The sequence below is a fragment of the Streptomyces massasporeus genome (assembly GCF_014648995.1).
In the GTDB taxonomy this organism is placed as follows: domain Bacteria; phylum Actinomycetota; class Actinomycetes; order Streptomycetales; family Streptomycetaceae; genus Streptomyces; species Streptomyces massasporeus.
On record NZ_BMSE01000026.1, the window covers coordinates 56589 to 105292 of the forward strand.

The 48704-nt window shown below is 72.4% G+C and carries 37 protein-coding genes and 1 pseudogene (1 of these 38 only partly in view); 11 read left to right on the forward strand and 27 right to left on the reverse strand.

Annotated features, from left to right (window positions below):
* Together IE153_RS36895 and IE153_RS36900 are read right to left on the reverse strand one after the other, a co-directional pair.
* Window positions 1-24 carry the 5' end (the start) of a bifunctional salicylyl-CoA 5-hydroxylase/oxidoreductase gene (locus IE153_RS36895; protein WP_494402951.1) on the reverse strand. 2373 nt of this gene lie to the left of the window's left edge, so the window shows 24 of its 2397 coding nt (coding positions 1-24); the start codon lies at window positions 22-24; its stop codon lies beyond the left edge, outside the window.
* A complete protein-coding gene (locus tag IE153_RS36900; RefSeq protein WP_189594057.1) occupies window positions 9-836 on the reverse strand; it encodes an enoyl-CoA hydratase family protein in 828 nt (275 codons plus the stop codon). Before IE153_RS36900 ends, IE153_RS36895 begins: the two co-directional genes overlap by 16 nt.
* Window positions 837-1156: 320 nt before the next feature.
* Between IE153_RS36900 and IE153_RS36905 the strand changes: the two genes are divergently transcribed.
* Entirely contained in the window at window positions 1157-1612 is a 456-nt protein-coding gene (locus tag IE153_RS36905; protein ID WP_189594058.1) for an ATP-binding protein, read from the forward strand.
* Here IE153_RS36905 and IE153_RS36910 read toward each other — a convergent pair.
* From IE153_RS36910 to IE153_RS36970, 13 genes are all read right to left on the reverse strand, one after another.
* Entirely contained in the window at window positions 1569-3005 is a 1437-nt protein-coding gene (locus tag IE153_RS36910; protein ID WP_189594059.1) for an amino acid permease, read from the reverse strand. The genes IE153_RS36905 and IE153_RS36910 overlap by 44 nt on opposite strands.
* Window positions 3006-3108: 103 nt before the next feature.
* Window positions 3109-4116: an ornithine carbamoyltransferase gene (gene argF, locus IE153_RS36915; RefSeq protein WP_189594060.1), complete on the reverse strand. Its 1008-nt coding sequence runs from the start codon at window positions 4114-4116 to the stop codon at window positions 3109-3111.
* 60 nt (window positions 4117-4176) lie between these two features.
* Window positions 4177-5400: an arginine deiminase gene (locus tag IE153_RS36920; protein WP_185011003.1), complete on the reverse strand. Its 1224-nt coding sequence runs from the start codon at window positions 5398-5400 to the stop codon at window positions 4177-4179.
* A 99-nt stretch (window positions 5401-5499) separates the two neighbouring features.
* Entirely contained in the window at window positions 5500-7242 is a 1743-nt protein-coding gene (locus IE153_RS36925) for an HEXXH motif domain-containing protein (RefSeq protein ID WP_189594061.1), read from the reverse strand.
* A 93-nt stretch (window positions 7243-7335) separates the two neighbouring features.
* Window positions 7336-7566 carry a hypothetical protein gene (locus tag IE153_RS36930; RefSeq protein ID WP_189594062.1) on the reverse strand — a complete coding sequence of 77 codons (231 nt, stop codon included), beginning with the start codon at window positions 7564-7566 and terminating at the stop codon, window positions 7336-7338.
* A gap of 100 nt (window positions 7567-7666) precedes the next feature.
* Window positions 7667-8791 carry an effector-associated domain 2-containing protein gene (locus IE153_RS36935; protein ID WP_189594063.1) on the reverse strand — a complete coding sequence of 375 codons (1125 nt, stop codon included), beginning with the start codon at window positions 8789-8791 and terminating at the stop codon, window positions 7667-7669.
* Complete coding sequence (locus IE153_RS36940) at window positions 8788-9963, reverse strand: hypothetical protein (protein ID WP_189594064.1); 1176 nt, start codon at window positions 9961-9963, stop codon at window positions 8788-8790. Before IE153_RS36940 ends, IE153_RS36935 begins: the two co-directional genes overlap by 4 nt.
* A gap of 129 nt (window positions 9964-10092) precedes the next feature.
* Window positions 10093-14535, reverse strand: a complete 4443-nt coding sequence (gene fxsT / locus IE153_RS36945; RefSeq protein ID WP_438817980.1) for an FxSxx-COOH system tetratricopeptide repeat protein — start codon at window positions 14533-14535, stop codon at window positions 10093-10095.
* Window positions 14536-14621: 86 nt separating this feature from the next.
* Window positions 14622-15713, reverse strand: a complete 1092-nt coding sequence (locus IE153_RS36950; protein WP_189594066.1) for an AAA family ATPase — start codon at window positions 15711-15713, stop codon at window positions 14622-14624.
* A gap of 16 nt (window positions 15714-15729) precedes the next feature.
* The gene (locus IE153_RS36955; protein ID WP_189594067.1) at window positions 15730-17247 is read right to left on the reverse strand and encodes a VMAP-C domain-containing protein; all 1518 of its coding nucleotides are present in this window, start codon (window positions 17245-17247) and stop codon (window positions 15730-15732) included.
* Between the two features lie 157 nt (window positions 17248-17404).
* A complete protein-coding gene (locus IE153_RS36960; protein ID WP_189594068.1) occupies window positions 17405-19981 on the reverse strand; it encodes a polynucleotide kinase-phosphatase in 2577 nt (858 codons plus the stop codon).
* Window positions 19978-21441, reverse strand: coding sequence for a 3' terminal RNA ribose 2'-O-methyltransferase Hen1 (locus IE153_RS36965; protein WP_189594069.1), 1464 nt, complete (start codon window positions 21439-21441; stop codon window positions 19978-19980). The genes IE153_RS36960 and IE153_RS36965 overlap by 4 nt, the downstream gene beginning before the upstream one ends.
* Window positions 21442-21597: 156 nt before the next feature.
* On the reverse strand, window positions 21598-22518 hold the full coding sequence (locus IE153_RS36970) for an LLM class F420-dependent oxidoreductase (protein WP_189594070.1): 921 nt from the start codon (window positions 22516-22518) through the stop codon (window positions 21598-21600).
* Between the two features lie 241 nt (window positions 22519-22759).
* On the opposite strand from IE153_RS36970, the gene IE153_RS36975 reads away from it, so the two are divergent.
* Window positions 22760-22933 carry a hypothetical protein gene (locus tag IE153_RS36975; protein ID WP_189594071.1) on the forward strand — a complete coding sequence of 58 codons (174 nt, stop codon included), beginning with the start codon at window positions 22760-22762 and terminating at the stop codon, window positions 22931-22933.
* 80 nt (window positions 22934-23013) lie between these two features.
* Here the strand turns inward: IE153_RS36975 and IE153_RS36980 are convergent, their stop codons facing one another.
* The 4 genes from IE153_RS36980 to IE153_RS36995 form a co-directional block, all read right to left on the reverse strand.
* Window positions 23014-23484, reverse strand: a complete 471-nt coding sequence (locus IE153_RS36980; protein WP_189594072.1) for a DUF6099 family protein — start codon at window positions 23482-23484, stop codon at window positions 23014-23016.
* A gap of 210 nt (window positions 23485-23694) precedes the next feature.
* Window positions 23695-24018 carry a nucleotide pyrophosphohydrolase gene (locus tag IE153_RS36985; RefSeq protein WP_189594073.1) on the reverse strand — a complete coding sequence of 108 codons (324 nt, stop codon included), beginning with the start codon at window positions 24016-24018 and terminating at the stop codon, window positions 23695-23697.
* Complete coding sequence (locus tag IE153_RS36990; protein ID WP_189594074.1) at window positions 24011-25147, reverse strand: AAA family ATPase; 1137 nt, start codon at window positions 25145-25147, stop codon at window positions 24011-24013. Before IE153_RS36990 ends, IE153_RS36985 begins: the two co-directional genes overlap by 8 nt.
* Before the next feature lie 264 nt (window positions 25148-25411).
* Entirely contained in the window at window positions 25412-25807 is a 396-nt protein-coding gene (locus IE153_RS36995) for a cell division protein SepF (RefSeq protein WP_030838486.1), read from the reverse strand.
* Window positions 25808-26000: 193 nt separating this feature from the next.
* Here IE153_RS36995 and IE153_RS37000 point away from each other — a divergent pair, with 193 nt between their 5' ends.
* Both IE153_RS37000 and IE153_RS42115 read left to right on the forward strand, forming a co-directional pair.
* On the forward strand, window positions 26001-30152 hold the full coding sequence (locus tag IE153_RS37000) for a bifunctional nitrate reductase/sulfite reductase flavoprotein subunit alpha (RefSeq protein ID WP_189594075.1): 4152 nt from the start codon (window positions 26001-26003) through the stop codon (window positions 30150-30152).
* Window positions 30153-30248: 96 nt separating this feature from the next.
* Window positions 30249-30937: pseudogene (locus IE153_RS42115) on the forward strand (hypothetical protein); the annotation flags it as partial.
* Between the two features lie 25 nt (window positions 30938-30962).
* Here IE153_RS42115 and IE153_RS37010 read toward each other — a convergent pair.
* Window positions 30963-31478 carry a YceI family protein gene (locus IE153_RS37010; RefSeq protein ID WP_189594077.1) on the reverse strand — a complete coding sequence of 172 codons (516 nt, stop codon included), beginning with the start codon at window positions 31476-31478 and terminating at the stop codon, window positions 30963-30965.
* Between the two features lie 115 nt (window positions 31479-31593).
* On the opposite strand from IE153_RS37010, the gene IE153_RS37015 reads away from it, so the two are divergent.
* From IE153_RS37015 to IE153_RS37035, 5 genes are all read left to right on the forward strand, one after another.
* Complete coding sequence (locus tag IE153_RS37015) at window positions 31594-32097, forward strand: MarR family winged helix-turn-helix transcriptional regulator (RefSeq protein WP_189594078.1); 504 nt, start codon at window positions 31594-31596, stop codon at window positions 32095-32097.
* Window positions 32098-32466: 369 nt separating this feature from the next.
* Window positions 32467-33810, forward strand: a complete 1344-nt coding sequence (locus tag IE153_RS37020) for a hemolysin family protein (protein ID WP_189594079.1) — start codon at window positions 32467-32469, stop codon at window positions 33808-33810.
* Window positions 33807-34829, forward strand: coding sequence for a hemolysin family protein (locus IE153_RS37025; protein WP_189594080.1), 1023 nt, complete (start codon window positions 33807-33809; stop codon window positions 34827-34829). The genes IE153_RS37020 and IE153_RS37025 overlap by 4 nt, the downstream gene beginning before the upstream one ends.
* 492 nt (window positions 34830-35321) lie before the next feature.
* Window positions 35322-35552 (forward strand): hypothetical protein, encoded by a 231-nt coding sequence (locus IE153_RS37030; protein ID WP_189594081.1) that lies wholly within the window; start codon window positions 35322-35324, stop codon window positions 35550-35552.
* Between the two features lie 216 nt (window positions 35553-35768).
* Window positions 35769-35939 carry a hypothetical protein gene (locus IE153_RS37035; protein ID WP_189594082.1) on the forward strand — a complete coding sequence of 57 codons (171 nt, stop codon included), beginning with the start codon at window positions 35769-35771 and terminating at the stop codon, window positions 35937-35939.
* Between the two features lie 47 nt (window positions 35940-35986).
* On the opposite strand, the gene IE153_RS37040 is transcribed toward IE153_RS37035, so the two are convergent.
* From IE153_RS37040 to IE153_RS42120, 4 genes are all read right to left on the reverse strand, one after another.
* The gene (locus IE153_RS37040; protein ID WP_189594083.1) at window positions 35987-36322 is read right to left on the reverse strand and encodes a DUF3140 domain-containing protein; all 336 of its coding nucleotides are present in this window, start codon (window positions 36320-36322) and stop codon (window positions 35987-35989) included.
* Between the two features lie 6 nt (window positions 36323-36328).
* Window positions 36329-36559 carry a hypervirulence associated TUDOR domain-containing protein gene (locus IE153_RS37045; RefSeq protein ID WP_031108446.1) on the reverse strand — a complete coding sequence of 77 codons (231 nt, stop codon included), beginning with the start codon at window positions 36557-36559 and terminating at the stop codon, window positions 36329-36331.
* A gap of 56 nt (window positions 36560-36615) precedes the next feature.
* Complete coding sequence (locus tag IE153_RS37050; protein WP_189594084.1) at window positions 36616-37737, reverse strand: acyltransferase family protein; 1122 nt, start codon at window positions 37735-37737, stop codon at window positions 36616-36618.
* Window positions 37738-38009: 272 nt separating this feature from the next.
* Window positions 38010-40751 (reverse strand): SpoIIE family protein phosphatase, encoded by a 2742-nt coding sequence (locus IE153_RS42120; RefSeq protein ID WP_229829348.1) that lies wholly within the window; start codon window positions 40749-40751, stop codon window positions 38010-38012.
* A gap of 205 nt (window positions 40752-40956) precedes the next feature.
* Between IE153_RS42120 and IE153_RS37060 the strand changes: the two genes are divergently transcribed.
* The gene (locus IE153_RS37060) at window positions 40957-41154 is read left to right on the forward strand and encodes a hypothetical protein (protein WP_189594085.1); all 198 of its coding nucleotides are present in this window, start codon (window positions 40957-40959) and stop codon (window positions 41152-41154) included.
* A 46-nt stretch (window positions 41155-41200) separates the two neighbouring features.
* On the opposite strand, the gene IE153_RS37065 is transcribed toward IE153_RS37060, so the two are convergent.
* Window positions 41201-42262 (reverse strand): peptidoglycan recognition protein family protein, encoded by a 1062-nt coding sequence (locus tag IE153_RS37065; RefSeq protein WP_189594086.1) that lies wholly within the window; start codon window positions 42260-42262, stop codon window positions 41201-41203.
* A gap of 953 nt (window positions 42263-43215) precedes the next feature.
* Between IE153_RS37065 and IE153_RS37070 the strand changes: the two genes are divergently transcribed.
* Window positions 43216-43785, forward strand: a complete 570-nt coding sequence (locus IE153_RS37070; protein WP_189594087.1) for a DinB family protein — start codon at window positions 43216-43218, stop codon at window positions 43783-43785.
* Between the two features lie 185 nt (window positions 43786-43970).
* Here the strand turns inward: IE153_RS37070 and IE153_RS37075 are convergent, their stop codons facing one another.
* Together IE153_RS37075 and IE153_RS37080 are read right to left on the reverse strand one after the other, a co-directional pair.
* Entirely contained in the window at window positions 43971-44468 is a 498-nt protein-coding gene (locus IE153_RS37075) for a pyridoxamine 5'-phosphate oxidase family protein (protein ID WP_189594088.1), read from the reverse strand.
* Window positions 44469-44585: 117 nt separating this feature from the next.
* The coding region (locus tag IE153_RS37080) for a thioester reductase domain-containing protein (protein ID WP_189594089.1) at window positions 44586-48704 on the reverse strand (4119 nt) is incomplete at its 5' end.

Sequence of the window (48704 nt, forward strand, 5' to 3'; positions counted from 1 at the left end):
CACCGCGGTCACCGTCCGCTCCACTTCGGGGGGCGCTTCTCCGTGAACGCCGCGTGGAACTCCGCGTAGTCCTCCCCCGTCATCAGGAGGGCCTGGGTCGAGGCGTCCAGTTCGATCGAGGCAGCCATAGGCATGTCCAGTTCGGACGTGAGCAGGGCCTTGGTCTGGGCGTACGCCAGAGCCGGGCCCTCCGCCAGGCGGCGGGCCAGCTGTTGTGCGGCCTCGTCGGCGGCGCCTTCCTCCGTCAGTTCGCTGATCAGGCCGATGCGCTCGGCCTCGATGGCCCGGACCGGGTCGCCCAGCATCAGCAGGCGGGTCGCGTGACCCAGGCCGACGACCCGGGGCAGCAGGTAGGCCGCGCCCATGTCGCCGCCGGAGAGGCCGACGCGGGTGAAGAGGAAGGCGAAGCGGGCGGTGGGGTCGGCGACGCGGAAGTCCGCGGCCAGGGCGAGGACCGCTCCCGCTCCCGCGGCCACGCCGTGCAGCGCCGCGATCACGGGGAACGGGCACTCACGGATCGCGCGGACCACCTGGCCGGTCATCCGGTTGAAGTCCAGGAGCTGGGCGGTGTCCATGCCGAGGGTGGCGCCGATGATCTCGTCGACGTCGCCGCCGGAGCAGAAGCCGCGCCCTTCCCCGGCCAGCACCATGGCCCGTACGGACCGTTCCCGGGACAGCTCCGCGAGCAGGTCGCGCAGGTCGGCGTAGGCGCCGAAGGTGAGCGCGTTGAGCTTCTCGGGGCGGGCCAGGGTGACGGTGGCGACGCCGTCGGCGATGTCGACGCGCAGATGCTCCCAGCCTGGGGTGCGGGCGGCGGAGCCGGTGAAGGGACTCATGACGTGCGGCCTCCTCGGGCGGGCACTGCCTCACAGAGCTCTACCCTCCGAAGCTATCACTCATCCGTGACTGTCGTCATGAGTGCGCGATAGGCCGTCCGGGTAGGACTCCGATGTGGGCCCGGCGTGACCTGGGCCGGTTACATCCGTCACAGATCGTCCACACCGGCGTAACGGCGGGAGCAGCTGTGCGCGGCGGCGCGTTCACCTGGGTAAGCCGTCCGGCAAGGAGGCAAGGGCGCCTCCGACGGTGCCCCTCGGACGCCTCGGAAGAGCGGCGCCGTACCATTCATCAGGTTGAAAGCAGGATGTCCTGCTCCATGAACGGACCCGCCGTGTACGAACTCTCCTCAGCCCCCGCCTCATGGCGCATCGCGCTGCCGCACACCGCAGCGGCGGTGCCCGTGGCCCGCGCCCTGGTCCGTACGGCGCTGGCCGAGCTGGAGCACCGGGCGGACTGCGACACCGCGGAGCTGCTGACGGCGGAGCTGGTGGCGAACGCCGTGGAGCACACCACGGGCGAGACGCCGATAGAGCTGGTCGTGGAGCTGATGCCGTCGGGATGTCAGGTCGAGGTGCACGACACCGACCCGGCCCCGCCCGGCGACCTCACCCGTCCGGCCGGCGGGCCGCCCGACCCCTGGCAGGAGCACGGGCGCGGGCTGCTGCTGATCCGCGCCCTGAGCTCCTCCTGCGGGCACCGCCCGACCGAGTCCGGCAAGGCGGTCTGGTTCAGACTGCCTGTGGTTCCCGCTCAGCGGCGTTCGCCGGCGTGACCGCGGCGAGCCGGGAGTTCCTGCGCCCGTAGAGCAGGTACAGGGCGATCCCGACCAGCAGGAATCCCGCGAACTGGATCCAGGTCGTCGCGCCCGTCTCGTACATCAGGTACAGGCAGAAGCCGACGCCGAGCAGCGGGGTGACGGGGTAGAGCGGCACCCGGAAGGTGCGGGCGAGGTCCGGCTCGCGGCGGCGCAGGGCGATGACCGCGATGTTGACGACGGCCATGGTGGCGAGCGTGCCGATGGTGCACAGGTTGACCACGGCGTCCAGCGGGGCGAAGGCCGCGGGGAGCGCGAAGACGCCCGCCACGATCAGCGTGCCGGCGACCGGCGTGGAGGTCTTCGGCGACACCTTCTCGAAGACGCGCGGGATCAGCCCGTCGCGCGACATGGACAGCAGGATCCGCGTCTGGCCGTACATCACGGCGAGCACGACCGAGGCGATGGCGACGACCGCACCGAAGGCGATCACACCGCCGCCGACGGTGGAGCCGGTGACCTGGTTGACGACGTAGGACAGGGCCGCCGGACGGCCGCCGACCGCGTCGCCGCCGATGGCGCCGATCGCGGCGAGCGCGACCGCGCAGTAGAGCAGCGTGACCAGACCGATGCAGACGAGGATCGCCACGGGGATGTCCCGGCGCGGGTTCTTGGCCTCTTCACCGGCCGTGGTGATCGCGTCGAAGCCGATGTACGAGAAGAAGGCGGCGGTGGTGCCCGCGCCGATGCCGGCGAGGCCGGTCGGCGAGAACGGGGTGAGGTTGCCGTCCTCGAACGCGGTGAAGCCGATCGCGACGAAGGCCACCAGGACGGCGAGCTTCAGCACGGCCATCGCGGCCGTGGCCCGGGCGCTCTCGCGCACGCCGCGCACCAAGAGGACGGCGGCCATGGCGATGACGATCACGGCCGGGAGGTTGACGACCCCGCCGTCGCCCGGCCCGGCCGACAGGGCCGTGGGCAGGTGCACTCCGACGACGCTGTCGAGCAGCTCGTTGACGTACTGGCTCCAGCCGACCGCCACCGCGGACACCGACACGCCGTACTCCAGCAGCAGGCACCAGCCGACGAGGAAGGCCGTGCCCTCGCCGAGACCGGCGTAGGCGAAGGAGTACGAGGAGCCGGAGACCGGGATCGCGCCGCCCAGCTCGGCGAAGGCGAACGCGGTGAAGATGCAGGTGATCGCGGCGAGGAGGAAGGAGACGACCACGGCCGGGCCGGCCTGGGCGACCGAGTCGGACAGTCCGACGAAGATGCCGGTGCCGACGATCGCGCCGACGCCGAAGCAGACCAGCTGGAAGAGACCCATCGTGCGCTTCAGACCGTGACCCTCACGGTCGGCGCCCGACTCCGCCACGAGAAGGGCGGGGGGCTTGATACGGGGAGCGGGCATGCGGGTGGTGCTCGTTTCTGGTGGTGCGGGAGTGCGACGGGTTCGTCGCGCGGCGGCCGCGGAGGAGGGGTGGTTCCGGGCCGCCGGTCAGCATAAGGCCTGTTCAGGCGAGGGTTGCCACCATGACCGCCTTGATGGTGTGCATCCGGTTCTCCGCCTCGTCGAAGACGACCGAGTGGGCCGACTCGAAGACCTCGTCGGAGACCTCCAAGTAGTCCAGGCCGTAGGCCGCGTGGATCTCCTGGCCGACCTTGGTGCCGAGGTCGTGGAAGGCGGGCAGGCAGTGCAGGAACTTCACGTCCGGGTTGCCCGTGGCGCGCAGGACGTCCATGGTCACCGCGTAGGGGGCGAGGGCGGTGATGCGCTCGGCCCAGACCTCCTTCGGCTCGCCCATCGAGACCCAGACGTCCGTGGCGACGAAGTCGGCACCGCGGACGCCCTCGTCCACGGTCTCGGTGAGCGTGATGCGGGCGCCGCTGGTCGCGGCGAGAGCGCGGGCCCGGTCGACGATCTCCTCGGCGGGCCAGTACGCCTTCGGCGCGACGATCCGTACGTCCATGCCGAGCAGGGCGCCGGTGACCAGGTAGGAGTTGCCCATGTTGAAGCGGGCGTCCCCCAGGTAGGCGAAGGCGACCTCGGTCAGCGGCTTGGCGCAGTGCTCGGTCATGGTCAGCACGTCGGCGAGCATCTGGGTGGGGTGCCAGTCGTCGGTGAGCCCGTTGTAGACGGGCACCCCGGCGTGCGCCGCCAGCTCCTCCACCTTCTGCTGGCTGTCGCCCCGGTACTCGATCGCGTCGTACATCCGGCCCAGCACCCGCGCGGTGTCCTTGACCGACTCCTTGTGCCCTATCTGGGAGCCGGAGGGGTCGAGGTACGTGGTCGAGGCGCCCTGATTGACGGCCGCGACCTCGAACGCGCAGCGGGTGCGGGTGGAGGTCTTCTCGAAGATCAGCGCGATGTTCCGGCCCTGGAGGTACCGGGGCTCGATCCCGCCCCTCTTGGCGGCCTTCAGGTCGGCGGCCAGCTCGACCAGACCGCGGAACTCCTCCGCGGTGAAGTCCAGCTCCTTGAGGAGATGGCGGCCGGCGAGGGCGGTCGGGACAGTCGCCATGAGGGCACTCCAGGGATACGGTGACGGGGATGCTGGAATACTATACGAGCTCCAGCATGCCTATACGGGATCGCGTTCGACCGGGCAGCTCATGCACCGTGGGCCGCCCCTGCCCCGGCCCAGTTCGCTGCCCGGGATCTCTATCACCTCGATGCCCTGTTTGCGCAGGTGGGTGTTGGTGGTGGAGTTCCGTTCGTAGGCGACCACGACCCCGGGTTCGACGGCGAGGACGTTACAGCCGTCGTCCCACTGCTCGCGCTCGGCCGCGTGCACGTCCTGGGTGGCGGTCAGCACACGGATCTGGTTCAGGCCGAGAGCGGCGGCGATCGCGCGGTGCATGTGCTCCGGCGGATGGTCGGTGACCTTCAGCTCCTTCTCGCCGACGCCCGGCTCGATGGTGTACGAGCGGAGCATGCCGAGGCCCGCGTACTGGGTGAAGGTGTCGCCGTCGACCATCGTCATCACGGTGTCGAGGTGCATGAAGGCACGCCGCTTGGGCATGTCGAGGGCCACGATCGTCTCGGCGGACCCGGCGGCGAACAGCTTGTGCGCGAGCATCTCCACGGCCTGCGGGGTGGTGCGCTCGCTCATGCCGATGAGCACCGCCCCGTTGCCGATGACGAGCACGTCCCCGCCCTCGATCGTGGACGGGTAGTCGCTCTGCCCCTCGGACCACTCGTGGAAGGTCTCGTCGCGGAACAGCGGGTGGTGCCGGTAGATCGCCTCGAAGTGCACGGTCTCGCGCTGCCGGGCGGGCCAGCGCATGGCGTTGATGGACACGCCGTCGTAGATCCAGGCGGAGGTGTCGCGGGTGAAGAGGTGGTTGGGCAGGGGGCCCAGCAGGAAGTCGTCCAGTTCCATGACGTGGAAGCGCACGGAGGTCGGCTCCGGGTGCACGTCGAGGAACTCGCGTTTCGTCATGCCGCCGATCAGGACCTCGGCCAGCTCCGGGGCGGGCATGTTCTCGAAGGCGGCTCTGAGCGGGTCGGTGGCCAGCGGGCCGTACTCCTTCTCGTCGAAGACCCGCTCCAGGACGAGGGATCTGGCCGCCGGGACCTCGAGCGTCTCGGCCAGCAGGTCACCGAAGAGGTGGACGTCGACGCCGCGGTCGCGCAGCACGTCGGCGAACCCGTCGTGCTCGGCGCGGGCCCTGCGCACCCACAGCACGTCGTCGAAGAGCAGCGAGGTCTTGTTGCTGGGGGTGAGCCTTTTGAGCTCGAGATCGGGCCGGTGCAGGATGACGCGGCGCAGCCGCCCGGCCTCGGAGTGGACGTGGTATGCCATGCCTCCATCCTGACCATCGGAGGGCGTATTGACGCGCTCCTCGACCGTTTCCATGACGGCCAGTTCTCGTCGCACCGACGACAAGCGGCGGGACCGGCCTCACACCCGGGGCGACGGCTCCAGCAGTTCCTCGGGCCGGGCCAGCATCCGGCGGGCGGCCCGGCCCGGTTCCAGGATCGTCCGGGCGACGATCCAGCCCGCGAGGGCATGCGGCTCGGCCGGGGCGTCGGCCAAGGCGTCGGCGTACCGGACGAGCGCGGCGGTCGCCTCCCCGGCGGCGAGGTGCTCGTCGGCGGTGCGCGGGACGGCGGAGCGGGTCGCGAAGGCGTGGGTGCGCAGGTCCGGCCAGACGGAGCGGTCGCGCCGGAAGCGGAGGTCGGACGGGTCGGCGGCCGGGGCGGGCACGACGTTGCGCAGCCGCCACTCGGTGCGGTGCAGAGCGGCGGCGGTGCGGGCACGGGCCAGTGCGGCCGGCGGGACGTCCTCCCGCAGCCAGCCGTCCAGGGTGCGGGCGAGTCCTGACACGAGGGCGCGGCCCTCGACGGTCAGACGGCCGCTGGTCAGCAGGGTGCGCACGGCCAGGCGGCTCTGCAGGCGGCGCAGGGCGAAGAAGTAGCCGGCGCGCTCCACCGCATCGGCGCCCTGCGCATGGACGCTCTGCGCATCGGCGCAGTGCGCGTCGGCACTCTGCGCGTCTGCCAGCCGGTCCCGCCAGAAGCCCGCGACCCCGGTGAAGGCGTAGGCGCCGTGCAGCAGGCCGGTGAGGTGGCGGGGGTCGGTGCGCCAGGGGGCGTAGTAGCGCTCGGCGCGGTCGTCGTCCAGCAGCGGGAACAGGTGCAGCAGGGCGGCCAGTTTGCTGTGCTGGAGCTCGTGCACCAGGGTTTCGGCGAGGGCGAGCGCGGAGGCCGGGCGGACGATGAGCATGCCGCCGAAGGAGTCTCCGCTGGAGGCCGACACCTGGACGAAGGGCAGCGGGGGCGGGCTGACCCCGGTGCGCCCGAAGGGCACGATCGCCCGGATCATGGCGGGGTGAACCCGCCCCGGGCCGGGCGTGGCCGGGCGGGTCAGGATCCGCGCGGCCTCGCCGAACAACCGCTGCCACTCCCGCGCCTCGTCCTCGTCGAGCCGGGCGGGAGGCAGGTGGTCGTCGAGATCGCGATAGGGGTCGAGGTCTTCGAGCACCACGGCGACCGGGGCCGTGCCGTCGGGGCCGTCGTGGGTGAGGGTCCGCAGCGCGAGCCAGGTGCCCCTGTCGGTGTCGCCACGCCGGCCCAGCGGACGGCAGGTCACCCGCACCGAGCCGGTCGTGCGGCCCGGCCCGGTGACCGTCAGCTCTCCCCCGGCCGTCGTGGCCCGGCCGACCGTCAATCCCTCCTGCGCCCCGGGGAGCCGGACCATGCCGAGACCGGGCAGCGGCAACCGCCCGTCGGTGAGGGGTACGTCGAAGGCCGTCTCCGTGCCCGCGTGCAGGGACGCCGAGAGGGCGAGCGCACTGAAATGGCCCGCTTCCGCCCAGAGCGGCGGCCCGGCGGCCGTGCCGTGGACCCGGCGCAGCATGTGGGAGATCCAGCCGCCGGTCGGCGGGGCCAGCAGCAGCCGTTCGACCGGCTCGGGCGACTCCTCGGCCGCCTCCTTGAGCACCCGCCAGGCCTCGGCGACCGGGGTGAGGGGGGTGGGCAGGGCGTCGAGGTGACCGAGGAGGGTGCGCAGCAGCAGCAACCGCCGTGCCCGTTCTGCTCGTTCGAGGAAGGCGACGGCCGCTGCCGAGCCGCCTCCGGCGGCCAGCTCCGCGAAGAGCCGGTCCGGCATGCGGAAGGGAGCGAGGTGCTGCTCGCTGGTCATCGTCGCGGACCTCCGGTCTGTTGGCGGACATGCACAGGGCCCGGTGCGCGTGCGGGTGTCGCACCGGGGCTCTGCCGTCGGGACGGTCGGCGGCTAGTCGGCTCGGGCGCCCGAGCCCTCACCGCTCCTCATGCTGCTGCGGGCGCGCAGTACCTCGGTCAGCAGGCGCGTGCCGGGAGGCAGGGCGGGGAGACGGTCCACGGCACTGAGGGGCAGCGCCGCGAGGTCCGCCAGATCGGATTCCCAGACGTCGGTCCCCGCCGTGGCAACGGCCGGTTCAGGTGCGGCGGCTCCGGCGTGGTGCAGAGCGGGCGGCTGGTCCAAGATGCTCCCCCTTCTCGCACGGTGGCACGCGATGCCCCGTGTCTATCCATCATGGCCAATACCCCCCGGGGCGAAAACCGTACGATCACGCCACTGATCATCACCGGTCACGCCGAGGCGGCGACGTGGTCGCCAACTCGTGTATCGCGGCTGAGAGTTCTCTTTTCAGAGCCGGATCGTCGTCGAGGGACACCACGGCGTCGAACAGGTCCCACAGTGCCTCCGGGGACCGCCGGGCGAGCCCGCCGAGGATGTTGACGACGTCGGTGCGTGCCTTGCTGTGGCGGCGGAGCACTGCCGTGACACGGGGGTTCAGCGCGGCAACGACTGACTGCCGCTCGTCCGGGTCGTGCATCAAGGGGTAGGCGAGGAGGGCCTCCACCGCCCGCAGCATCGCCGTGAGGGGGCGCTGCGCGGCGGGCGGTCCGGCCGGGGGCAGGGTTTCGGTGCGGTCGGGGCCCTGGAGCCGGATCTCGGGATGCTGAAGAGTACGGCCCTCGTCCCTGAGGGCCGCGATGCGCTCCCGAACGGCCGGAAACAGTTCCTCCGGATCGGGCGGCGCGGGCAGCACGGCGGCCCGGTCGGCCAGCAGACCGAGCAGAACGTCGGAGAACAGGCCGGTCGCGCGGACGGGGTCGTTGACCGCCGCCCTGCCCCGGCCGGCGGCGCGCAGCACGGTCTGCCGGTGGGCATGGCCGGGCCGGCCCACGGGCAGCGCGTCGGCGGGCAGGGCCTCCCGGAAGGCGAGGTCCTCCTCGAACGTCTCGCAGGCGTCCACGATCCACATCTGCTCGCGCAGTCCCGGCACGGCGTCCCCCGAGTACCGGGCGAGCGCGGAGTCCAGGTCGATGCCCACCTTGTCGGCGACGCCGGCGTCCGCGCAGAACAGCCGCAGCCGACCGGCCCGGTCCAGCACACCGTGGCCGCCCCACCACACCCACAGCACATCGCCCTCGGCGAGGGAGAGTTCGCGGACGAGGACCCGGCGCAGGGTCGCCCGGTCCGCACGCCCGTACGGGACCTGCGGGTCGTACGACGGCAAAGGTGCCAGGTGCAGCCGCAGTTGAGATCCCGGTACCCCGGCGTCCCGCAGCAATCGCCGGAACCGTACGGCGTCCCGGGCGGGCCCGGGCAGGCGCCAGGCGTCGCCGGCCTCGTACGCCTCGATTCCGACGATCAGGGCGTGCACCCGGGCGGGGTCGACGGGCGGCGTCGGGGTGGTCACGACAGGTGGTCCACGATGTGGCGGTACACGGCCGGGTTCGTCCAGTAGGCGCTGTGCGCAGCGGGGAACGGCTGCCCGCCGTCGACGGCGACATCGGTGACGCGGCCCGGGAAGAGCCGCGCGCCCACGTAGCCCAGCAGATCGCGCGGGTCGTACAGGTTCAGCCAGGCGGGGACGTGCGCCGGCAGGGGCGCGGGATGTTCGAGGGAGGGCAGCGCACCCGACTCGTACAGGAAGGGCCCCTGGGAGCCCGCGGTCACCAGGAGCCCGACCTGCGGCAGTGGGGCGGAGACCAGCGTGTCGAGGGCGATGATGCCGCCGAGGCTGTGGCCGATCACGGCGACGGGCGGCTCCAGCCCTGCGACGAGGGTGCGCAGGCCGTCCCGGAAGGCCTCGCCTCGGCTCAGGTAGCGCAGGATGTCACCGGCGGCGGGGTGGGCGGCCTCGGTGAGAGCACGCCGGCGGCGCTCGACGGCGCGCGAGGCCACGCCTCCGGCCGTACGCAGCAGGTAGGCGCGCAGTCCTCGCTCCGCGCCCCGGGGCAGTGCTCCGAGGGCCTCGGCGATCCGGTCGGTGACGGCGTCACGCGTCTCACCGGTGGGGACGAGCGGGGAGCCGGCGTCGAGGGCGTCGGCGACGAGGCGCGCGGTCAGGGAGCGGGCCGCGACGACGGCGAGGTCCGCCGGGTCGAGGACGTCGGCCGCGGGGCCGAGCAAGGGGTGGGCGGCCAGGTCGGTGCACGCCCCTGGCAGCCCGGGGCCCAGTTCGGCCGCGAGGGCGTCACCCCGGGCGGCCAGCGCGGTGAGCAGCGCCCGTATCGACTGCTGCGGCGGCACGGAACCGGGCGGTCGTTCGACGGCCGGTCCGGATCGGGCGGCCGTCAGGGCCAGTTCGGCGTACGGGTCGTCGTAGAGGAGGGCCCATTCCCATGCCGCCTCGTCACCCGGGTTCGGCTGTGCCGGGTCCTCGCCGAGAGAGCGCGTGGTGCCGGACCGGGGTGGCAGGCTCGCTCCGTCGGCCGCGAGCGCGGCACCGTGTGCCGCACCCCAGGGGTAGGGCAGGACACGTAGCCCGTCACGGTGTGTGGCCAGTCCGGCCGTCACCCGCTCCACCAGCGCGGAGAAGCCCGGCTCGCGGACCCCGGTCCCATGGACGAAGACGACCGCCGTCATGCGCCCCCCGTGGCCGGATTGCTCTTGCGAGAGTCAACTTACCCACATCACGGGGAAGTTGAAGCCTGAGAGGCGAAAACGGCCCGCCGCCGGGAGGGTCCCGGGCCGCGGGCCGTCCGGCGCTCCGCGTCACATGGGCATGGGAGCCACTTCGCACTCGATGCGTCGGCGCTGACGCGCGGCCTGGAGCCAGGGGTGGTCGGCGCGCAGGGCCGCGGCGAAGCCCTCCACGGCCTTGCGCTGGAGGACGTCCGCCTCGTCTCCCCGTCCGAGGCCCCGCAGATCGAGGGCGAGGTTGGACGTGCAGGAGAGGGTGAGGGGGTGATTCTCGCCCGCCACCTCGGTCAGCAGCGGCAGGTTGGCGGAGTCGATCGCGTGCGCCCGCTCGAAGTCGAGCCGCGCGTAAGCGGTGTTCGCCTGGCCGATGCCCACGGTGAGCGTGATCATGTGACGCGCCCCGACCGTGTCGTTCAGCCGGCGCACCACGTCGTCCTCCACCTCCTGCGCGATGTCCAGCGAGCCCAGAGCCCGCTGGGTGGCCGCCAGGTTCGCCCGGGTCACCAGGGTGTGCGCGTGGTCACCGCCGAGACGCCGCACCAGCCTGGCCACGGTGGACTCCGCGATCCGCAGCGAGCCTTCCAGGTCCCCGGCCAGACGCCGGTCGACGCAGACGTCGGTCGCCGTGGTGAGCGAGTCGAGGTGCTCGTCGCCGTAGCGGGACTTGAAGTTGCGCAGGGTCTCCTCGGCGAGCTTGGCACCCTCGGAGAGATCCCCGTCCCGGCGGCGGCAGACTCCGAGGGAACGGGCGATCCGCAGGGTCAGGGGGTGCTTCTCGCCCAGCGCGGTGAGCGCCTGGCGGTAGACGTCCTCCTGCCACTCGCGCGCGGCGGAGTAGCGGCCCGCCTCCCGCATGTCGATGCCGACGCAGTGCATGGTGTTGAGCGTGAAGAAGCTGGTGCCGCCGAGCAGCAGGTCGCGCTGGCGGGCGGTCTCCTGGTCCAGCGACAGCGCTTCCTCGAACTCCCCGCACAGTCTCAGGTCGACGCCCCAGCTGTGGCTGGCCCGCAGAGTGGCCGGGTCGTCGGGCCCGAACAGTGAGCGGGCCAGTTCGGTGGCCTCCTTGCCCAGGTCCCGCGCCTCCTGGAAGCGGCCCTGGTAGCGGTGGGCGTCGGACATCTCGCACAGGGAGTCGATGAGTTCCTCCGGTTCCACCTCCATCCGGCGGGACACCCCGAGCGCCTTCTCGGTCAGCGGGATCGACTCGGCGATCTGACCGACCTGGCGCAGCAGGAAGGCGAAGCCCTTGGTCATCCGGACGACATAGATGTCCTCCTCACCGGAGGCGGCGAGCCAGGCGCTCCACGCCTGTCGGCCGAAGGACGCGGCGCCTTCGTGGTCGCCCCAGTAGTAGAGGAACCACATGGTGTCGTAGACCAGGTCGCGCACATAGGGGTCGGTGCTGGTGACCGCCTGGGAGGCGAGGACGTGGGGCAGCAGCGCCTGGTAGTCGCGCCATTCCTGGGAGGACCCGAAGGGGCCGCGGTTGGCGGCGGACAGCAGCTGGTGCGCGGCGTCCCGCATCCTCTCGCGTTCCTCCTCGCTCAGCTTGGCGAGGAGCACGGTCTGCAGGAGACGGTGCATCTGCAGGGTGCCGGCGCGCGAGTCGACCTTGATCAGGGAGAACTGGCTCAGGTCGCGGATGGCCCGGTTCAGTTTGATCGGCTCACGCAGCATCGGGTCGACCTGCGGCGTGATGTTGACGCCACGGCTGCTGCGAAGGATCGACCGCGGGATCGGCTCGGGGGCCATGCTGGCGCAGATGTCGAGGAGCTGCCGGGCGCCCGGGTTGTTCTCCCGGATGCGCTCCAGGGAGATGTCCCAGGCGGCGGCGACGGAGACCGGGTAGTCGGGGCTCTGCTCGATCTCCAGGATCTCCGGGCTGCGCTGGGCGAGCAGGTCGAGGTACTCGTCGACCTCCATGCCGGTGACGCCGAGCCAGGCGCCCGCCTGCTCCACGGCGAGCGGCAGGTCGCCGAGCGCTTCGGCGAGGCGGTCGGCGTCCTCCCGCGGCAGGTCCGTGGCGCGCTTCTGGAGCAGTTCGATGGACTCGTCGCGTTCGAAGACGTTCACCGGCAGGGAGGTGGCCACCCGTTCCCAGCCCCGGTTCCGGGAGGTGACGATGACCTTGCCCGGACCGTTGTGCGGGAAGTAGCCGCGCACCGCCTCGATGTCCTCGGCGTTGTCGAAGACCAGCAGCCAGTTGTCGTACGGCGTCCCGGTGCGCAGCGCTTCCAGTACGGCGGGCACGGCGGTGTTGGCCGCGGCGGCGCCCAGGCTGTCCTGGCCGGCCGGGGCGACACCCAGCTGGGACGCGAGGGAGGACAGCGCGGCCAGGATGAGGCTCTCGCGCTCGGCCGGGATCCAGCAGATGATCCGGTAGTCACGCTGCCGGGTGTAGATGTACTCCAGCGCCAGCTGGGACTTTCCGACGCCACCGAGGCCGTGCAGGGCGTTGGGCAGTACGGCCGCGGTGTCCTGGGCGGCGAGCTGCTCCTCCACGGCCCTCAGCAGCGCCTGCCGGCCGACGAACGAGGTGTTGCGCATGGGCACGTTCACCAGTAGGGCCGGCGTTGCGGTCGTGGTGCGCTGCATGAGCGGCTCTGCCTCCGGGGTCTGTTGTGGTCGGTGCGCCTCGGCCGTCTCCGACGGCGCGGATTCTCCAGTCGGATCGGAAAGACCCGAATCCGGGTTGATGCCCGCTGGGCTGGATGGAGTCGTTTCGCCCGGGATATTCACCTGTGGGGGTGGGTGGGCGGACGTGCTGTTCTCCACCTGTTCGGCCGCGAGGGGCGGGGTCCTGGACAGGTTCGGTTCGATGCGCCTGGCCCGCTCGGAGTAGGGCCCCGACAGGGCTCGCATCACGGCCAGTTCGCTGCGGGCCCAGCCTGTTTCGGCCGGGTCGGGCAGCCTGGTGCGCAGCGGGTCGTGCAGCGCCGCGCGCAGGGCGACACCCCGCTCCCCCGCGGCGGGCAGCTCGCCCACCACGCTCACGGTGCGGGCGAGTTGACTGCGGGTGGTGGTCGCGAGCAGGGCCTCGCGGACGCCCTCGGCGAACTCGGGGCGCCCCTGCTCCCCGCCCTCCCAGTCGATCAGCCCGCCCATGAGGATCTCGGCGACGTGATCGGGGCCGGTCTCCGGCATGACCCGCCTGCGGAGCTGCTCGACCAAGTCGAAGTCGAAGGGGATGGCGGCCAGTTGGGTGGCGAGCCGGCGGGCGGAGGGGGTGGCGAGGCTGGAGAAGCGCCGTACGGCGGCGGTGGCGGCGCGCGGGAGGCGCGGGGCGCGCAGACCGGGGGCGGGCGCCCCCTTGCTCAGGGCGCCCGCCAGCACCACGGGCAGCGAACGCCGTACGCCGCGCCCACCGGTGACCAGATCGGACCAGGCGGCGAGGGATGCGGGTTTCAGGGAGAGCACCGGGACGGCGACGGAGTCGTCGCCCGCCTCGGGCAGCGGCCGCATCGGATCGGGACCGCCGGGCGGGGCCCAGTGCCCGAGGGTGTCGTTCGGGGCTCCGAAGCCTCCGGCTTCCAGGACGGCCGGGTACGGGTAGAGCGAGGACCGGTGGCGCAGGTGCGGCGGCAGCAGGTGGACGAGGGCGGTGGGGCCGGCGTGGGCGAGGCGGCCGAGGAGTTCGTCGGCGGCGGTGGCGGCCCAGCCGTGGGCGAGTCCGTCGGTGACGACGAGGAAGATCCGGCTGCCCCGGCCGTCGAGCAGTTCGGCCGGGTCGGCGACGGCCCGACCGGTGGGCCAGCGCAGGGCGGCGGTGCCGGTGCGCGGCACGGTCGCCCGGATGGTGCGCACGCTCCGGAAGGCGCCGCTGTGCTCGGCGGCGCGGGCGAGGCGTGCGGCGCTCTCCTCCCAGATCCGCATGGTGGGCGCGTCGTCGAGCAGCAGCACCAGGTCGAAGGCGGAGACCCGGGCGGGACGCAGGAACGGCATCCACAGCCCGTCGACGAGGCCTTGTTCGGCGGTGGTCTCCTCGTCCAGCTCCAGGCTGCTGCGCGAGGGGATGCGGCGGGCCAGGTGGTGCAGGGCGCGCGCGAGCAGGGCGGTGACGCGGCCGGGGCCGGACGGGTCGGGTTCGGCCCGGGGTAGCAGCGGCGGCCCGAGGCGCAGGGTGAAGCCGCCCTCGGGGTGGGGTAAGAAGCGCTCGGCGGCTCGGGACGCGGCCCGGTCGGTGGCACGGGAGGCTGCCCCGTCGGCGGCCGGGATCGGCCCCGGGATGCGGCCGGTCGGCGGCGGCTCGGTCTCGATCGGAGTGTCCTCGTCGTCGGGGGCGGGCCGGTCGAGGAGTGCGCCGTCATCCGCGGCGGGTGGGGGTGGTGGCTGTTCGGTCTCGGCGTCCTGCGGGCGTTCGGTTTCCGCGTCCGCGGCCGGGGCCGGCCGGTCCTCGCCGCCGGGACGGTCGTACCGGCTCCGGTGTGCGGCGAGCCATACCGCGTCGGCGAACTCCTGCCAGCGCGGGACGAAGTGGTCGGGAGCGGCAGGGACCCGGTCTCCGCGCTCGCCCACGGGCGGCTCGGGGTACACCGAAGGAGGCGGCGACGATCCCGATGCGGGATCCCCGTCGCCGGGTCCGGATGCGCGCTCCCGGGTCATCAGCGGCCCTTCGCGAGGTCGCGGAGCAGCAGTTCGACGAGCTTACGCCCGTCACCGTCAGCCTGAAAACCACCCGCAGTAGTCATCTGGACAGCGTTGAGCAACTGGTCGAGGGAGTGGACTCCACCCGCCTGGACCCGCTGAACGAACAGGTCGACGAGGTCTTCGGTGCCCTGCGGCCGGAGCCCGAGATGGCCCTCCACCATGGCCAGTAGTTGCTCCTTGGTGGGGGTGTGCATCTCCATCGGCAGACAGCGGCGGCGGAAGGCGGCGGGGAATTCCCGCTCCCCGTTGCTGGTGATCACCACGACCGGGAACTCCCGGCACTCGACCCGTCCGCCGTGCACCACGGCCCGGCGCCCCGGGTCGCTGGTGTGCACGCTCGCCGCGTCGGCGGCGTCACGCACCAGCTCCGGAACCTCATAGCTTCCATTCTCGAGAACGTGCAACAGGTCGTTCGGCAGGTCGATGTCGCTCTTGTCGAGTTCGTCGACGAGGAGCACCCGGGGCCGTTCGTAGGGCAGCAGGGCGGTACCCAGGGGCCCCAGTGTAATGAACTCGCCTATTACCGGCGCAAGTTGACGATCTTTTGACACGTCCGGGGAGTTGACGCCCTGTTCGCCTTCTTCGAACACCGGCTCCGCCCGTGCCGTGTCCCGCAGTCCCGCCTGCCAGGCGGCGATGGCCTGGGCACGGCCCATGGCGTCGTGGACGTACAGGCCGTCCCGCAGGCTGGTCCGGCTCACCACGTTCCATTCGAGCACGCGGCCGAGCTCCAGCTCGCGCGAGATCAGATAGGCGAGCGTCGACTTGCCCACGCCCGGCGGCCCGGTGATCAGCAGCGGGCGGCGCAGCAGCAGGGCGGCGTTGACCGTCTCGATCTGCTCCTCGTCGAGCTGGGGGGTGAGGCCGCCGGGGCCCAGGCGGCGCAGCGCGGCCTCGGCGTCGTCCGGGGGCGCGGCCTCGACCGGGCCGCCACGGAACCTCCGCCAGGGCGGCGGGTCCGGCAGCACGGGCGGCTCGTCCTGCGGGTGTCCGGTGGCGTGGAAGACACGCCAGTCGTCCGCGGCCGTCCGTTCCTGTGCGCTCATGCCGAAGCCTCCTAGCTCAGCTGGCGAGATCGCCGGGGTCGGTGGCCTGGAGGTCGACGACGCGTGTGGGGTCGTCCCACAGGAATCCGACGTTCCGGGCCAGATACTGGACCGCGTCCTCCGCGCCGCTCTCGGCGTTCAGACGCATGCGGTGAATGACGGACGGAAGCTGCACGGGCAACGTGACGGCCGCGAACACCGCGGTCACCACCTCGCGCCTCTCCTCTTTGAACACGCCTCTGCGGTCCCAGACGGCCAGCCCGACCCCCTCCGCGATCGCCGCTTTGAGCGCCTCCAGAGCCGGCGCCCCGGTCGGCGCGTCCAGCAGCACCGCCGTCCTTCTGGATTCCCCGGCGAGCGCGATCTGCCACGCGCGCAGCCGCCGGGCGTCCGCTTCCCGCCAGGCGTGCACCGTGATCCCGTGCTGCTTCAGCGCTGCCCAACGCCGCTGCCACTGCTGCCGGACCACGGCATTGTCCGTACGCATCCGTTCCAGGCTGCGTAGGTGCACCCCGTACCGCAGGCTGAGCGGAGTGGGCTCACCGTCGCCCACGGCGAACGTCAACCCCGCCACATCGTGGTTCATCAGATCGTACGGAAGGAGGAACTCTATGTACGCAGGCGGCTCCTGGAGCCCGCCCGCGTCCGGTTCGCGCGGCACCAGCCAGAGTTGGGTGCCGCGCCGGAGCGCTCGGTCCACCGCTCGGCCGAGCTCGTCCAGGGGGATGGTGTCCGGCTCGCCGGGGCGGGGGTCCCAGCGGCCGGGGGTCGCGTTCGTCCAGGTCCGCACGACGACGTCCGTGCTGCCGTCCCGGGCCGGTTCGACCGCGACGACGAGGGTGCGGGGGATGTCGGGCGACCACACCACCTCGGCGCGTCTCTCCCGGCGCCTCGCCAACTCGGCGGTCAGGCCCGCGCGTCCGGTCCAGTCGTCGACCCAGCCGGTCAGCGCCAGGCGATGCTCGACGGTCCTGGCGAGACGGGCCGCGTGGTCGAGGAGCAGGACGACGGGCGGCAGGCCGTCCTCCTGCACGTTCCATTCGAGCAGGTGGGCGAAGAGCTGCTCGGGGGCCAGTCCGTCGGGGAGGTCCAGGCCGGCGAGTTCCTCGGCCAGACCGTCCCGTAAGCGTGCGGCGGGCAGGTCGCCGCGGGAGAGCGCCACGCGTGCGCTCTTCTCCTCCTCCTTGGACAGCGGTCCGGCCAGTACGGGGGCAGGGGCGATCAGCCGGTCGAGTTCGTCTCCGGCCGGGGCTCCCTCCAGGATGCGGACCACCCCGACCAGTACGTGCTCCCCGCCCGCCACGCTCAGCGCGGCGGTCACCAGACTCACCACGTCCTCGCGGAGCCTGACGCCGCGGATGTCCACCTGCCTGCGGAGCTGGCCTCCCAGCAGACTCGCGAACTGCACCCGACTCGGGGCGTCCTCGACACAGCCCAGTTCGCAGAGGACGTCGGTGAGCTGTAACAGCAGCTCGAAGTCCGGCTGTTGTCCGGATGCACCGCCGAACTCGCCGGGCGCCGTACCTGTCCGCACCGACTGTCCCCCTGAGTCGGTTCACCTGCCTGACCGACCAGCGAAGTTAGCACGGCAACCAGCGGTTAACCAGGGACGAATGGGAACGGAAGGGCGACGTCCGGCCAGGAGCGTCCCAGGCGGGACAAGCCTGGCCGGAATCGTGTGCCCCTGCGGTTCACAGCCGCGGGTCGACCGGCTCCGACTCCAGCGCCAGCACCCCGAACACCGCCTCGTGCACCCGCCACAGCGGCTCGCCCTCGGCCAGCCGGTCCAGGGCCTCCAGGCCCAGCGCGTATTCGCGGATCGCCAGGGACCGCTTGTGGTTGAGGAACCGCGAGCGCAGACGGGCGAGGTTCTCCGGGCGGGTGTACTCCGGGCCGTAGATGATCCGGAGGTACTCGCGGCCGCGGCACTTGATGCCGGGCTGCACCAGGCGGCCCTGGCCGTCGCGGACGACCGCGCCGACCGGCTTGACGACCATGCCCTCGCCGCCGCGGCCGGTCATCTCCAGCCACCAGTCGACGCCGGCCCGCACCGACTCCGGGTCGGCGGTGTCCACGTAGAGGCGCCGGGTGGTCTGGAGCAGGCCGCTGCCGTCGTGCTCGACGAGCCGGTCGAGCAGGGCGAGCTGCTCGTCGTGCGGCAGGCCGGCGAGGCTGCGTCCCTGGACCGCGAGGATCTGGAACGGTGCCAGGCGCACGCCCTCCAGGCCGTCGGTGGTCCAGCAGTAGCGGCGGTACGCCTCGGTGAACGCGGCCGCGTCGGTGGCGCGTTCGCCGGTGCGGCTCAGCAGGCCCGCCACGTCGACGCCGCGCGCCGCCGCACCCTGGAGGGCGCTCAGAGCCTGCGGGAGCACCGCGCCGGACGCGGCGCCCACGGCCGCGTACTGCGACCGCAGCAGCCCGGACGCCTTCAGCGACCAGGGCATCAACTCGGCGTCCAGCAGCAGCCAGTCCGTCTCCAGCTCGTCCCAGAGGCCGGCCTCGCCGGCCGCCGTGCGCACCCGGTCGAGGATCTCCTCGGTGAGCGCGTCGTCGTCGAGGAAGGGGCGTCCGGTGCGGGTGTAGAGGGACCCGGTGGGGCCTCCCCCACTCTCGGCCGCGCTCGAGCGGGAGGTGCCCCCGACGCCGAAGCGCTTGCGGGCCGCCTCCGCGTCGCGGCACACCAGGGCCACCGCCCGCGAGCCCATGTGCTTCTCCTCGCACACGACCCGGGCGACACCGTCCTCCTTGTACTGGGCGAAGGCCTCCTCCGGGTGCTCCAGGTAGCCCTCGACGTGACTCGTGGCCGTCGGGGCCATGGTCGGCGGGAGGTACGGCAGCAGCCGCGGGTCCACCGCGAAGCGGCTCATGACCTCCAGGGCCGCCGCCGCGTTCTCCTCGCGGATCGAGACGCGGCCCTGGTGCCGGGTCTCGACGACCCTGCGGCCCCGCACGTCCGCAAGGTCCAGCGGACGGCCGTCCTGCCCGCCCGGCGCATCGCTGCGCAGCGGCTTCGCCGGCTCGTACCAGACCTGCTCCGCGGGGACGTCGGCGAGTTCGCGCTCCGGCCAGCGCAGCGCGGTGAGCTTGCCGCCGAAGACCGCTCCGGTATCCAGGCAGATGGTGTTGTTGAGCCAGGTCGCCTCCGGCACCGGGGTGTGACCGTAGACGACCGCGGCCCGGCCCCGGTAGTCCTCCGCCCACGGGTAGCGCACCGGCAGGCCGAACTCGTCGGTCTCCCCGGTGGTGTCGCCGTACAGGGCGTGGCTGCGGACCCGGCCGGAGGTGCGGCCGTGGTACTTCTCGGGCAGACCGGCGTGGCAGACGACCAGCCGGCCGCCGTCGAGGACGTAGTGGCTGACGAGGCCGTCGAGGAACTCCCGTACCTCGGCGACGAACTCCTCGCTCTCACCCGCCATCTGCTCGATGGTCTCGGCGAGGCCGTGGGTGTGCTGGACCTTGCGGCCGCGCAGGTACCGGCCGTACTTGTTCTCGTGGTTGCCGGGCACGCACAGGGCGTTGCCGGACTTCACCATCGCCATGACGCGGCGCAGCACGCCGGGGCTGTCCGGGCCGCGGTCGACCAGGTCTCCGACGAAGACGGCCGTGCGGCCCTCCGGGTGGACCCCGTCGACGTAGCCCAGCTTGCCGAGCAGGGCCTCCAGTTCGGCGGCGCAGCCGTGGATGTCGCCGATGATGTCGAACGGCCCGGTGAGGTGGGTCAGGTCGTTGAAGCGCTTCTCGGTGACGACCGTGGCGTGCTCGACCTCGTCGACGCCTCGCAGGATGTGCACCTTGCGGAAGCCCTCGCGCTCCAGGTGCCGCAAGGAACGGCGCAGTTCGCGGGTGTGGCGGTGGATGACCCGGCGGGGCATGTCGGCGCGGTCGGTGCGGGCCGCGTTGCGCTCGGCGCACACCTCCTCGGGCACGTCGAGCACGATCGCGATCGGCAGCACGTCGTACTGCTTGGCCAGGTCGATCAGCTGGCGGCGGGCGTCGGACTGCACGCTGGTCGCGTCCACGACCGTGCGGCGGCCGGCGGCCAGGCGCTTGCCCGCGATGTAGTGCAGGACGTCGAAGGCGTCCTTGGTGGCGCCCTGGTCGTTCTCGTCGTCCGAGACGAGGCCGCGGCAGAAGTCGGACGAGATGACCTCGGTGGGCTTGAAGTGCCTGCGGGCGAAGGTGGACTTGCCGGAGCCGGTGGCCCCGACCAGCACCACCAGGGACAGGTCGGTGACGGGCAGCACGCGCCCCTGCGTCTCGTCGGTCATGCCGCCTTCGCCTCCTTCGGGGTGGTCAGGGTGAATACAGCCATCTGAGTGGGCGGTCCCACCTCGGGGTCGTCGGGGCCGACGGGCTCGAACGCGACGCCGTAGCCGTGCCGTTCGGCCACCGCCTCGGCCCAGGCGCGGAACTCCGCGCGGGTCCACTCGAAGCGGTGGTCGCCGTGCCGGACGTGGCCGGCCGGGAGGGACTCCCAGCGCACGTTGTACTCGACGTTCGGGGTGGTCACGAGGACCGTCCTCGGACGGGCCGAGCCGAACACCGCGTACTCCAGGGCGGGCAGACGGGGCAGGTCGAGGTGCTCGACGACCTCGCTGAGCACTGCGGCGTCGTAGCCCTTGAGCCGGGCGTCGGTGTACGCGAGCGAGCCCTGGAAGAGCTGGACGCGGGACGCCTGACGCTCGCCCATGCGGTCCAGCTTGAGCCGACGGGAGGCGATGGTGAGCGCCCGCATCGACACGTCCACGCCGACGATCTCGGTGAACGCCGGGTCCTTGAGCAGCGTCTGCACCAACTGGCCCTGTCCGCAGCCGAGATCGAGGACCCGGGCGGCTCCGGACTGCCTCAGCGCCGTGACGATCGCCTCGCGGCGCTGCACGGCCAGCGGGGTCGGCTTCTCCTCGGCCTCGGTCTCCGCCTCGACGGCGTTGTCGATCTCCTCGACCTCGCTGTCGTCGGTCTCGGCGAGCCGCACCAGCTCCAGGCGCTCGGTGGCCTGCCGGGTCAGCGCCCAGCGGCGCGAGAGGTAGCGGCTGGTGATCAGCCGCTGCTCCGGGTGGCCGGGCAGCCAGCCCTCACCGACGCGCAGCAGCTTGTCGACCTCGTCGGGGGCGACCCAGTAGTGCTTGGCGTCGTCGAGGACGGGGAGCAGGACGTAGAGGTGGCGCAGGGCCTCGGCGAGGGTGAGCGCGTCCGATTCCAGGACGAGGCGCACGTACCGCGAATCGCCCCACGCGGGGAACGCGCTGTCCAGCGGCACCGGCTCCGCCGTGACGGTCCAGCCGAGCGGTGCGAAGAGCTTGCGTACGAGGTCGGGGCCGCCCCGGGCGGGCAGTGCGGGCACCTCGACGCGCAGCGGCCTCACCTGGCCGGGGAGCTCCGGCTTGGCATGGCAGACGCCCTTCATCGCGCTGGAGAAGACGCTGCTCAGCGCCACGGCGAGCAGGGAGGAGGCCGCGTAGGGGCGGTCGTTGACGTACTGCGCGAGGGCCGCGTCCGGGGCGCCGCCGCGGCCCTTGCCCTTGCCGCGCCTGACCAGTGCCACCGCGTCGACCTCCAGCAGCAGCGCCGCCGTGCAGCGCCCGGCTTCGGCCTCGGGGTAGAGGACGTGAGCCGTGCCGTAGGAGGTGGAGAACGCCTGCGCCTTGTCGGGATGCTTGTGCAGCAGATAGCCGAGGTCGGTGGCGGGGCGTTCTGGAGTACCGGTGGTGGTGATCGTCAGGAACATGCGGAGGGCCTCTCCGGCTGGGTGGATGTTTTCCGTGCCGTACGTGCGGGAGCCCCCAGGAATGGTGATCCTGGGGGCTCGGCAGGACGACGCCCTCAGCTTCGCACACCTGTGCCCACCAGCGCCTTCGTTTATCGAGGGCGCCTCGGCGGGCCCCTACGACAGCTGCGACTGCACCTGCGCGGAGATCAGCTCCAGGTGGTCGAGGTCGTCGAGGTCGAGGACCTGGAGGTAGATGCGGCGGGAGCCGATCTCGGCGTAGCGGCCGATCTTGTCGACGACCTCGGACGGGGAGCCGGCCAGGCCGTTGAGCTTCAGCTCGTCCACCTCGCGGCCGATCGCGGCGGCCCGGCGGGCGACCTCCGCTTCGTCCCGGCCCACGCAGACCACAAGGGCGTTGGAGTACGTCAGTTCGTCGCCGCGGCCGGCTTCCGCCGCGGCGGCGCGCACCCGGCCGAACTGGCGCTCGCTGTCCTCGACGGAGGCGAAGGGCATGTTGAACTCGTCGGCGTACTTGGCGGCCAGCCGCGGGGTGCGGGACGGGCCGTGGCCGCCGACGAGTACGGGGATCTTCCGCTGCGCCGGCTTGGGCAGGGCGGGAGAGTCCGTGAGGTCGTAGTAGGCGCCGTGGAAGTCGAAGGTCTTGCCGGGGTCCGTCGCCCACAGACCGGTGACGATCTCCAGCTGCTCCTCGAGGCGGGCGAACTTCTCCTTGGGGAAGGGGATGCCGTAGGCCTTGTGCTCCTCCTCGAACCAGCCTGCGCCGAGGCCGAGTTCGACCCGGCCGCCGGACATCTGGTCGACCTGGGCGACCTGGATGGCGAGCACGCCGGGCAGCCGGAAGGTGCCGGCGGTCATCAGGGTTCCGAGCCGGATGCGCTTGGTCTCGCGGGCGAGTCCGGCCAGGGTGATCCAGGCGTCGGTGGGGCCGGGCAGGCCGTCCACGGTGCCCATGCGGAGGTAGTGGTCGGAACGGAAGAAGGCGTCGAAGCCGAGGTCCTCGGTGGCCTTGGCGACGGCGAGCAGAGTGTCGTAGGTGGCCCCCTGCTGGGGCTCGGTGAAGATACGAAGATCCATGTCCTCCATCCTGCACCGCCCCGGCGGACGATCACGAGATCGGTCCCCCGTCCACGCCGGTCCCCGGTCGGGTGAAAATACGTCAATACCGCAGCCGCCGCCCGACCCGGCCAGTGACCGGCCCCGACGGTGATCGTTGGCTCGGGCGGAGCCGGAGCCCCCGGCTTCCGCACCGGGGGGTGGACCGCCGGGGCGTCACCCGCGTCGGCCTCCCCGGGGGCCGGGGGCCGAGGAGGCCGTCATGTCCGAAGAGACCGTGCCGCAGCAGGGCGGGACCGGGCAGCCGAAAGGGCTGTTGCAGCAGATGGAGGAGCTGATGGCGGCGTTGAACGCGGACCTGTCGGCGTTGGACGCGGATCTTCAGGCGGCGGGGGATACCGAACGCGGGGTCGTCGAGGAGGGACGGACGGGGTAGGGACGGACGGGCAGGGGCGGACGGGCAAGGACGGACGGTCAGGGGCGGGCGGGCGGGTCAGGGCTCTCCCCCGCTCCGCCTCACCCCGCCTCCCTCTCCGGCACCGTCTGTTCCCGGTCCGCGAGTCTGCGGAGCATCTCCAGGACACGGTCGCGGGACTCGTCCGCCGCGTCGATGGCCTCCATGCACTGCCAGTACGTGCCCTCGTCGCCGGCGGCGCTGGCCAGGGCGACGAGGGCGATGCCGACCTCGCCGAGGAGACCGCCGAGGTGCATCAGGGTGTGGCGGGCGTCGCCCAACTCGGTGAGCTGGCCCGCCCGCAGCTCACCGGGGCCCAGTTCGGGCGGGTCGAGGACGCCGCAGCCCCGGCCCGCAAGCTCCGTCAACCCCAGTGCCTCGCCGCGCAGTTCGGGTGGTCCGGCGACCGCCAGGCGGCTGCCTATGGCCTGCGCGAGGGCCTGCGCCTGCCACACCTCGGCCAGGGTCTCCCGCGCGTCGCCGCCAGCCGCCAGGGACCGCCTGCTCGTCACGATGAGCCGCACCGCGTCCATGCGCTGCCCCCGTCTTGTCCGACGCGCTGCGCGCGTCCGTCTGCCCGCACTCCCTTGTTAACTACCCAGAGTGAAGGGGTGTGAGACGAAAAGCCAGAGGAAGGCGGAAAATTGCGGACAACGATTCGGATTCGAGCCGCGATTTGACTACACAGCGTACAAGTGGAATCCATTGCTCCAGGTGATGGAAACAGTGGGCGGGGCGTGCCGCTAGATCGGGAACCTCCGTTCGTTCCGGTCGATCTTCGCGTTCAGCGCGGCCAGCGGGTCGATGCCGAGCACCTCGCACAGCTGGAGCAGATACGCGAGCACGTCGGCCACCTCGTCGGTGACGCGGTGCGCGGTGTCCGGGTCGGCCATGACCCCGGCCGACTCCTCGGGCGTCAACCACTGGAAGATCTCGACCAGTTCGGAGGCCTCCACGCTGAGCGCGGAGACCAGGTTCTTGGGGGTGTGGTACTGCTGCCAGTTCCGTGCGGCCGCGAAATCGGCCAGGCGCCGTTGCAGTCCGGCCACGTCCAGGGGATCAGTCACGGTCCAGGTGTACCACCGTGGCTCCCTGCGTCCCGGCGGCCCAGGAGCCGTCGCTGACCGCGCCGACCAGCCGGATGTGCCCCCGCTCGCACATCCGGGCCGCCAGCCGCAGCAGTTCCAGCCGCTGCCGCCCGTCCAGGCCCCGGTCGAAGCCGTCGGCGAGGACCGTGAGCGTCTGGAGCGCGGCGGGCACCTCGCCCGCCGGGTCGACCTCCAGCACGCCCGGCCCGGTGAGCAGCACCAGCGCGAGGGCCACGTAGCGCAGTTCGCCGTCGCCGAGGCGGCACAGGTCCGTGACGACACCGTCGCCCCGGTCGAGCGCGGCGCGCATCGTCCCCGTGGTCTCCTCCGCCCGGGCGAGCACATCCGCCACCGGTCCGGCGCAGCCGGCGCGCACCGCCGCCACGAACTGCGCGTGCCGCCGCCCGCACTCGGCGCGGGTGCGCCAGAGCACGTCGGCGAGATTGCCGCAGCCGCCGAACAGGTGGCCGGAACCGGCCGCCACCGGGCCGCGCATCCGGGCGGGCTCGGGGTCGCAGGCGAAGGCGGAGCGCAGGGCGACGACCATCTGCTCGGCGGCCGCCAGCACCCTGCGCTGCCCGGGTGTCTTGCCCGCCACGCGCAGCGGCAGCAGGGCGGTGCCGAGCCGGTCGTCCGGGAGCGGGCCGCGGGTCACCGGCGTCGGCCCGGCCGTGTGCCAGGCGGCCTGCACGGCACGCTTGCCCGGGTCGCGCAGGGCGGTCTCCAGGAGGACCAGTCCGTCGGCGGACAACCGCTCGCCCACGACGCGCAGTTCGGGTTCGGCCTGTACGGCCATGTCGAGCCGGACCGGGCCCGCGGGGCCGTCGGCCGTGCAGCCGATGCGGAAACCGCGGCGGCGCTGCGCGTCGGGCCGGGCCCGTTCCGGTACGCAGGCGACGGGGTCGGGGAACGCCTCGCCGAGCTCCGCGCCGCCCCCGAGCCGGGCGAGGGCCTCGTACGCCCGCAGCGCGCTGGTCTTGCCGCAGCCGCTGGGCCCGGCGAGGAGGGTGAGGGGCCCGAGCGGGAACGCGGCGCGGCGGTGGGTGGTGAAGGCGGAGAGGCGCAGTTCGGTGATGCGGGGACGGTCGGGGAGGGCGGGCTGGGTCATGTCCGGACCGTAGGGCTCCGCCGGCAGGACGAACCGTTCCGTCTCCGGGGGCTTCCTACGATCGAGCTACGGGCACGTCTGCGGTCACGTCCGCGGTCACACCTACGGTCACGTCTGCGGTCAAACCTACGGGCACGCCTGCGGTCACGTCTGCGGTCACGCCTACGGTCACACCTACGGGCACGCCTGCGGTCACGTCTGCGGTCACGTCTGCGGTCACACCTACGGGCACGCCTGCGGTCACGTCTGCGGTCACGCCTGCGGTCACACCCCGGGGAGGCCCGCTCCCTCCATCAGCCCGGTCACCTCGGTTCCCGCCGGCGTCAGCAGGAACACGTTGCGGTCCACCCGGTGCATCCCGCTCGCCAGGCCGAAGACGACACCCGTGCTGAAGTCGAGGACGCGCTTGGCGACCTCCGTCTCCGCGCCGGTGAGGTCGAGGAGGACGGGGACGCCCGCCATCAGCCGCTCGGCGACGTCGCGGGCGTCGGCGAAGACGTTCACGCGCAGGACGACGAAACGGCGGCGGGTCTCCGTCTCGGCCTCGGGTATGGACCGGTGGCCGACGGCGGACGGCCAGGCGTCCCGGCCCCGCAGCGGTACGACCTGGGCGAGCCCCTCCCACTGTTCGTCGGTGACATCGTGGCTGTTCACCGGCATGCTCCGTCCTGGATCGCACGTGCTGTCTGCATCGGGCAATTCTTGCGCAGAGTCACCCGTTCGGCCCAACAGCGACACGCTCAGCGACCTCAATGCACCTCACAACGGCCGGAAGGCGGCTGTGTGACGGGCGTAACGCCCGATGATCAAGCCGTGTGACAGAGGCGTAACGGGCGATTCGTACCGTCGAGGCATGAACTCGACCCCCGGAAGCCCGCCGGACACGCGGCAGGTGCGCACCGTCTGCTCGTACTGCGGGGTCGGCTGCGGTCTCGTGCTCGACGTGGCGGCGGGCCCGGACGGGCGGCGCACGGTGCTGAAGGCGTCCGGCGACAAGGCGCATCCGGCGAACGCGGGACGGCTGTGCACCAAGGGCGCGACCACGGCAGACATGCTGGCCGCGCCCGGGCGGCTGGCCACCGCGCTGGTGCGGGACGACCGGGGCGACGAGGCGGTCCCGGTGCCGGTGGCCGACGCGCTCGCCGAGACGGCGGCGCGGCTGCGGGCGATCGTCGACGAGCACGGGCCGGACGCGCTGGCCTTCTACGTCTCCGGGCAGATGAGCCTGGAGGCGCAGTATCTGGCGAACAAGCTGGCCAAGGGGTTCGTGGGGACGAACCGCATCGAGTCGAACTCGCGGCTGTGCATGGCGAGCGCGGGCACCGGCTACAAGCTGTCCCTGGGGGCGGACGGGCCGCCCGGGTCGTACGAGGACTTCGACCGGGCGGACGCCTTTCTCGTCATCGGGTCGAACATGGCCGACTGCCATCCGATTCTCTTCCTGCGGATGATGGAGCGGGTCAAGGCGGGCGCCAAGCTGATCGTCGTCGATCCGCGGCGGACCGCGACCGCGGCGAAGGCCGATCTGTTCCTCCAGGTCAGGCCAGGGACCGACCTCGCGCTGCTGAACGGCCTGCTGCGGCTGCTGCACGACGGCGGGCACGTGGACGAGGAGTTCGTCGCCGCGCACACCGAGGGCTGGGAGGCGCTGCCCGGGTTCCTCGCCGACTACGCCCCGGCCGCGGTCGCGGAGATCACCGGGCTCGCGGAGGCCGATCTACGCGAGGCCGCCCGGCTGATCGGCGCGGCCGGGCAGCGGTGGATGAGCTGCTGGACCATGGGCCTGAACCAGTCCACGCACGGCACCTGGAACACCAACGCCCTGGTCAACCTGCATCTGGCGACGGGGGCGATCTGCCGTCCGGGCGCCGGGCCGTTCTCCCTGACCGGGCAGCCCAACGCCATGGGCGGGCGCGAGATGGGCTACATGGGGCCGGGGCTCCCGGGGCAGCGGTCGGTGCTCGTCGAGGAGGAGCGGGCGTTCACCGAGGAGGTGTGGGAGCTGCCGCCGGGGACACTGCGGGCCGACGGGTCCGGACAGGGCACCGTCGACATGTTCCGGCGGATGGCGGACCGGGAGATCAAGGCCTGCTGGATCGTCTGCACCAACCCGGTCGCCTCGGTCGCCAATCGCCGTACGGTCATCGAGGGGCTGGAGGCCGCCGAGTTCGTCGTCACGCAGGACGTGTTCGCCGACACCGAGACGAACGCGTATGCCGACGTCGTCCTGCCCGGGGCGATGTGGACCGAGGCGGAGGGCGTCTTCGTCAACAGTGAGCGCAACCTCACCCTGGCCCGGGCCGCCGCGGACCCGCCCGGGGAGGCGATGGCCGACTGGCGGATCATCGCGGAGGTGGCGTGCGCGATGGGGTACGAGAAGGGGTTCTCGTACGACAGCGCCGAGCAGGTCTTCGAGGAGATCCGGCGGTTCCACAACCCCAGGACGGGGTGGGATCTGCGCGGGGTCACGTACGAGCGGCTGCGCGAGACTCCCGTGCAGTGGCCGGCGGCGCGGGAGGACGGGCCGGAGCGCAATCCGGTCCGTTACCTGGGGGACGAGGGGCTGCGCTTCCCCACGGATTCCGGGCGGGCCGTGTTCTTCCCGCGGCCGCATCTGCCCGCCGCCGAGATGCCGGACGACGACTATCCGTTCGTGCTCAACACCGGGCGGGTGCAGCACCAGTGGCACACGCTCACCAAGACCGGGAAGGTCGCCAAGCTCACCAAGCTGAATCCGGGGCCGTTCGTGGAGATGCACCCCCAGGACGCAGCGGCGCTCGGGGTCGAGGAGGGCGATCTCGTCGAGGTCGCCTCCCGGCGCGGGCGGGCCGTGCTGCCGGCGGTGGTGACGGACCGGGTACGGGCGGGGTGCTGCTTCGCGCCCTTCCACTGGAACGACCTGTTCGGCGAGTACCTGAGCATCAACGCGGTGACGAGCGACGCGGTGGATCCGCTGTCGTTCCAGCCGGAGTTCAAGATGTGCGCGGTATCGCTGACGAGGGTGGCGTCCCCGGCGCCCGCGTCGCCGGGGAAGGTGGCGTCGGCGAGCGTGATGTCGGGGGACGTGGCGGCGGGGGACGTGGCGGCGCCGACGCCCGCACCGGAGGCACCGGCCCTGATCCCCACGACCGTGACACCGGGCGGCGCCGATCCCTTCGGGATCGAACCCTCCCCTCCCCCGGTGCTCTCCGCCCAGGAGCGCCGGTACCTCACCGGCTTCCTCGCGGGGCTCGGCTCGGGCGCCCCCGGAGTGCCGGTGCTGCCGCCCGACGCGCCCTTCTCCCCCGAACACGCGCTGTGGGTGAACGGTGTCCTGGCCGGCATGTACTCACGGACCGGGGCGGCCGTGCCGCAGGACGACCGGCCCGCGGGCCGGGAGATCGTCGTGCTGTGGGCCTCGCAGACCGGGAACGCGGAGGAGTTCGCCACCGCCACCGCCGAGCGGCTGACGTCGACCGGGCACCGTACGACGCTCGTCGGCATGGACGACGCCGATGTCGGGAGGCTCGCCCGCACGGCCGACCTGCTGTTCATCACCAGCACCTTCGGGGACGGCGACGCGCCCGACAACGGCTCCGGCTTCTGGGACGCGCTCTCCGGCGAGCGGGCCCCGCGACTGGACGGGGTGCGGTACGCCGTGCTGGCCTTCGGCGACTCCTCGTACGACGACTTCTGCGGGCACGGGCGACGGCTGGACGCGCGGCTCGACGAGCTGGGCGGGGTACGGCTCGCCCCGCGCACGGACTGCGAGCCGGACTTCGAGCCGTCCGCCGGGGAGTGGCTCGACCAGGTGCTGTCGGCGCTGGGTGAGCGGTCCGCCGCCCCGGCCGAGAGGTCCACCGCCCCGGTCGACAAGCCCGCCGCCCCGGCCGAGAAGCCCAGGACGAGGTCCAAGCCCGTCACCACCGCCCGGCTGGTCGGCAACCGGCTGCTCAGCCGGGACGGTGCGGGCAAGGAGGTCAGGCGGTTCACCTTCGACACGAGCGGCACGGACCTGGCGTACGAGGCCGGGGACGCGCTCGGGGTGCGGCCGGTCAACGCGCCCTCCCTCGTGGCGGAGTGGCTGGCGGTGACCGGGGTGGACGCCGGGTCGGCCGTGACGGTCGAAGGTGTCGGTGAGGTGCCGTTCGGGGAGGCGCTGCACCGGCATCTCGACATCACCCGGATCACCCCCGACCTGCTGCGCTTCGTCGCCGAACGCGCCCGGGACAAGCACGAGTTGCGCAGGCTGCTGCGGCCCGACAACAAGGATGGGCTGGCGCAGTGGAGCTGGGGGCGGCAGGCCGTGGACGTGCTCGCCGAGTACGCGGTGCGGGCGGGCGCCGAGGAGTGGGCCAGGGTGCTGCGCAGGCTCCAGCCGCGGCTGTACTCCATATCGTCCAGTCCGCTGGTCGACCCCCGTCGGGTGGCGCTGACGGTGTCCGTGGTGCGGTACGAGAACCTGCACGGCCGGGCGCGCGGCGGGGTCTGCTCGCCGTACCTCGCGGACGCCGGACCGGACACGGAGGTGCCAGTGTTCGTGCAGCGCTCGCCGCACTTCCGGCCCCCGGCCGACGCGTCGACGCCCATGGTCATGGTCGGCCCGGGCACCGGTGTGGCGCCCTTCGTCGGCTTCCTGGAGGAGCGGCGGGCGCTCGGCCACCGGGCCCCCAACTGGCTGTTCTTCGGGGAGCAGCACCGGGCGACGGACTTCTACTACGAGGACGAGCTGACGGCTCTGCTCGACGAGGGCACCCTCACCCGGCTGGACACCGCCTTCTCCCGGGACCAGCGAAACAAGGTGTACGTGCAGGACCGCATGCGCGAGCACGGGCCGGAGCTGTGGCACTGGCTGTGCGACGGGGCCCGCTTCTACGTGTGCGGCGACGCGTCCCGAATGGCGAAGGACGTGGACCGGGCACTGAGGGACGTCGCGATGGCGCACGGCGGCCTGGGAGAGACGGAGGCCGCCGCGTACGTGAAGCAACTCGCGGCGGAGAAGCGGTACGTGCGGGACGTGTACTGAGGCCGGGGGGTCGGAGGGGCGGGGGTTGGAGGGGCGGGGGCCGCCGGGCGGGGGCTGAAGGGCCGGGGGGCGCCGGGGCGGAGGCCGCAAGGCCGAGGGCAGTATCTGACCGACGGCAGCGACCGGATCGACTGGTGCTCCCACGCGAGCCTGCTGCTGCTCGCCGGGCTGCTCGCGCTGTTCGTGCTGTTCGTGCGGCGGCTGGGACCGGCCGCGACCGTGCTGCCCTGGTGCGCCTCCTACGTGGCGACCCGTTCCCAGGACGGCTACTACCTGCTGATGACACCGTTGTGGCTGGCGGCGGCGGTGACCACTCCGGCGTCGGCGTTCGCCGCGGCGTGGCAGCCTCGCCTGCGGCTGCTGTCCGGGCCGCACCGCCGCCCGGCGCGTTTCGCCGCGGCGGCCCTGCTGCTCGCACCGGCGTCGGCCGGCGCGGCCGTGGCGGCGACGGGCACACCGCCTCTGCGGATGCGGGTCACGGCGGTCCGGCACCCCACCGCGGCGAGCGTCTCCCGCCTCACCCTCCAGGTCGCCGACACCGGCGACACGGCCCTCGCCCCGCACTTCACGCTGACCACCGGCCAGGGCATGGACCCGTACTGGCGGGTGGTCCGGGGTCCGCGCACCCTGCCCGCGCACGGCAGTGCCCGCTACGCACTCCGGCCACCCGCGGGCCGCTCGCGCTGCCCCGGCCGGGGGTCCGGATCCGCCTGCGGGCGTTCACGGCGTCGCCGCAGACCCTGTCGAGCGCGGATGTGCGGGAAGCGGTGCGCGGGGCGGGCTGACGGCGGCGCCGGTGCGCCGGGGGCGTCAGGCCGCGGTCGGGGTGAAGCGGAGGGTGGCGGTGACCGTGGTGCGGCCGCGGATCATGCCCAGTTGGTTCCAGCCCATGCCGAACTGCTCGCGGTCCACGGTGAATTCGGTGTCCAGGGTGAGGCCCGCGGTGTCCCGGTCCGTCACGCGCGCGGTCAGGGACAGCGGCCTGCTGATGCCCCGCACGGTCAGCTGGCCGACGACGTGCACCTGGTCCCCGTCGCGGAGCTCGGCGCTGCGGGCCGCGAAGGTGATCTCGGGGTGATGGTCGGCGTCGAAGAAGTGCTCGGACCTGAGGTGGGTGTCGCGCTTGGCGTTCTTGGTGTCCAGGGAGGCGGCCCCGAAGGTCAGGGTGCCGACGGCGGACCCGTCCGACCGGACCTCGCCGGTGCCGCCGACGGTGCCGAAGGTGCCCTTCACGGTGACCAGGCCCCACATGGTCCGGTGCCGGATGCCGACGGTCGAGGCGGCCGCGTCGAGCTGCCACTGTCCGGTTTCCACGGTGACGGTCATGATGGTTCTCCCTGCCGAGTCGTTCAAATTTGGATGACTGCACGGCACGCTAGCCGCTAATCCAAAATTGAACAACCACCTTTTCCAAATTTGGACGACAGGTAGACTCGACGGCATGGCCGACCCCGAGGAGCACCCCACCGACCTGCCCGAATGCCCGTCCTTCGGCACTGGCGGCCTGCTGCCCGCGGAGTTGCGCGCCTGGATGCTGCTGCTGGCCGCGACGGGAGCGGTGGAGCAGCGGCTGCGCGCGGTCGTGAAGGAGACGCTCGACGTCTCGCACGACGAGTTCCTCGTCCTGTGCCTGCTCGCGGAGCAGCCCGAGGGCGGCCTGCGCATGACGCGCGTCGCGGAGCTCCTGGGCCGCCCCAAGACCCGCCTCACCTACCAGATCGCCTGCCTCCAGCACGCCGGCCTCGTCACCCGCAGGTCGGTCTGCGGCGACAAGCGGGGCGTCGAGGTCGCCCTCACGGACAAGGCCCGCCGCCTGCTGAAGGAGGCCTCGGCCCCGCTCGCCGCGACGGTCACCGAATCCCTCGCGCACTTCATGGGACCGGACCAGTGCGCGGCGATGCGGGGGCTGGTGCCGGATCTGGCGGAGGACGCGCGCGCGGAGTGAGCCGGGCGGGCCGCCGGTCGATGCCGGCGGGCTCGCGGAGGGACTGCGCACGCGGTCGGCGGGCAGGTGCGGTTCGACGCGGGGAGCCGGGCCGCGTATGCGACGGACGCCCCCGGGTTCCGGCAGACACCGATCGGGGTGTTGCGGCCCCTGCGCCACTGAGGCCACCACCTCCCCGCACCTCGGGCGACTTCATCTACACAGCCGTAGAATCCGGGAACACCGGCGCGACGACGCGCGTTGTACCGGAGACACACCACAGCTAAGGAGCACGTTCTTGTCCGCCAGACCGACGGACCCTCCGGGGCACAGTCCCCGACCATCCCGCCACGACATGAGTGATCGCGGCACACGGCGGGGTGGTGTTCGATGAGTGCCGGAGAGGCTTTGCTGGGCCTGCTCGCCGTGTTCGTGCTGACCGCCGGCACCGGCTACTTCGTCGCCCAGGAGTTCGCCTACGTCTCCGCCGACCGGCTCACCCTCGCGCGTGAGGCCGAGGCCGGGGACCGCAGGGCGGCCCGTGCCCTCCAGGTGCTGGAGCGGCTGTCGTTCATGCTGTCCGGCGCGCAGCTCGGCATCACCGTCACCGGGCTGGTCGTCGGCTTCATCGCCGAACCGTCGGTGTCGGCGCTGCTCAGGCCCGCCCTGGCGGGGATCGGACTGCCCGACGCGGCCGTCGGCGGCATCGCCGTCGTGCTCGCCTTCGTGCTGGCCACGGTCGTGCAGATGGTGCTGGGTGAACTCGCCCCGAAGAACCTCGCGATCGCCGTGCCCGAGCGGCTGGCGAAGGCACTGGCCCCGTCCACGCTGGCGTATCTGAGGGTCGTCGGCCCCGTCGTACGGATCTTCGACAGTGCGGCCGACCGGCTGCTGCGCAAGGCCGGGATCGAGCCCGTGGAGGAGCTGCACCACGGCGCCACGCTGGAGGAGCTCGGTCATCTGATCGGGGAGTCCCACGAGCAGGGTGAACTGCCCGAGGACACGGCCGCGCTGCTGGACCACGCGCTGGAGTTCTCCGAGCGGGCCCTCGACGAGGTGATGGTGCCGCGCGCCGACGCCGTGTTCGTCCGCAAGGACGCCGGTGCCGAGGAGGCGGTCGGCCTGATCGCACGGCACGGCCACTCCAACTACCCGGTGCTCGGCGACCATCCGGACGACATCGTGGGCGTGCTGGGCGTGCGCGAGCTGATGGCGCTGCCCGCCGCGCGTCTGGCCGGCGCACGGGCCGGTGACGTGGCCCGGCGGCCGCTGCTGCTGCCGGACACGCTCGCGCTGCCCGACGCGGTGACGCGGATGCGGGAGCAGGACGACGAGTTCGCGGTCGTCCTCGACGAGCACGGCGGCGTGGCGGGCATCGTCACGTACGAGGACATCGCCGAGGAGCTGGTCGGTGACATCGCCGACGAGTCCGACAGGGTCACCGTGCTCGCGGTCGCGGACGGCGACGGCTGGCTGGTGGACGCCGGACGCCGGGTGGACGAGGTGACCGAGGCGACCGGGGTCCGGCTGCCGGAGGACGACGACTACGACACCGTGGCCGGCCTGGTCGTGGACCGGCTCGGCCGCTTCCCGACGGTCGGCGACCGGGTCACGGTCGAGCTGCCCGGGGGCGGCCGGGCCGTGATCGACGTCCGGACGCTGGACCGGCACGTGGCCGACCGCGTCCGGATCAGCCCGCTGGTGGAGGCCGTGGAAGCCGAGGAGATGGCGTGAGTTTCCCGATGGCGGTCTTCGTGACCGTGCTGCTGCTGATCGGCAGCGGCTTCTTCGTGGCGGCCGAGTTCGCTCTCGTCGCGGCCAAGCGGCACCGGATGGAGAAGGCGGCGGCCGAGGGGCGGCGCGGTGCCGGGGCGGCCCTGGCCGGGATGCGCGAGCTGTCGCTGATGCTGGCCGGCGCCCAACTGGGCATCACCGTGTGCACGCTTGGCCTGGGCTCGGTGTCCAAGCCGGCGATCTCACACGAACTCGACCCGCTGCTGCACACGCTGGGCCTGCCCAGCGCCGTGAGCTACGGCGTGGCCTTCGCCGTGGCCATGGTCGTGGTGGTGTTCCTGCACATGGTGGTCGGCGAGATGGCGCCCAAGTCCTGGGCCATCGCCCACCCGGAGCGTTCGGCGATGCTGCTGTCGCCGCCCTTCCGGGCCGTGGTGCGGGCCGTACGTCCGCTGATCCGGCTGCTCAACCGGGTCAGCAACGCCCTGGTACGGCTGTGCCGGGTGGCCCCGCGCGACGAGCTGGCCTCGGTGCACAACCGGGAGCAGCTGACGCACCTGGTGGAGGAGTCGGAGCGGCTGGGTCTGATCAGCGCGACCGACTCGGAGCTGCTGACCCGCTCACTGACCGAGCCGGAGACTCCGGTCGCCGCGCTGCGGATCCCGGCCGCGGAGATCACGTGGGTCGAGGGCGGTGCGGACGTCGAGGCGCTGCTGCGCTTCGCCGCCGAGCACGACCGCACCCGGCTGCTGGTCCGGGAGAACGGCACCGTCCTCGGCTCGGTGCACGCCCGGGACGCCCTGGTGGCCCGGGCCCGGGGCCGTGCCACGACCGCGCGGGACCTCGCCCGGCCGGTGCCCGAGCTGACCGAGACCGCCACGGTCGCCGACGCGATCGAGGTCCTGCGCCGCCGCCGCTCGTCCCTGGCCGTGGTCCGCGACGACGCCGGCCGCCTCACAGGCCTGGTCACCCTGGACGACCTGCTGGCCCGCCTGATGCAGCCGGCCGCGGCGTCCTGACGGGGACGGGCGGCCGACGAGGTCGGGGCGCCCCGCCGGTTCCCGTCATCGCCGGGTGCCCGACCAGGCCGGGGCCACCCGACCAGGCCGAGGTCGCCCGGCTGCGAGGCCGGGGCCGAACATCCAGCACATCTGCACACCGCGTGCCTGGAGGCCGGGCCGCGGGCGGGTCGCCGCCGCATCCCGGTCACTGCCGGGGGACTTGGCGGTGAAGTGCCCGCTTCGGGAAACGGGGCGCAATACTCCCGCGCCCGGTCGGGCGACGGGCTGTGTGAAGGATTGGGCGTATCCGGTGACCCCGCGGTCATAGCGGTGAAGGCGGCCGGCGAACGGAGCCGTGGCTCGTCGGTGGGCGGTTGGATCTCCTCTTCGCGGGGTGCTTTGATCCTCCGCACGGCGGGAGCCGCCGGGACGGAATCCAGGTCCCCGGATTCCGGCGCTCACCCGCGCTCACCGCCATTGCGAGACATACACGCGAAGGGAAACTCCCCCATGAACCTCACCTCTCGGGTCGACACCGCCGAGCTCTCCGACGCCGACCTGGACACCGTGGCCGGTGGAAACGCGGGCGGCGTCGATGTCTCCGCGGGCCTCGTGGGCGGCCTCTCCGCCGGCCTGGTCGGCCCCCTGACCGGCGAGGCCTGCGCCACCGTGCAGGCGGTCCTCTCGCCGGAGGGCGCGGCCGCGGGCGCGAACGCGGGCGTGCACACGACGTCGCTCTGACGACATCCGCTCACGAAGGGCCCCGGGGAGCGATCCCCGGGGCCCTCTCGTGTGCGGATGTCGCCATGAACACGGCCACCGCCGCACACGTGTGGAATTTGCGAAGTACGTGATGGAAATCTGGACACCACGGGGGTGGGTAACGCGGTGAGAGGGCGTGACGCAGACTTACTCGGACCCCTCTGATCCCGGCTGCAAACCGATTGGAAGACCGCTGTGAGCCCCGACTCGACCCGGACCGAAGAACTGCCGATCTACGAGAGCCTCATACGCGAACGCGGGGACGTCGTGGAGGAGGCCCGCGTGGTGGCCGAGGAGACCCAGCACCAGATGAGCCTGGCGCTGAGCGGCGTCGCCGCGACCCCGCACGAGACCGGCGCCCCCTGACCCGGGGACCGTCCGGGCCCCGGCGCGGACGCTCCCCGGCCGGGCCGTCACCCGCCGAGCGGGTCGTGGCCCCAGTTCATCAGGGAGTACCGCCACCGTGAGTCCCGTACGTCCCCGGAGGGCCGCTGGGCCAGGTGGCGGCGGACGTAGCCGACGACCTTGCGCATGTGCCGGTAGTCGTCGTCGGTGAGGGCGCCCTTCTTGGCCCGCAGGATCGCGACGATCCGCCGGCCGGAGGCGTGCCCGGTGGACTCGCCCCCGTCCTGGTGCTGCCCGGCGTTCCGCGAGTCGTCGGACTCCAGCCACTTCTCCAGGTCGGCCGGTGCCATGTTCACCAGCTCACGGAAGTCGTTCCAGGTCTCCTCGCGCTCCCCGTCGTCCACGCCGCCTCACTTCTTCTTCTTGAGCGCGGACGGCTTGTGCACCGCGGTCCTGCCGGACTTGTCGCTGCGCACTTCGTACTGGGGGTCGTCCGGCGAGGCGTCGACCGTGCGGCCGGACGTCTCGGTCCGTTCGGTGATCTCCCGCTCCACCTCGCCCTCGGTGCGGCTGCCGTGACTGCTCCAGGTGACCTTGTCACCCTTCTTCGGCTTGCCGCCCTCGCTGCGGCCTTTCGCCATGCCGGTGCTCCCTTGCGGAGAAGGTGTGCTGTCCCTCCAGCGTGCGGGCCGGCCGGTCAGGGCGCAGCTCGAGGGGTGCCGGCCCCGGCGGCGCCCCTGTCACCGAAGGCCCAGGCCATGCCGGGCTCCGTCACACAGCGGAAGACCCGCCGTACGGACGGTGTGCACAGAGCCGTGACGACCAGGGCCGCGACCAGGGTGGCGGTGATCACGCCGACGGGCCCGCGGACCCAGGCCGGCTCGTACCAGCCCCAGTACTTCGCGGCCTGTGCGACGAAACCGTGCAGCAGATAGCCGGACAGGGTGCCGGCGCCCAGTGCGGTGAACCAGGTCCGGCGCCCGGGCACCCAGGCGACGAAGCAGCCGACCAGGACGAGGGAGCAGCCGAAGGCGGCCAGGGTCATCAGGGGCCCGTACCAGAGGGGCACACCGAGCTCCGGGGCGCTGTCGGCGTGGAAGAACCAGGCGTAGTCCATCCGCGGGACCGCCCAGTACGCCACGGCCAGGGCGCAGCCGGCCACCGGTACGGCGAGGATCCGTACCGTGCGCCGCCGCACCAGCCGGAAGTGCTCCGGCCGCACCAGCAGACCGAACACGAAGTACGGCAGGAACTGCAGCGTGCGCTGCAGATCGAGGTCGTGGCCGATGGACGGCGCGGTCGTCGCCGCCATCGCGACGACCAGGGCCAGCGGGAGCGGCCACCGCACCAGCCGCCAGAGCGGCGTGGTCAGCCGCCAGACGAACAGCGCCGCGAGGAACCAGGTGAGGTACAGGGGGTCCAGCAGGCTGACCGGCCGGTCGGGGTCCTGGCTGGTCCAGCGGGTGAACAGGGTGTACGCCGTCTCGAACACCACGTAGGGCACGACGACGCCGGTGAGCAGGCGCTTGAGGCGGGCCGGGCTGCCGTCGAAAGTGCGGGAGAAGTAGCCGGAGATGACGATGAACGCCGGCATGTGGAAGGCGTAGACGAGCATGTAGAGCGCGGTGACGGCCCTGCTGCCCTGGCGCATTGGCTCCCAGGCATGCCCCACGGCCACGAGCACGATCGCGAGGTACTTGGCGTTGTCGAAGAACGCGTCCCGCGGCCGGGCCGGGCGGGGCGCCTCGGCCTGCTCGTTCGTCTGCGTCACCCGGGTCGGTGCGGTCCCCGGCCGGACCGTGGTCACCGTGTCACTCACGGGCCCTCCCGGAGCGACTCGGTGCGAGGGTGCCTCGTCTGGCCGGGAGTAAAGGGGTGGGGTGCGCGCAGAACATCGCCCGCACCCTAATCACAGGGCCGTGCTTTCGTTCAACTCGTAACGGATGTGGCTCGCTTCGGTTCATGCCCGGGTATACGTGCCGGGAGGGGCGATCGTCTCCCGCAGGGCACGGTGAGCGGGCGCCGGGAACCGAGCCTGAACGCTGTGGCAGGACGGCGGCGTGGTCTCCCACACTCGGAGGCGGCCTCCTCTCACCGGTCGAGTTCGAACCAGACCACCTTGCCCGTGCTCAGCCGCGTCGCGCCCCAGCGCCGGGCCAGCCGGTTCACCAGGTACAGGCCACGTCCGGCCTCGTCGGTGGCGCGGGTCCGCTGCAACCGAGGGAGTTGCGGCACGTCGTCGCCGATCTCGCAGCGCAGCACGTCCGTGCGCAGCAGCCGCATGGTGACCGGCCGGGAGGCATACCGCACCGCGTTGGTCACGACCTCACTGACCAGCAGTTCAACGGAGTCCGTGAGTTTCTCCATGCCCCAGCGGGCAAGCGCGCGCCGGGCGAGACGCCGGGCCCGGCCGGGGGCCGTGTCTTCCGGCTCCAGGAACCAGTACGCCACGTCGCTGGGGGCGATCCCGTCGAAGCGGGCGGCGAGCAGCGCGATGTCGTCGTCCCGGTCGCCCGGGCCGAGCATGTCGAGCACCTCGTCGCACAGCATTTCCAGGGGCGGCGGATGGCCCGGCCCGGTGAGCTGCGCGACCGCGGCGAGTTGCTCCCGCAGCTGCTCGATGCCGGTCCACACATCGCGCATGCGTGACTCGGTCAGGCCGTCGGTGTAGAGCAGCAGGGTCGCACCGGCGGGCGCGTCCAGCTCCACGGCCTCGAAGTCCACGCCGCCGACCCCGATCGGGGCACCGGAAGGCACGCGCAGCACCTCGGCGCGGCCGCCCAGGTGCAGGAGGATCGGCGGCGGGTGACCGGCGTTGGCGATGGTGATGCGGTGCGATACCGGGTCGTACACGGCGTACAGACAGGTCGCAATGTAGTCGGTGCCCAGTCGCTGGGCTTGCTCGTCGAGGGCGTGCAGCACCTCCTGCGGCGGCAGGTCCAGGCCCGCGAGTGTCTGCGCGGTGGTGCGGAGTTGGCCCATGAGGGCGGCCGAGGTCCTGTCGTGGCCCATGACGTCGCCGACGACCAGGGCGACCCGGCTGCCGGGCAGCGGGATCGCGTCGTACCAGTCGCCGCCGACCCGGGCCGTCTCCGCGGCCGGCAGATAACGGGAGGCCAATCGCACACCGGTGCAGCGGGGCAGGGTCTCCGGGAGCATTCTGCGCTGCAACTCATCGGCGATGGACGCATGGTGTCCGTCCAGCGCTGTCTTGTCGATGCTCAGTGCGCTGTGCGTGGCGAGCTGCGCGGCCACCAGCAGGTCGTCGTCCTGGAAGGCGGCTCGCTCAGGGCTGCGCAGGAACAGCGCGGTGCCGATCACTCGGCGCCGGCCGCGCAGCGGCGCGAGGATCGCGCGCTTTCCCGGTGGGACGCAGCACTCGACGTTCTCTCCGAGCAGCTCGCGCAGGGCCTCCGGGGCCGCGGGCGTGTTGGTGAAGACGGGACGCACGCCGCGCAGCACCGCGGCGAGCGCGCCGCCCGGCTTGACCTCGCACAGCTGAGTGGCGACCGCGTCCAGCTCAGTGGGCTCTCCGAGCGAAATGATCCCCCCGCCGGCTTCGCCGTCCCCCGGTCTACGGTCGGTGCGGCTCAGCCGGAGCAGCAGCGGGCCGGTCGGCCGCTCGTCCCCTACGGGCAGTGGGTCGCGCAGATGGATCAGGATCGCGTCGGAGAAGGTGGGCACGGTGGCCCGGCACAGCCCTCTCACGATCTCGTCCAGGTCCAGGCCCCGTGCGATGCGCCGGGTCGCGGCACCTATGTAGCGCAAACGATCAGCCGACAGGCGCGACGCATCGACAGCGAAGGTGGTGTCGGGGCTGGTCAGCTGGTTTTCCCGGGTTGTTCGGGACAACGCGGCGGGGTTTTCCTCTCCCCGGGGGAGCGACTGCCGGGTGGCTGTGTGCTGAGGCTGGGCCGGCACCAACTTGATGGTGACACCGGCAGAATCCGAGGTCGCGGACGCCTGGTATCCCATGTCGTGGGCGGCTTGCTGAACGGCATCGTGTTCCTCGTCGAGCACGGCACGCGCCTTCTCCAAAGCAAGATCGACGTCGTCGAGAGCCGCGTCATCGTCAGTGATCGCTTGCATGGCGGGCTGGGGAACCTGCGGGGTCAGGTCCTGCGCGAAGTCGCGGTTCTCATCCTCCTGCCACTCGCGCAGCGCAGCGAGTTCGGCTTCCAGGACATGTATACGACGCGCGGCATGGTCGGCCACCTGCTGGGCGGTGTCTCTCTCCTGCTCGGCACGCTCCAGTTGCTGACGCAGGTCGATCTGTTGTCGTTGTGCCCTGGACAGGCGGAGCTCCAGCGCCGTGTGCGCCTCCGGGTCCTTGGGCGGCAGCACCTGCAGGGCGTCGACCCGGCGTTTCAGTTCTCCCGCCTTTGCCTGAGCCTGGCCGAGCATCGCGAACAGAAGCGTGGCGATCTGAAGCGCTTGAGCGCGACTTCGTTCGCTGGCCTCGTAGGCCTGCCGGACGAGCTGGAGTTCTTGGTACACCTCAATGGTGCGGTCCTTGGCCGCCAGCAGTTCGTGGGCGAGTGCCAGCTCTTGCGTGTCCACCGCGAGTGGCGTCGGGCTGGCACGGGCCCTTTCCCACAGCTCTCGTGCCAGTTGCAGGCGCTGCCCGGCGCGGTCGACCGGTTCGTCGGGGAAGCAGACGTCAGCCACCGCTTCGACCAGGTCCCACGTCAGTGCCTCACCGGACAACAGATCACGTAATCGGCGAAGTTCGGGCACCGCTCCTGCCGTGAAGTGGTCCGGCGTAAGACGCCGATGGAGCTGACTCACCGAGATGGAGGCGGTGTCCAGCCAGGACCGCACCTGCTCGACCACCTGGTTGATCTCGGCGCACGATCCTCTCGGTGGTGCCCATGGCCGGCCCGGTCTTTTCCCCTTGCCGCCCACGCGCCCTCCGGCTCAGTTGTTCACAGGACAACCCCCTGTTGTCACTGGAGAACATTCAACCGGCTCACCAGCGGGTTTTACTCGGGATCGTCGCAATCCCTTCCCTGTGAAACCTCGTCAAGGCGGTGCACTCGTGAACCACGGCTCCACAGCGTTCCTGCTTCTCGTCCTGGCGGTGGCCGTTCTGTTCGCCGCGGTTGCCGCATTGATAGCCTTCGGCCTTGCCCGCTGGGAGGGAGTCGCCATCCCGGCGGCCCTCTCGCGCAGCGGTGTCGCGTTCGCCGCGGCGCTGACCTTGTGTCTCGCCGTTTTCACCTCCCTTGGCCGGTAGCGCGTCAACAGCCAAGAGGCCGGCCCTCACCGTGAACCTCCTGCGCTCAGGTCTCCTTCCACACCAGCACGGTCAGGACGGCGCTCGCGACGGTGACCGGCACGTTGGCCTGGTTCAGCAGCCGTACCCGCATGCTGCGACCCGACGCGATCCGCTTCGTCACGGGCAGGACCGCGAAGGAGCCGCCGCCGGTTCCGACGATCTCGTGGATCGGATGGTCCGCGCGGTGCTGGTCGCCCTCGTACTCCGACATGCGCGCCTGGACGACCGCGCCCGCCGGGAGGCCGTCGATGTGGAGGCCGAGGGTTCCGCTGAAGCGGGCCGGGCCGCGGGCGAAGACGCTTCCGCCGGTGGCGTGGTCGCCGGTCTCGTCGGTCCACTCCGCGGTGAACTCGACCGAGTCCCAGGCGCCGGGCGCGAGGCGGTACTGCGCCGCGACACCGAGGTTGACGTACTGGGGCATGGGGTCCTCTCCTTCCCACCGGCCCGCCGGGTGGGCCAGGGCGTCGGCGACGTCACGGCGGAAGCCGGCCATGTCGAATCCGCGCGGGTCGACCTTCCAGTCGCTCCATTCCAGGTGGCCGATGGCGCTCTTGGGGCCCCAGCCGTGGGCGCGACAGATCGCGGCGGTGGCCTTGACCATCGCGAGGTACTGGGCGGGCGGCCACGGATCCTTGCCGTCGCCCTTGTTCTCGCACTCCCAGCCGTAGAACCGGGCGTTGCCGTCGACCGCGCCGGCCGAGCCGTCGTGCTCGTGCGTCGGGGGCGGATACGTGCCGTACGACTCGCCGATGACGGCGTTGAGCACGTCGCCGTCGCCGCCGCCGGCGTGGTTGGCCCGGCCGTTTCCCGTGAGGTGGACGACGCCGTCCTTGGTGATGCAGCCGGTCGCGAGGGGGCCGGGCAGGGCGCTGTGACCGTTGAAGATCAGCCCCACGACGTCGGTGCCGGGGCCGGTGACGGTGTGGTGGATGACCACTCCGTGCACCGGTCCCCAAGGGCCTTTGTGGTTGCGGTTGTTGGTGCGCCAGCCGGCGACCTCGTGGACGGCGCAGCCCTCGGCCTTCAACGCGGCGACGAGCCGGGCGGCGGTGAGCGGGGTGGCCATGAGTCAGTCCTCCGTTCCGGCCCATGGGTGCCGGTCTGAAGACGGTCCGATCATCTGGGGAGCGTGCCTGGTCTCGGAGCTTGCCCGTTACGGCGGCGTGCCGGTCCTGCAACGGCTCGCCCCCGGGGGCCCTCACCATTCTCGCGCCGCTCGCCCCGCCGCTCACCTCGCCGTGGGCCACGTCCGCAAATTCGGCGCGATTACGACGCTGCCGCACCAGGGGGCGTGGGGCCGGAGGTTCGATGGACACCGGGTCCGGTTCGGACGGCCACCGCATGGGTGTTCGGCATCGTCACCGACCCCGCCATCGAGTAAGCCATCGGCGTCTGCGCCCAGTTGTGCGGGACTGGCGGAACCGTCGACTGGACCCGGCACCGCGGCGTACCCGACCGGGTGCCGCTGATCTGCCGGTGGTTCGAACGGCACGGGTGCGCCCGGCGCGCCGCGTCCGAGGCCGACTCGGCGTTGCGGGCGACCGGATTTCGACCACGGTCGGCGTGTCGGGACGGGGCCCGTCAGACCGGGTCCGTGGTGGGCTCGGCGCGGTAGGGGTCCAGGGCGGCGGCGCGTTCGTGGTACGGGATGCGGGAGAGCCGGGACACCATCGTCCACATGTCGCGTTCCGGAACGGCTGAACGAGGCAGCGTTCCGAGATCCAACCGCATGTCTGGAGGGCGGGGCAATCGGGCGGGGCCCGTCGTCGGGACGCGGCGGGGTTCGCGGCGCGGACGATCGCGGAGTGCTTGATCACGCAGTCGTCGGCCGACACGGCGGAAGGCGTCCGGGGGCTGCGCTCGGGACTCCTGCCCTGCTGACATCACTGAGTCTTCGCCGTCCTTCGAACATGCAGGTCGAAGGCTATGGCGTGGCGCTCGCTCGGATACTCACGCTGATGTCCGGCGGAAGTCCGCGGACTCGGGCAGCCAGGTCTCCCTCGTATGTAGTGTGCGGAAATGAGGAGAAGCGGGCGGCTCGCGGAGCAGTTGGACTGGTACTGGCGCAAGAACCTGCGGCCACGGCTGGAGGGTCTCACCGACGAGGAGTACTTCTGGGAGCCGGTGCGCGGCTGCTGGAGCATCCGCCCACGTGGCACGTCGACCGCACCGATGTCGGAAGGCTCGGGGGAATGGACGATGGACTCCGCGTCCCCTGACACGGTGCCGGTGCCGGCGCCGGTGACCACGATCGCCTGGCGGCTGTCGCACATCATCGTCTCCTGCCTGGGCTATCGGGTCGGCTGGCACTTCGGCGGCCAGGACGTCGACTCCCAGGCATTCGCCTATGCGGGGACCGCTGACGAGGCGCTGAAACAGCTCGACGAGATGTACGGGAGATGGAACGCGGGCGTCCGCGAGCTCTCGGACGCCGACCTGGAGAATCCGCCCGCGGTGGGTCCCGAGCGGCGTCCCATGGAGGGCATCGTCCTGCACGTCAACAGGGAGCTGATCCATCACGGCGCCGAGATCTCCCTGCTGCGCGACCTCTATCGCCGGCAGGACGGGGCCGTACCGCGCCGCAGATGACTTCCCCCTAACCGGCGATCGAGCTTCGGACGGCGACGTGGACTCCGTGACGCGGCGCCGATCCCGACGGACGAGAACCCGCAAAACCAAGCCTGCCAGGGGATCTGCACCCCGGACTGCCGCCCACCACCAGCACGGACAACCCTCCCGCCACCCCCTGATCAGCTACTCAAGACGGCTCAGGCTCACTGGTCCTGCGGGGGCTCGGCCGCCCAGATGCGGCTGCTCAGGTCCGAGCCGCGCAGGACCTGGACGCGCCAGGGGTCGATGCGCAGCAGGTGGTAGTCGGGGCTGTCGGGGCCGGCGCTCCAGTAGAGGTGGGGGTCGTAGCCGACGCCCGGAGGGCTGTTGCGGCGGTACAGCTCCCAGGCGCGCAGCTTGGTGTCGCGGTCGGGCACCCAGGCCGAGACGCTGTCGACGAACACCGCGTCCTGGCGGGGGTGCCAGTAGGCGTACGTCGTGTGGGGGTTGCGTGCCAGGTGGGCGGCCTTCACCGGGGTGCGGAAGACCGCCAGCCATCCGACGGGGCGTCCGCCGATGGTCTCCCAGACGGGCTGGACGACGCGGGCCCGGGGGCGATTGTGCCGGTCGACGGTGACCATCGTGCAGTAGACGGTCCGCTGGACGTACTCGACGAAGGCGGCCTCGATCTCGGAGAACGAACGCACCTGTGCAGTGCCCATGGCGATACCTCGGATTCACATGCGCGGGGACGGAAACGGGGAAACGGGCGGGCCGCCCGGCCGCTCCACGGAGAGCGGCCGGGCGGCCGGTGGTGTCCGATCGGCGGACCTCACAGGTCACGGAGCGGGCGGGAAGTGCCCTTCCTGGACGAAGAACTCCACGTACGTGGCGAAGAGTTCGCGGGTCAGCGGCGGGCAGGAGATGCCCGTCCCGTCCAGTGCCGTCTCGGTCTCGGCCGTGTCGATGGGCGGGTAGAAGCCGTCGGTGTCGGACGTCATCATCTCGAAGGCGTGCAGCAGCGGCAGCAGGGCGTTGTCCCGGTCGGACCGCACCGTGTCGTTCCACCGCTCCCGGTCGGTCTCGTCGATCCGGTACCCGAGTTCACGCAGATACGACACGCAATCGGCGAGGCTCAGGGAGCTGCGGTTGAACAGGTGGAAGGTGCCGCCGGCCGGTTCGCGCTGTGAGATGCCGACGATGGCGGCGCTGACGTAGTCGACGGGCAGAAGGTGGAAGCGGCCTCCGACGCCCGCCGGCGCGGCCTGCGCCTGGAGGAGGCCCTTGAGGCTGAGCCAGACGAAGTCGCGGGTCTGGCAGGCCCCGTTGCGGGTGTCGCCGGAGATGACGTCCACGCGGTGCACCGACACCGGCAGCCCCCGGTCCCGGGCGAGGCCGACGAGCTGCTCGGCGACCCACTTGGACTGGAGGTAGCCGCTGGGCAGGGCTTCGGCGGGGCCGGTCGGGTCGGTCACCTTCAGGGGGACACCGGCCGTGACCGGGCCGTTGAAGACGCCGACGGTGGAGATGTAGTGCACCGGTACCGTGCGGTGGCGGGCCGCCAGGCGCAGGATCTCCCGGGTGCCGTGGACGTTGGCCGCGCGCAGCGCCTCGTAGGGGTGGAGCCAGTGCACGGTCGCGCCCGCGTGGTAGACGGCGTCCACGGTGCGGGCGAGGCCGTCGAACTCGTCCTCGGTCAGGCCGAGTCGTTCCTCGGCGAGGTCCCCGGCGCGGACCCGCAGCCGGCTCTCGTCGATCTCGTCCCAGACGCGGTACCAGGTGAGGCTGGAGCGCAGCCGCTCGTACGCCGCCGCGTCGTCGGCGCCGCGCACCAGGCAGTGCAGGCGGGCGGTCGTGGTGCGCATCAGGTCGCGCACCAGGAACGCGCCGAGGAAGCCGCTCGCACCGGTGACGAGGATGTCGGAGGGGTCGGTGACGGTACGGACGACCTCGTCGGCCGGGCGGATGTCGGCGGGCAGGTCGAGATCGGCGGCGTGGTCGACCGCCGTACCCGTCTCTGAGTCGCCCTGGGGCGCGAGGAGTTCGGTGCGCAGGTGTGCCGCCAGGGCCCGGGGCGTCGGGTGGTCGAAGACCAGGGTGGCGGGCAGCCGCAGGCCGGTGACCGTCGCGAGCCGGTTGCGCAGCTCGACGGAGGTGAGCGAGTCGAAACCGCTGCTCTGCAGGGGCCGTTCGGGGTCGACGGTGCCGGAACGCCCGAGGACCCGGGCGATCTCGGCCGACACGGCGTCGAGGACGACCGTGTGCTGCGCGGCCTCGTCGAGTCCGGCGAGCCGGTCGGCGAGCCCGGGCCCCGCGTCGGCCGCGCCGCGCGCCGTGGCGCGGACCGGCACGCGCACCAGCGACCTGAGCAGCACCGGGACCTGCGGCTGGCGGCGCAGGACGGGGATGTCGAGCGGGGTGGCCACGAGGTAGGGGCGGCCGGTGTCCAGGGCCAGGTCGAACAGGGCCGTGCCGAGCTCCTGCGGGACGGTGCGGAAGCCGCTGCGGGCGATCCGCTTCAGGTCCGTCTCGGTCAGGCCGCCCGTCAGACCGGTCGCCTGCTCCCACAGGCCCCAGGCGATGGACGTGGCCGGCAGACCCGACGCGGCACGGTGCCGGGCGAGCGCGTCCAGGTGGGCGTTGGCCGCGGCGTAGGTGGACTGGCCGGGGCCTCCGACGGCCGCGGCCACGGACGAGAAGAGCACGAACGCCGTCAGCCCGGCGTCCCGGGTCAGCTCGTGCAGGTTCCAGGCCGCGTCGGCCTTGGGCCGCAGCACGGCGTCGAGCCGCTGAGGTGTCTGCGAGGCGATGACGCCGTCGTCGAGGACGCCCGCGGTGTGGACGACGCCGCGCAGCGGGTACGCCGCCGGCACCGAGGCCAGGACGCCCGCGAGGGCGGTGCGGTCGGCGACGTCCGCGGCGGTCACGGTCACGGTCGCGCCCAGGGACCGCAGTTCGGAGCACAGCTCGGCGGCGCCCGGGGCCTCCGGGCCGCGCCTGCTGACCAGCAGCAGGTGGCGTACGCCGTGGTCGGTGACCAGGTGGCGGGCGAAGTGGGCGCCGAGCGAGCCCGTACCGCCGGTGACCAGGACGGTGCCGTCGGGGTCCCAGACCGTGCGGCGTCCGTCGGTGGCGGGCTGCGGTACGGGGGTGCGCAGCAGGCGCGGTACGTGGATCCGGGGGGCATCGGCGGAGGTGGTGCCGGGGCCGGGGGTGGTGCCGCGGAGAGCGGCCTGCGGTTCGCCGGAGGCGACCACGGCGGACAGCGTGTCCGGCCCGGGTTCGCCGTCCGCGTCGACCAGGACGATCCGCTCCGGCGTCTCCGACTGCGCCGAGCGCAGCAGTCCCCAGGCGGCAGCGGCGGCGGGGTCGGTGACGTCCTCGTCGTCGACGACGGCCATGGCGCCCCGGGTGACGACGACCAGCGGCGTGCCGGCCAACGCCTCCTCGGCGAGCCACTGCCGCGCCCAGGAGAGGGCCCGGCCCACGGTGTCCCTGACCGCGTCCCCCGCGGTTGCTCCTGCGGGGGTGGTCAGGTCGAGGCGTACGGCCCCGATGCGCTCGCCGGCCGCCGTGACCGCCGCGGTGACGGCGGGTACGTCCGGGTGCGCGGCGGAGCCGAGGGTGAGCCAGTTCAGGGAAGCGGCGGGCAGTGGGCGGGCGATCCACTCCACGTGGTGGAGGGCGTCGCGGTGCCTGGAGCGGGCGGCCCGCAACGCCTCGGCGCGGACGGGTCCGACGGTCACGGCGTCGGCCACCGCGACCACCTGCCCGGCCGGGTCGGTGAGGCGCACCGCGTAGGTGTCGTCGGCGCCGGGGACCGGGGCGAGGTGCACACGCAAGGTGTCCGCGCCGACGGCGTACAGCCGCAGACCGCTCCATCGGGTGACCGTGGACGGCAGACCGGGCAGCCCGGCGGCGTACAGCGGTTGCAGGGCGGCCTCCAGCAGCACCGGATGCAGCCCGAACCCCTCGGCGTGCGGATCGGTGTCGGAGTCCAGGGCCACCTCGGCGAACAGCTCGTCGGCGCGCCGCCACATCCGGGTGAGCCGTCGGTACGCGGGACCGTAGTGCACACCGGCGGCGGCGAAACGCTCGTACAACTCCTGTGCCCGGTCCGGGGGTGGCCCGCCGTCCGGGTCGAGGCCGGCGAGTGGCTCCGCGCCGGCAGGTGGCCACGGCGTCGGCTCGGTGTCCGCCGGCGGGACGAGCGGGGCGTCGCCCAGCAGGCCGTGGGCGTGGCGCGTCCAGGACGCGTCGGCCTCGTCGGGCCGGGCGTGGACGGTGAGGACGCGTCGGCCGTCGGTGTCCGGTTCGCCGACGCGGACCTGGAGGTGCAGGGCTCCGTCGCGGGGCAGCACCAGTGGCGCGTCGACGACGAGTTCGTCCACGGCCGTGCAGCCCGTCTCGTCCCCGGCGCGGACGGCCAGTTCAGCGAGGACCGTACTCGGCACGACGGTCTCCCCGGCGACGGTGTGCGCGGCGAGAAGCTGGTCCGTACGGGCCGACAGGCGGGTCGTGAACAGTGCCTCGTCGCGGTCGCCGGGGAACAGCGCGGCGCCGACGAGGGGGTGGTCGGTGCTGTCCAGGCCGAATCCCCCCGCGTCACGGCGGCCGGCCGCGAGCGCCTCGGTCCAGTACCGCTGGTGCTGGAAGGCGTAGGTGGGCAGCGGGACCCGACGCGCTCCGGAGCCGGCGAAGAACGCCTCCCAGTCGACGGGCACGCCCCGGGTGTACAGGGTGCCGACGCCGTCGGCCAGCGCGGACGGTTCGGGCCGGTCGGGGCGCTGGAGGGCCTGGACGGTGACGTCGTCCCGGTCCGTGAGCACCGTCTGTGCGAGGGCGGTGAGGACGCCGCCGGGGCCGATCTCCACGACGGTCCGCACCCCCTGGTCGTACAGGGTGGTGACGGCGTCGGCGTACCGGACGGCTTGGCGGACCTGGGTCACCCAGTAGTC

What these genes read in the sequence shown, in the direction of transcription:
- IE153_RS36900 (WP_189594057.1), bottom strand. Translation starts at nt 836, where the DNA reads ATGAGTCCCTTCACCGGCTCCGCCGCCCGCACCCCAGGCTGGGAGCAT.
- IE153_RS36905 (WP_189594058.1), top strand. Translation starts at nt 1,157, where the DNA reads ATGAACGGACCCGCCGTGTACGAACTCTCCTCAGCCCCCGCCTCATGG.
- IE153_RS36910 (WP_189594059.1), bottom strand. Translation starts at nt 3,005, where the DNA reads ATGCCCGCTCCCCGTATCAAGCCCCCCGCCCTTCTCGTGGCGGAGTCG.
- argF (WP_189594060.1), bottom strand. Translation starts at nt 4,116, where the DNA reads ATGGCGACTGTCCCGACCGCCCTCGCCGGCCGCCATCTCCTCAAGGAG.
- IE153_RS36920 (WP_185011003.1), bottom strand. Translation starts at nt 5,400, where the DNA reads ATGGCATACCACGTCCACTCCGAGGCCGGGCGGCTGCGCCGCGTCATC.
- IE153_RS36925 (WP_189594061.1), bottom strand. Translation starts at nt 7,242, where the DNA reads ATGACCAGCGAGCAGCACCTCGCTCCCTTCCGCATGCCGGACCGGCTC.
- IE153_RS36940 (WP_189594064.1), bottom strand. Translation starts at nt 9,963, where the DNA reads ATGACGGCGGTCGTCTTCGTCCATGGGACCGGGGTCCGCGAGCCGGGC.
- IE153_RS36950 (WP_189594066.1), bottom strand. Translation starts at nt 15,713, where the DNA reads ATGAGCGCACAGGAACGGACGGCCGCGGACGACTGGCGTGTCTTCCAC.
- IE153_RS36960 (WP_189594068.1), bottom strand. Translation starts at nt 19,981, where the DNA reads ATGACCGACGAGACGCAGGGGCGCGTGCTGCCCGTCACCGACCTGTCC.
- IE153_RS36965 (WP_189594069.1), bottom strand. Translation starts at nt 21,441, where the DNA reads ATGTTCCTGACGATCACCACCACCGGTACTCCAGAACGCCCCGCCACC.
- IE153_RS36970 (WP_189594070.1), bottom strand. Translation starts at nt 22,518, where the DNA reads ATGGATCTTCGTATCTTCACCGAGCCCCAGCAGGGGGCCACCTACGAC.
- IE153_RS36975 (WP_189594071.1), top strand. Translation starts at nt 22,760, where the DNA reads ATGTCCGAAGAGACCGTGCCGCAGCAGGGCGGGACCGGGCAGCCGAAA.
- IE153_RS36980 (WP_189594072.1), bottom strand. Translation starts at nt 23,484, where the DNA reads ATGGACGCGGTGCGGCTCATCGTGACGAGCAGGCGGTCCCTGGCGGCT.
- IE153_RS36990 (WP_189594074.1), bottom strand. Translation starts at nt 25,147, where the DNA reads ATGACCCAGCCCGCCCTCCCCGACCGTCCCCGCATCACCGAACTGCGC.
- IE153_RS36995 (WP_030838486.1), bottom strand. Translation starts at nt 25,807, where the DNA reads ATGCCGGTGAACAGCCACGATGTCACCGACGAACAGTGGGAGGGGCTC.
- IE153_RS37000 (WP_189594075.1), top strand. Translation starts at nt 26,001, where the DNA reads ATGAACTCGACCCCCGGAAGCCCGCCGGACACGCGGCAGGTGCGCACC.
- IE153_RS37010 (WP_189594077.1), bottom strand. Translation starts at nt 31,478, where the DNA reads ATGACCGTCACCGTGGAAACCGGACAGTGGCAGCTCGACGCGGCCGCC.
- IE153_RS37015 (WP_189594078.1), top strand. Translation starts at nt 31,594, where the DNA reads ATGGCCGACCCCGAGGAGCACCCCACCGACCTGCCCGAATGCCCGTCC.
- IE153_RS37020 (WP_189594079.1), top strand. Translation starts at nt 32,467, where the DNA reads ATGAGTGCCGGAGAGGCTTTGCTGGGCCTGCTCGCCGTGTTCGTGCTG.
- IE153_RS37030 (WP_189594081.1), top strand. Translation starts at nt 35,322, where the DNA reads ATGAACCTCACCTCTCGGGTCGACACCGCCGAGCTCTCCGACGCCGAC.
- IE153_RS37045 (WP_031108446.1), bottom strand. Translation starts at nt 36,559, where the DNA reads ATGGCGAAAGGCCGCAGCGAGGGCGGCAAGCCGAAGAAGGGTGACAAG.
- IE153_RS37065 (WP_189594086.1), bottom strand. Translation starts at nt 42,262, where the DNA reads ATGGCCACCCCGCTCACCGCCGCCCGGCTCGTCGCCGCGTTGAAGGCC.
- IE153_RS37070 (WP_189594087.1), top strand. Translation starts at nt 43,216, where the DNA reads ATGAGGAGAAGCGGGCGGCTCGCGGAGCAGTTGGACTGGTACTGGCGC.
- IE153_RS37075 (WP_189594088.1), bottom strand. Translation starts at nt 44,468, where the DNA reads ATGGGCACTGCACAGGTGCGTTCGTTCTCCGAGATCGAGGCCGCCTTC.